Genomic DNA, 57,671 nt, shown 5'->3' on the forward strand with positions numbered 1-57,671 from the left:
CTGGATGCCGACCTTGACCTCCTCGGCCGGCGGCGCGGAGAGCGAGACCCGGATGGTGTCGCCGATGCCCTCGCTCAGCAGCGCGCCGAACGCGACGGCGGACTTGATGGTGCCCTGGAAGGCGGGGCCGGCCTCGGTGACGCCGAGGTGCAGCGGGTAGTCGCAGCGGGCCGCCAGCTGGCGGTAGGCGTTCACCATCACGACGGGGTCGTTGTGCTTCACCGAGATCTTGATGTCCCGGAAGCCGTGCTCCTCGAACAGCGAGCACTCCCACAGCGCGGACTCCACCAGCGCCTCGGGGGTGGCCTTGCCGTACTTCTCCAGCAGACGCTTGTCGAGCGACCCGGCGTTGACGCCGATCCGGATCGGCACCCCGGCGTCGGAGGCCGCCTTGGCGATCTCCTTGACCTTGTCGTCGAACTGCCGGATGTTGCCCGGGTTCACCCGGACCGCCGCGCAGCCGGCGTCGATCGCGGCGAACACGTACTTCGGCTGGAAGTGGATGTCGGCGATCACCGGGATCTGCGACTTCCTGGCGATGACCGGCAGCGCGTCCGCGTCGTCCTGGGACGGGCAGGCCACCCGCACGATCTGGCAGCCGGACGCGGTCAGCTCGGCGATCTGCTGCAGGGTCGCGCCGATGTCCGCGGTCACCGTGGTGGTCATCGACTGGACCGAGACCGGTGCGTCACCTCCGACGGCGACCGATCCGACCTGGATCTTGCGGCTGACCCGGCGGTCCGCGAGCTTGGTCGGTACGGACGGCATTCCGAGCGAGATGGCAGTCATCTGGCGAGCAACCCCAAGGCTATGGATCATGGTCCCGATATCGGCGGGCTCCGGGATTCGAGACTACGGCACCGGGCCGGTGCCCAGCACATCGCTCCCGGTAGGTCGGTGGCCGTCACCCGCATGGCGACGGCCGGGTACGGCGACGGCCGGGCGGGGAGCCCGCCCGGCCGTCGCACACCGCCGCCCCGCCGGTCAGGTGATCCGCACCGGATTCACCAGGTCGGCGATGAGGACCAGCAGGGTGAAGCAGATGAAGATGCCCGCGACCACGTAGGCGACCGGCATCAGCTTGGCCACGTCGAACGGGCCGGGATCGGGCCGCCGGAACAGACGTGCGAGATGGCGGCGGAGCGACTCCCACAGCGCGCCCGCGATGTGCCCGCCGTCCAGCGGCAGCAGCGGCAGCATGTTGAACAGGAAGAGCGACAGGTTGAAGCCCGCCACCAGGAAGAGCATGGTGGCCACCTGCTGGGACGGCGGGATGTCCAGGTGCGGGATCTCCCCGCCGACCCGGGCCGCGCCGACCACGCCCATCGGGGAGTCGGCCTTCCGTTCGCCGTCGCCGAAGGTCGCGTCCCACAGGTCGGGGACCTTGGAGGGCAGGGCGATCAGGGAGTCGAACCCGTCCTCGACCATGTTGCCCATCCGGTCCACCGACTCGCCGAAGGACTGCTTGACCACACCGCTGGCCGGGGTGAAGCCGAGGAAGCCGGCCTTGACGGTCTCGCCCTCCACGTAGCCGCCGCGCCCGTCGGTCTTGGCCACCTCGTTCTCGACGAGGACGGCGTGCAGGTCCTTGCGCTGCCCGTCGCGCTCGATGGTGATGGTGGCCTTGCCGATGCCGTTCCGGATGTCCGCCTGCAGGGTGCTCCAGTCGGGCGTGGGGTGACCGTTGAACGCGATGATCCGGTCCCCGGGCAGCAGCCCCGCGGCCTTGGCCGGGGAGTCCTCGGCGCCCTTGGGGCACTTGTCGGTGTCGACGTCGGCGGACGCCTTGATCACGCACTTGGAGACGGTGCCGACGGTGGTGGTCTGGGTGTTGATGCCGAAGGTCATCATCACCCCGAGGAAGATCACCACGGCGAGGACCAGGTTCATGAACGGCCCGGCGAACATCACGATGACGCGCTTCCACGGCTTGCGGGTGTAGAACAGCCGCTTCTCGTCACCGGGCTGCAGCTCTTCGAACGCCGCCGACCGGGCGTCCTCTATCATCCCGCGCCACGGCGAGGTGGAGCGTGCCGCGATCTTCCCGTCGTCGCCGGGCGGGAACATCCCGATCATGCGGATGTAGCCGCCGAGCGGGATCGCCTTGATGCCGTACTCGGTCTCGCCCTTCCGGCGGGAGAAGATCGTCGGCCCGAAGCCGACCATGTACTGCGGGACCCGGATGCCGAAGATCTTGGCCGTGGAGAGATGGCCGAGTTCGTGCCAGGCGATGGAGAACAGCAGTCCGAGGACGAAGACGACTATCCCCAGGACCGTCATCAGTGTCGTCATACACGAGCCTCCGGGATCGCTGTCGCTTGCGCCGCGCGGGCGGTCAGTTCACGGGCGCGAGCACGGGCCCATGTCTCCGCTTCCAGGACGTCCGCGACGGTCAGTCGGGTTCCCCGGGCGGGGGTGCCGTGTTCGCCCACCACTTCGGCGACCGTATCGACAATGCCGGTGAAGGGCAGCTTTCCGGCGAGGAAGGCGTCCACGCACTCCTCGTTCGCCGCGTTGAACACGGCGGGGGCGGTGCCGCCGAGGCCGCCGACCTGCCGGGCGAGTCCGACCGAGGGGAAGGCCTCGGTGTCCAGCGGGAAGAACTCCCAGGTGGCGGCCTTGGTCCAGTCGCAGCCGGGGGCGGCGTCGGGGACCCGGTCCGGCCACCCCAGCCCGAGCGAGATCGGCATCCGCATGTCCGGCGGACTCACCTGGGCGAGGGTCGATCCGTCGGTGAACTCCACCATGGAGTGGATGTAGGACTGCGGGTGGACGACGACCTCGATCCGCTCGAACGGGACGTCGAAGAGCAGATGCGCCTCGATCACCTCCAGACCCTTGTTGACCAGGGTCGCGGAGTTGATGGTGACCACCGGGCCCATGTCCCAGGTGGGGTGGGCGAGCGCCTGCTCGGGGGTGACATGGGCCAGCTCGTGCCGGGTGCGCCCGCGGAAGGGGCCGCCGGAGGCGGTGACGACGAGCTTGCGGACCTCCCCGCGGGCGCCGCCGAGCAGCGCCTGGAACAGGGCCGAGTGCTCGGAGTCCACCGGCACGATCTGGCCGGGCCGGGCCACCGCCTTGACCAGCGGTCCGCCGACGATCAGCGATTCCTTGTTGGCCAGCACCAGGATCCGGCCGGCCTCCAGGGCGGCGAGGGTGGGCGCCAGGCCGATGGAACCGGTGATGCCGTTGAGCACCGAGTGGCACTCGGAGGCGGCCAGCTCGGTCGCCGCGTCCGGCCCCGCGAGGATCTCCGGCAGCGGTTCCCCGGGCCCGTACCGCTCCGCCAGCGCCTCGCGCAGCGCGGGCACCTTGTCCTTCCGCGAGAGGGCGACCGTGCGCACCCGGAGGGTGTGGGCCTGCTCGGCCAGCAGGCCCAGCCGGCCGCCGGCCGCCGACAGGGCGGTCACCCGGAAGCGGTCCGGGTTGCGCAGCACCACGTCGATGGCCTGGGTGCCGATCGAACCGGTGGAGCCCAGGATCACGATGTCGCGCCGGCCTCCGTCTCCAGGGGCGGCGGTGGCCGCCGGATGGCGGAGGTGGGGGTCAGCCAGGGAGTCCGTCATCCCCCCATTGTGTCGGGTCGCCACCGGGACCCGTGCGTCCGGCTGTCCGCCGGGCGCCGCGGGGGCGGCGAGCGGCCCCGCCGCCCCGGTCAGCGGAAGGGGCGGCGGACGTTCTCCTTCCGCGGCGGGCCATGGGTGGCGTCGGCGATCCACGGGCCGTCGTCGCTGGGGTCGAGGATGCCCTCCTCCAGCCAGCGGTACGCGCCCCCCAGCACCCCGCCGACGATCTTGCGGTCCGGGGCGTCGGTGTTCGTCCACAACCGGCCGAACAGCTCCTCGGCGCGGATCCGGGCCTGGTGGCAGAAGACGTCGGCGAGCCGGTACGCCTCGGTGCCGTGCTCGCCGGCGGACCGCATCATCTCGGCGCGCACGCAGGCGGCGCTCATGGCGAACAGTTCCGCGCCGATGTCCACCACCCGGCCGAGGAAGCCCTGCCTGGTCTCCATCCGGCCCTGCCAGCGGGACATTCCGTAGAACGTGCAGCGGGCCAGCCGGCGGGCCGACCGCTCGACGTAGCGCAGATGGCCGGAGAGGTCCACCGGCCCGGCGAACTCGCGGTAGGCCCGCGGCAGCTGGCCGGGCCCGGTGACCAGGCCGGGCAGCCAGCGGGCGTAGAAGCCGCCCGCCCGGGCCGCGGCCCGGCCCTTGTCGGCGAGCGAGGTGTGCGGATCGACCAGGTCCCCGGCCACCGAGAGGTGGGCGTCGACGGCCTCGCGGGCGATCAGCAGGTGCATGATCTCGGTCGAGCCCTCGAAGATCCGGTTGATCCGCAGGTCCCGCAGCAGCTGCTCGACGGGGACCGCCCGCTCCCCCCGGGCGGCGAGGGACTCCGCGGTCTCGTATCCGCGCCCGCCGCGGATCTGCACCAGCTCGTCCGCCATCCGCCAGGACATCTCGCTGCCGTAGAGCTTGGCCAGCGCCGCCTCGATGCGGATGTCGTTGCGGTCCTCGTCGGCCATCTGGGAGGCGAGGTCGAGGACCGCCTCCAGGGCGAAGGTGGTGGCGGCGATGAAGGAGATCTTCGCCCCGACCGCCTCGTGCCGGGCGATCGGCTTGCCCCACTGCTCGCGCGCCGCCGACCATTCGCGGGCGATCTTCAGACACCACTTGCCGGACGCGGTGCACATCGCGGGCAGCGACAGGCGGCCGGTGTTGAGCGTGGTCAGCGCGATCTTCAGCCCCGCGCCCTCGTCCCCGATGCGGTTCGCCGCGGGGACCCGGACCCGGTGGAAGCGGGTGACGCCGTTCTCGATGCCGCGCAGCCCCATGAAGGCGTTGCGGTTCTCGACGGTGATCCCGTCCGAGGAGGCTTCGACGACGAAGGCGGTGATGCCGCCGGGGTGCCCCTCGGAGACGGGCACCCGGGCCATCACCACCAGCAGGTCGGCGACGACGCCGTTGGTGGTCCACAGCTTGACGCCGTCCAGGACGTACGCGTCCCCGTCCGGGCGCGCGGTGGTGGCCAGCCGGGCCGGGTCCGAGCCGACGTCCGGCTCGGTGAGCAGGAAGGCGGAGATGTCGGTACGGGCGCAGCGCGGCAGGTAGGCGTCCTTCTGCGCCTGGGTGCCGAACCGTTTGACCGGCTGCGGCACGCCGATGGACTGGTGGGCGGAGAGCAGCGCGCCGAGCGCCGGGCTCACCGATCCGACCAGGGCGAGGGCCCGGTTGTAGTAGACCTGGGTGAGGCCGAGCCCCCCGTAGGTGGTGTCGATCTTCATGCCGAGGGCGCCGAGTTCCTTGAGCCCGCGGACGGTCTCGTCGGGGATCCGGGCGTCCCGCTCGATCCGGGCCCCGTCCACCTCGGTCTCCAGGAACCGGCGGAGCCGGGCGAGGAACGCCTCGCCGCGCCGCACGTCGTCCGGGGCGGGCGCCGGATGAGGGTGGATCAGGTCCAGCCGGAAGCGGCCGAGGAACAGCTCCTTGGCGAAACTGGGCTTGCGCCACTGCTGTTCCCGGGCCGCCTCGGCGACCTGCCGGGCCTCGCGCTCGGACGCGGGGCGGGCGGGATCACGCTCGGGAACGGTACGAGCGGTCATGAGGGCTCACCTCACCGCGTAGTCGGGGGGTCGTCCCGGTCGGTCGCCCGACCGGCCGGACCGGTGGTGCCGCCGGTTATGTACCCGATACCTCCGGTACGTACCGGTGCGCCGGTCGATGTCATCCCACCGGGCCACCGGGCCTGGGCGACCGGCCACCCGGCCTGGGGCCACCGGGCTCCCACCCGTCACCCGGCCTCGGGCCACCTGGCTCCGGACGGGCGGACGGCCTCGGGCCGCCGGGCCCGGGCCACCGGGCTCCGACCCGTCACCCGGCCTCAGGCCACCTGGCTCCGGGCGGGCGGGCGGACGGCCTCGGGCCGACGGGCTCCGACCGGCCCCCCGGGCTCGGGCCGCCGGGCTCGGGCCGCCGGCCTCTGGCCGCCGGCCTCTGGCCACCGGGCTCCGGACGGGCGGACGGCGCCGCACGCCCCCACCCGCCGGGGGCCGGCCCCCGGCGGGTGGGGGCGGGGGCGGGCGGTTCCGATGTCGGGGGCTGGTGGCGGTATCGGGGCCGGTGGCGGTCGGCGGGGGTGATCCCGATGCGAGGGTCGGCGACGGCCCCGGGGCCCGTGGGCGGGGACCGTGGCGGCCTGGGGGCGGACGGTCCCGCTGCCGGGGGCCGGTGGCGGTCGGCGGGGACTGTCCCGCCGCCTGGGCCGGTGTCCGTGGTACGGTCCCGTCCCTCCCGGGCCCGGCCCCGGGCCCGCCCGGCACCCCGGACGGGCGCCGCGGCACGGATGCCGTCCGGTGCCGCCGGACGGCTGTCCGGAACGCCACGCACCGTGGCCGAGAACATCGATTCGCGGTCCGCCGGGGTCGTCTGCTGCCACACTCGGCCACGGGATCAGGAGCCGCGGTGGGGGTGTTTCAGATGACCGGACGCTGGCCTTTCGGTCCGTCACGCCGTAAGCGGGTCACGGCCGCGAGCGGGACGGCCGGCCGCCCTGCCGCGGCGGCTGGCCCGGCCGAAGCCTGCCCGGGAACACCCGTGTCCACCGCTCAGCCGGCCGGCCCCGAGGTGATGACCGCGGCCGCCCCGGACGGCGGCCCCGACGGCGACCATCGGGCGGCGGCCACGGACCGGGACGGGGCCGCGGACCAGCACGAGGACGAGGCCCGCGCCGGCGCCGGGCGAGCCGGCGGGCCGGGAACCGTCTCTTGGCCCGAGGCGGGCCCGGCGGCCGGGACGGGCGCCGGTACCGGGGGCCGGGACGCGGCCGCCGGGGCACCGCCGGGGCACCGAACGCCCCGCCGGGGGCGTACCGACGGCGATCCGCAGGAGCTGATCGCGCTCGCCCTCCACCAGGCGCTCGTCGACGACCCGGCCGGGGCTCGGATGCTGCTGGAGCGGGCGGTGCGCCACGGCGACCCCCTCATCCTGTGCTCCGCCGCCGACATCCACCTGCGGGTGCTGGACGACCCCGGCACCGCCCGTGACCTGTACGAACAGGCGGCCCGGCACGGCTCGACCGACGCGATGGGCAACCTGGGGCTGCTCCTGACCCACCAGGGGCGGACCGCCGAGGCCGAACACTGGCTGCGGCAGGCCGCGCTGCACGGCGACGGGGAAGCGGCGAACCACCTCGGCAGAGCACTGCGCGACCGCGGCGAGGCGCGGGAGGCGATCAACTGGTTCCGGCTGGGGGCGGACGCCGGCAGCGCCGACGCGATGGGCAACCTGGCGCTGCTGCTGATCGCCGAGGGGCGGGAGGCCGACGCCCGCCCGCTGCTGCGCCGCGCCGGCGCGGCCGGGGACGAACTCGCCGCCGAGCTGGCCGAGGCGCTCGGCGGAGGCCCGCCGCCGCGTCCGGCCGCTGCCTCTGCCCCTGCCCCTGCCCCTGCCCCTGCCGGTGCGTACGGCCAGGGCGCCGCGGGACCGCCGCACCGGTTCGCCGACCGGAATCCCGGACCGGCGGCCGGCGGGTCCCCAGGTCACCTCGTGAGCGAGTCTTCCGGAACTCTCGTGGGCGAGCCCCCCGGACCCGTCGGGGGCCGATTCCACGGGCCGGACCGGGGTGAGGCCCGCCGACCCGTCGGCGGGGCGTTCCACCGGCCGGACCCCGGCGGTTCCGGTCCACTCGCCGGAGGAGGGCCCCACGGCCCGGTGCCCGGGGAACCGCCCCATGGATCCGCGGGAGGGGGGTTCCGCAGGCCGGGCCCGGGTGAGCCCCGCCCATTCGCCGGAGGGGAATTCCACGGGCCGGACCCGGGCGACCCCCGCGGATCAGAGCCCGGGTCCGGGCCCGGGCTCGGGTCCGGGGGCGGGTCCGGGGGCGGGGTCGGGTCCGGGGTCGGATTCCACGCCCCGGCCTCCGGGAAGCCCCACCGACCCGCCGGAGAAGGTGTCCACCGGCTGGACCCCGCGGGGCCCCGCCCACTTGCCGGAGGGCCCCACGGTCCGGTGCCCGGTGAGGCCCGTAGGCCGGCCGTGGGCCGGCCCGCGCTCGGTGGGGACGTTCCGGGCCCGTACGCCGTGGCCTGGGCCGCCCGGCCCGCCCATGGTGCCGCCCCGCCGGGCGGGGACCCCCGCCCGGCGGCGCCCCTCGGGGACCCGTGGGCCGCCCCGCCCACGGCGGCACACCGGTTCGCCGAGCCGGTCTGGTCCACCCCCGGCGCCGCTGCCGCCGGTGGCACCGGCGCCCCCGGTGCCGGCGCGGGGCCCGGTGCCGGGGCCGATCCGCTCGCCGCGGCGGAGCGGGCCAGACGGGCGTACGCCCGGACCCGGGACCCGGAGCTCCTCGCGACGGCGCTGGAGCTGTGCCGGACCGCCGTGGACGGGTGCGGGCGGCGCCCGGTGGGCGACCCGTACCGCACCTCCTGCTTCGCGACCCTCGGGGTACTGCTGCGGCTCGGCTACGAGCGGGACCGGTCCGGCGAGACCCTCGCCGAAGCGGTGGCGGCGGGGCGCGCCGCGGTCGCCGAGGCCCGCCCCGAGGATCCGGAGTTCAGCCGTCACCTGTGCGCCCTGGCGGTTTCCCTGCTGGAGATGTTCACCCGCACCTGCGATCTGGCGGTGCTCGACGAGTCCATCGCGCTGTACCGGCGTGGGCTGTCGGTCTGCCCGTCCTTCCACCCCCGGTACGCCGGCATCCAGGCCGGGCTGAGCGGAGCCCTGCTGCGCCGGGCCCAGTACGAGCCGGACCCGGAGGTGCTCGACGAGGCGGTCCGGTTCGGCCGGGCGGCGGTGCGTTCCACCCCCACCGGGCATCCGCAGGGGCCGACCCGGCTGGCCGAACTGGGGGCGGCGCTGCTCCAGTACGCGATCGGCACGTCCAGCCTGACCGCCCTGGACGAGGCCATCGAGATCTACCGGCGCGCGCTGTCCGCCCTGCCCGCCGGGCATCCCTCGCAACGTGCGGTACGGACCGCGCTCGACAGCTGCCTGCGGTCCCGCAAGGTGCTCCACGCGGCGCGGGAACGCGGCCGGGCGCCCGGGGCGCCGCGGCCCGCGGGCGGCTCGTGGGACGAGGAGCTGCGGCGCGCCTCGGCGTTCCTCGCCCAGTACGAGCTGACCGGGGAGCTGCCCGACCTGGAGCGGGCCATCACCGGCTTCGAGGCGACCCTGCGCGGCGCGGCCGGGGTCGGGATACGCGAGGCGGCGGTGGCGCGGCTGGGCACCGCGCTGTGGTCCCGCTACGAACGCGGCGGCGACCGGCGCGACCTCGACCAGGCCGTCGACCTGCTCCGGGAGTCGCTGCTCGGCATCTCCGCGGAGGACCGGCCCGCCGAGGAGCCCGGCACGGCCGGCCACCGGGCCCGGCGGTACGGCGACGCGTCCGGGTACGGAGCGGGGGCGGCCGGGCGGGGCGACGGGCGGCACGGCCCCCCGGCCGGGGGCGGGGGCGCACCGGGCCCCGGCGCCCCGGCCGGTCCCCCCGGGGATGCCTGGGCGGCGGGCGGCTCCCCGCACGGCGATGCCTTCGCGTACGACCACGACGGCGCCTCCTGGCCCGGCGCGGCCGGCTGGCCCGGCGACGCGGCCGGCCACGGTCCGGCAGCGGGCCCGGCCGGTGACCCGGCGGACGCGGTCCGGGCCCGGCTCTCCGCGGTGCTGCGGCTGCGCTGGCTGCGGGCCGGGGACACCGCGGACCTGGCCGCCGCGGTCGAGCTGGCACGCGCCGCCCTGGCCGCCACCCCGCCCGCGGACCCGCGTCGCTGCGGACGCCTCCTCGCCCTGGGCACCTGCCTGACCGCGGGCTTCGCGCACAGCGGCGACCGGGCCGTACTGGCCGAGACCGTCGAGGTGCTGCGGGAGGCGGTGGCCCTCGCGCCGGCCGGCGGTGTGGCGCAGGCCTGGGCGCGTTCCAACCTGGCGGAGGCCCTGCTCACCCTCTCGGAGCAGGGCGGGCCGGGCTCCCCCGACACCCTCGACGAAGCGGTGGCGCTGACCCGCGCGGCCTCCGCGGCGGTGCCCGCGGACCTGCCGCTGCACCAGCGCTTCCTGTCCAACCTCAGCCGCGGGCTGCTGCGGCGCTACACCGCGCACCGCGACGCGGGCGACCTCGCGGCCGCGTCGACCGCGGCCCGGGCGGCGGTCGCCGGAACCCCCCCGGACCACCCCGGCCGGCCGGAACGGCTGAGCACACTGATCACCGTCGCGCGGCTGGAGTACGACCTGCTGCGCACCGCCGGCGCGCTGGACGAACTGATCCGGATCGCCGGGCTGACCGCCCAGGAGGTGCCGTCCGGCCACCCGGTGCGGGCCAGGGCGCTGACCGCGTACGCTTGGGCGGCAGGGCTGCGCGGCGCGGGCAGCCGGGACCCGGCCGATCTACTGGCCTCCGAGGCCGGCTACCGGCAGGTCGCCGAGGATCCCACCGCGGCCGTCGGGGAACGCGTCCGCGCCGCCCAGCTGTGGGCGTACCGGGCGCACGGCCTCGGCGGCGCGGCCCGCGCCATGGCGCCCGCCACGCTCGCGGTGGAACTGCTGCCGCGCCTGGCGCCGCCGGCGCGGCGGCCGGACGGATCCGGGGAGCCGTGTCCGGGCCCCGGGGGGCCGGGGTGGGGCGGGACCGCCGGGGAGCCCGGGGAGCCGGGGTGGCCCGCCGCCCGGCGGTCGGCGCCGCCCGCCGGTCCCGCCTCGTACGCGGCGGCGTGCGCCATCGAGCTGGGCGACCCGGAGCGCGCGCTGCGGCTACTGGAACACGGGCGCGCCGTGCTGCTGGCGCACGCGCTGGGCGGCTCCGCCGAGTCGGCGGCCCTCCACACGTTGCACCCCGGGCTGGTCGACCGGTTCCGGCGGCTGCGGGAGGTGCTGGACGAGTCGCCGGCCGACCCGTACGCCGCCGAGCCGGCCGGCTCCCCGGGGCCGTTCGGCGGACTCGTGGGCGGCCCGGCCGGGCACCGGCCCGGCGAGGACCGGCACGCACTGGCCGAGGAGTGGGAGCAGGTGACGGACCGCATCCGGCGCCAGCCCGGCTTCGAGGGGTTCCTGCGCCCGCCCGAGCTGCCGGAACTGCTGGACGCCGCCCGGGGGCACGGCCCGGTGGTGGTCCTCAACGTCAGCCGGCTGCGGTGTGACGCGCTGCTGCTGACCGGGGAAGGAGTGCGCGCGGTGCCGCTGCCCGCCCTGGGCTACCAGGAGTTGTCGCGGCGCACCGAGCGGTTCCTCTCCGCGGTGCGGGTCGCGCACGACCCGGCGGTCGCCGCCGCGGGCCGGCAGTCGGCCCAGACGGAGGTCCACGAACTCCTCGAATGGCTGTGGGAGACGGTGGCAGATCCGGTCCTGCGGGCGCTGCGCCTGACCGGGCGTCAGCGGCGTGACCGGCGGCTGCCCCACCTGTGGTGGGTGCCCACCGGCCCGCTGACCGCACTCCCGCTGCACGCGGCGCAGCGCCGGACGCCGGCGGGGGCGGTCACCGACGCGGTGCTGGACCGGGTGGTCTCCTCCTACGCCCCGAGCGTGCGGGAACTGGTCCGCGCCCGCGCCCGGCAGCGTTCCTCGGCGGGCTCCCGGGCGTCGTCCGGCGCCGCGCCCGGGGCCGGCGCTCCCGGGGGCCGCGGCCCCGGTGGGCCGGCCGGCCGTGCCCCGGAGCCCCTGGTGGTGGCGCCGGCGGCGGACCCCGGCGCCGCGGAGCCGGCCGAGCCGCCGGGCCGGACGGCGGTGCTGCCCGCCCGGCTCCCGCACAGCCGGGTGCTGACCGGTGACCGGGCCCGCCGGGACGTGGTGGTCGACACCCTCGCCCGGCACCGCTGGGCGCACTTCGCCTGCCACGCCGTCAGCGCGCTGGACGACGCGGCCGCGAGCCGGGTGGTGCTGGCGGAGCGGGCGGCCGGGCAGCTCACCGTGGCCGACATCGCCGGACTCGCCCTGGCCGACGCTGAGCTGGCGTATCTGAGCGCCTGTACGACCACGTCGGACGGCGGCACCCCGGCCGACGGCGCGGTGCACATCAGTGGGGCGTTCCAGCTGGCCGGCTACACCCATGTGGTCGGCACCCTGTGGCCGGTCGCGGACGAGGCGGCGGTACGGATCACGGAGGCGTTCTACGCCTCGCTCACCGCGGGTTCACCGCCCACGGCGGACGAAGCCGCGTACGCGCTGCACCAGGCGGTGCGCGGCGTGCGCGAGGCGCACCCGGCGGTGCCCACGCTCTGGGCCGGCCACCTCCACATGGGCCCCTGAGCCCCGGGCTCCCCTAACCCCACGGAGTCGGTGAAGTGCCGGGCGGCCCGGCGTTGGCGGTGGGGCACCGGCAGCGGGGAGGCAGACCGGCGTGGCTGGTGGTCGGGCCGCCGCCAGGTCAGTCGGCCGTGCCGGTGGGTGCGGGGCGCACCATGGCGAACTCCAGCAGGTCCTCCCCCTCCCGCACCGGCTGCACCTGCCCGGACCGCTGGAAGCCATGGCGGGCGTACAGCCGCTCCGCATGCCCGTTGCCCACCGTCACCCACAGCCGCACCTCGGGAAAGCCCTGCTCGTCGGCGAACCGCAGGGCCCGCCGCACCAGCAGGTCGCCGACCCCGCGGCCCCGGGCGGCGGGGTGCACCCACATGGACACCAGCTCGGCGAGACCGGCAGCGGCAGCGGCAGCAGCAGCGGCGGGGACGACGCCGATCAGACCGCACACCTGGGCACCGTCCTCGGCCACGAACTGGTTCCACCGGGTCAGGCGCCGCCGCCACTCGTCGTCCGTGAAGGCCTGCTCTCGGCCGAGCGTCGAACCGAACACCTCGGGGGTGTCCGTCAGGGCCGCCAGCCGGACGGTCCGGTAGAGCGCCCAGTCCTCGGCCGCCAGGGGGCGTACGGAAATCGTCGTCATGGGCGAGACCCTGACCGGCACCGGCGCACCCCCGCAAGGGGTTTCCGTACGCCCAGGCGCCCGGGGCACCGGCGGGCGTGGACGGAACCGGCGGGGTGGGCGGGCGGCCGATTTCCGGTCAGGAGCGGCGGAGCGGGAGAGGGGCGGGGCGGGAGAGGGCCGGAAAAGCGGCGGACCGCCCGCCCCGGGTGGGGTGGGCGGTCCGCCGCTTAACCAGCTTCGGCCGTCTGGCCGATTTCGTCAGAGCGCGATGCCGGTGAGCACCAGGACCCGCTCGTAGGTGTAGTCGTCCATGGCGTACGCCACGCCCTCACGGCCCACACCGGACTGCTTGGCGCCGCCGTACGGCATCTGGTCGGCGCGGTAGGACGGCACGTCGCCGATGATCACGCCGCCGACCTCCAGCTCCCGGTGCGCCCGGAAGGCGGTCTGCACGTCGCGGGTGAAGACGCCCGCCTGCAGCCCGTACTTGGAGTCGTTGACGGCGGCGAAGGCCGCGTCCACACCGTCCACCTTGGTCACGGTCAGCACCGGGCCGAAGACCTCCTCGCAGGCGAGGGTCGCCTCGGCGGGCACGTCGGCGAGCACGGTCGGCGCGTACGAGGCACCGTCGCGCTCGCCGCCGGCGAGCAGCTTCGCCCCCGCCCGGACCGCCTCGTCCACCCAGGACTCGACGCGCTTGGCGGCGTCCTCGTTGACCAGCGGGCCGACGTCGGTGGCGGCGTCGGACGGGTCGCCGGTGACCTGGGCCTCCACCGCCGCGACGATCTTCGGCAGCAGCCGGTCATAGACCGAGGCGTCCGCGATGACCCGCTGCACCGAGATGCAGGACTGGCCGCCCTGGTAGTTGGAGAAGGTGGCGATCCGGGTCGCCGCCCAGTCCAGGTCCTCCTCGGAGGAGAAGTCCGGCAGCACGACGGCGGCGCCGTTGCCCCCGAGCTCCAGGGTGCAGTGCTTCCGCGGCACCGAGTCCATGATCGCGTAACCGACCTTGTCCGAACCGGTGAACGAGATCACCGGCAGCCGCTCGTCCTGCACCAGGGCGGGCATCCGGTCGTTCGGCACCGGCAGCACCGACCAGGAACCGGCCGGCAGCTCGGTCTCCGCGAGCAGCTCACCGAGGATCAGGCCGGACAGCGGGGTGGCCGGGGCCGGCTTGAGGATGATCGGCGCGCCGACCGCGATCGCCGGGGCGATCTTGTGGGCGCACAGGTTCAGCGGGAAGTTGAACGGCGCGATGCCCAGCACGGTGCCGCGCGGGAAGCGGCGGGTCAGCGCCAGCCGGCCGGCGCCACCCGCGTCGGTGTCCAGCCGCTGCGCCTCGCCACCGTTGAACCGGCGGGCCTCCTCCGCCGCGAACCGGAACACCGACACCGCGCGGCCGACCTCGCCGCGGGCCCACTTGATGGGCTTGCCGTTCTCGGCCGAGATCAGCTGCGCGATCTCCTCGGTGCGCTCCGCGAGCCGCTTCGAGACGTGGTCCAGCGCGGCGGCCCGGACGTGCGCGGGGGTGGCGGCGAACTCGTCCCGCACCGCGTGGGCGGCGGCCACCGCCTCCTCGACCTGCGCCTCGGTCGGGACGCTCACCGTGCCGACGAGACGGTCGTCCCAGGGGGACGTGACGTCGAAGGTGTCCTCGCCGGTCGCCTTGCGGCCGGCGAGCCAGAACGCGTGAGGAGCTACGCGGGAGGAAGTCACAGCGGATCCCGGCCCTTCCGAAGTGGTGTGGGTTGGTGCGATGGGTGCTACCCCCCCACCGTAGGGGCGGGGTCGGCGGAGCGCGTTTGTCCTACAAGGAGCAGTCGCCGCTCGGCCCGCACCGGAATGGCGTGCCCGCGGCTCCGGGCCTCCCCGACTCCCTCTGCACACGTCCCTGGCGTCCCGGGCGCCTCCGGCGTCACCGGTCGCCGGCGGGTGACGCCGGCATGGCCAGCACCTCCGGTGTCATCGGTCGCCGCCCGGTGCCTCCGGCGATGTCCGGTGCCTCCGGTGTCACCGGTGCCTTGCTGCCCGCGCAGCCGCTGCCACAGATCGGCGAAGAACGCCTCGTCGCGGCGGTGCCTCCGGTGTCACCGATCGCCGCCCGTGTCCCGCCGGGGCGGCGCCCACCCGGGGCCCGTGTCCTACGTCCCGCGCTCGCTCGTGTCCGGTCCGGCCCCGTGGCGCCCGGGGCTCAGCCCTGGGCGATCGGGCCGTCCGCCGGAGTCCCGGAGGTCGCCTTGAGCGCCAGCCACAGCTCCATCCGGACGTCCGCGTCGTCCAGTGACCGGCCGAGGATCTCCTCCACCCGCCGCATCCGGTACCGCAGGGTGTGGCGGTGGACGCCCAGGTCGGCGGCGGCCGCGTCCCACTGGCCGTGCCGGGACAGCCAGGCCCGCAGCGACGCCACCAGATCCCCGCGCCCGGTGGCGTCGTGCTCGTACAGGGCCCGGAGCATGCCGTCCGCGAAGGCCCGTACCGCGTCGTCCGCCAGCAGCGGCAGCACCGAGCCCGCCGCGACCTCCTCGTGCTCCACCAGTGCCCGGCCCCGCCGCCGGGCCACCGACAGCGCCTGCTCGGCCTGGCGGTACGCGCCCGCGGCCGCGATCGGTCCGGCCGGGGCCGAGAGTCCTATCACCGGTTCGTCGGTGGGAGCGCCCGCTCCGGAGGCCCGGTCCCGGGGCCGGGCGGCGCTACCGCGCCGGGCGTCCACCGCCGCCGCGTGCTCGGCACCGGCGGCCACCGCAGCACCGCCGTCCGGGGCCAGCACGATCAACCGCTCACCGTCCGGAACCACCAGCAGCGACTCGCCGGTGCGGGCCGCGGCCGTCTCCATCACGTCGGCCAGCGCACCCAGCGGATCGGCGGCGCCCTCCGCGGCCAGGGCGGCACCGGGCGGCCGGCCCGGCCCCGCCGGGGCCCCGGCGGCGTCCGGCGACGGCACTCCGTCGTCCGCGCCCTGTCCGGGCTGACCGGCCGCGACGGCCTGGCCACCGCCGGGAGCCGCCTCGGCCACCAGCACCCGGAACGGCGCGTCGAGCAGCCCGCCGTAGAGCCGGCCCGCCACCGCCCGGGCATGATCGGGCTCACCGGCCAGCAGCATGCGCAGCACCGCGGCGCCGAGCCGCTGCTCCGCCGCCTGCAGGGCCCGGGACCGCTCGGTGGTCAGCGTCAGCAGCGCCACCGCCGAGTTCACCGCGTACCGCTCGGCGGTACCGAGCGGAGCTCCGGTGCCGACCGCCAGCACGCCCCGGGCACGGCGGCCGGTGCCCAGCGACTGCAGTTCGACCCGGTCGGCCGTCTCCTCGCCCGCCTCCCCGTCGACCCCGCCGACCACGGCGCTCGCCGGGGCGGAGCGCGCCCGCAGCCGCTCGACGTCGGCGGTGAGGCGGGCGGCACGGCGGGCCGCCCAGTCGGGGGCGGCCGCCACCACCGTCCCGGAGGAGTCGTAGAGCGCCGCCCAGCCGTCCAGGTGCGCGGCCAGCCGGGCCAGCAGCGCCGCCGGACCCTCCGCGCCGATCGCGGCCCGGGTCAGCTCCCGCTGCGCCTCGAAACCGGCGGTGACCGCGCGGTACTGGTCGGCGGCGATGGCCGCCGAGACCGCCTTGGTGATGGCGATGAAGGGGGTACGGCGGGGGACCTCCAGCAACGGCAGACCGGCCTCGCGGGCCGCCGCGACGAGCGCCTCGGGCACCGTGTCGTAGTTCACCCCGACCGCGAAGCCGAGGCCCACCACGCCGGCCCCCACCAGCCGGTCGACGTAGCGGCGCATCGCGTCCGCGTCCTCGGCGTCCAACTTCATCGCGGTGATCAGCAGCAGCTCGCCGCCGTCCATGTACGGCACCGGATCGGCCAGCTCGCTCACATGGGCCCAGCGCACCGGGGTGTCCAACCGGTCCTCACCGGCCAGCACGGCCAGCTTCAGCGCGGAGTGGTGGACGAGTGAGGCGAGCGTGGGAGGCATGGCACCTTCGAGGACTTCGGCGACGGGAACGGACGGAGAGCGGTCGGACCGGCCGGCCGACCTGCCGGCCGGGCGGTCGCCCTGCCGGGCCCGGGAACGGTCCCGCGGGCGCGCGGACCACGGGTGGCCGCACTCCGGCCGCGCACGAGACGGGACACCGGGCGCGCGAAGACCACCGGGACCTCCCCGTGGACATCCGCACGCCCCTCCACTCTCCGGCAACGACTGCCGTTCTGTATGAACGGCTCTCGTCAATTCTGCCTCAGTGGCGGATTGCGCGTCATCCGCGCAGGTCGACCAGGACCGGCGGCGCGCTCTCCCCCCGTACCGAGGTGACCGAGAGCACCGCGTGCCCCGGCGGCACCGAGTGCGCCAGTTCCGACGCCGACCACCGCTCGCGCTCGACCTTCCGCACCGTCACCGACTGGATGGTGGCGTCCTTGCCGGTCACCACCTTCCGGATGAAGTGCAGCACCTTCGTCATCGGCTCGTCCGAGATGACCTGCCGGTCGGTGACGTCCCGGGCCTCCACCCAGGCCGTGCCCCACACCTCGGCGAACCGGGCCCCGTCCCAGGTCGTGATCCCGGCGTACGCCATCCGGCAGCCCACCGCGCCCAGCAGCGCACTGCGCAGGGCCTCCGGCACGTCGTCCAGGGTGCGCAGGGTCAGCACCGCGCCCGCGTTCGCGGCCCGCAACCGCTGAACGCCCCGCAACGCCTCCGGGGTCACGGTGTGCGAGGCGTCGTCCAGTACCAGGCAGGCGAACAGCGAACGGTCCGTCCGGCCCACCGCGCACTCCGTGAACTGCGCCAGGACCAGCCGCGCCAGCATCCGCGACGCCTCCGCGTGACCCCGCTCCGGAAGATCGATACGCACCCGCAGCGGGTGCTCCAGGGCCCGCAGCGAGAACGGTTTCCGGTCGCCCGCGGTGGCGAAGAAGTCGGCGAAGGCCGGGCGGTCCAGCAGCGCGACCCGATCCGCGAGCAGCGCCCCCACGTCCCCGGCGGCAGCCGACTGCCGCACCCGGGCATCCAGCTCCCGGGCCTGCGCGGACTCCCCCACCGCGGCCAGCGCGGCCCGCAGCGCGTCGATCGCGGCCCGCGAACCCTCCAGCAACTCCCGCAGCTCCGGCACCGAGGGGAAGCGGCCGTGCGCGGCCCGGAACGGGCCGAGGAGCTGGGCCAGCGCGGTCGCGGCGCGCCGGCTGTCACCGCCGGGCAGCGCATGGGCCATGTCGCCGACGAGCGCCTCGGCGAGCACACCGGCCGCCTCGTCGGGGTCCGTGGTGCCGCCGTAGAGGTCCAGGTCGTACGCGGACTCGGGACGGCCGATCTTCACCACCACGTCGAAGGCGTCGTCCGGGCCGATGCCCGCCCCGGCCGCCCCGACGGCCACCAGCGCCACCCGCCCCGCCAGCGCCTGCAGGCACAACGACTCCACCACCGGACGCACCAGCCGCCCGGTCTTGCCCGCCCCCGGGGGGCCCACCGCCAGCAGCGACGTGCCCAGCACGGCCGGATCCAGTGCCAGGCCCACCCCACGGAACTCGTACGGATTGCGGAGATCCTCGGTCGCGGCGCCGATCCGCACCTGCTGCGCCAGCAGGTCGTGCCGAGCGGTGCGCACCGGGAGATCACGCACCCCCGACGGGTGCCCGCAGGCCGCGGCCCCGTACCGCAGCACGGTGTCCGTGAACGCCGCCAACCGGCTCGGCTGGGCCCGCACCGACTCCCAGGCCCGGTCGATCCGCGAATGATCCACATCGTTCATCCGGCCACCGCGTGCCTCGGCAGCCAACCGATCAGCCGCCCCATGCGCCCCCGCGGCCCGCAACTCCGGCCACTCGACGGGGTCGGCGTGGGGGGCGGGGCTGGGCAGAGCCCCAGTCGGCGCCCGGAAGAGCGGACCTACATATCGGCGACACACTTCCGGCCACTGTCCGACGCGACCGAAGAAAGCAAAGATCGCAAAGCCGAGAATGTATTCGTAGACGCGAGTTGCCTCCGCAAAGCTTTCTTGGTCAAGGGCCCCGTCGCTCGTCTCATACCAGGACTCGGAGGTGAACACGTAGAAGAACCACATGTACCAACCCCCCAGGTAGCCGTTGATCACCACACGCCAGAGCAACCACGCACAGAGCCCGGCGATGAGCGCCCCACTCAGCAGCCTGCGCGCAGGGACCCGGTCCGGGTCCTCTGGAGGCTTTGGGATGTGGCCGTACTTCCATACGCCAGGCGAAGCAGCCGGCCTCGGAACCCTCATCCACGTCACCAACGATGTCCGAGCGTTATCGCTCGAAGGCGCCGCACCGGAAGGACTCGGCAGTGGAGCGCCCCCCGCACGCGCGCTCCCCTCCCAGCGTGGCGGTGCGGGCGGCATGGCCGGTACCCCCGGCGGCCCCACCGGAGGCGGCGGGGCCGCCGGGCGCGGGACCGCGTCTCGCCGTGTGCCCCGTGAGTCGTGCGTGCCCTCGGTGTCCATGCGCCGCCCCTTGCCCCCTGACCACCAAGCCGTTGACTGCCTCATGTGCGCGTTCATGGCGGTTCGTGCGCATTCCGGGGGTACGCCGAGGCGTATCCGCGCGCCTGCGCCGACACTCATGTACATGCACCGACGCTCAATCTAGTGGCCTGGCGCGGGGAGTTCAGCGACCGTGCCGAATGCCGCGCCCGGAGAAGACGTCATGATCACCCGCCGGGCCGGTCGGGCGCGGGCCGGTCGGGTGTCCGCCGGGCGGCCGGAGCACGCCCTCCGCGGCCGGGTCGCCCTCGGCCACCGCTCCGGCCGGGGGCGGGCCGCCGGCCCCCGCCGGGTGCGTCCGGTCCGGGCCGCGACGGCTTCGGGGGCCGCGTCCCGCCGGGGCGACGCTATGTCCGCCGCGGACAACGCCACGCGCCCACTGCTACCGAACGGAACATGCCCGATCCCCCGCTGCGCCCCTAGCCTGCGTCTAAAACCCCTGTTCTTCCCCTGGAGACCCTCATGACCGAACTGTCCGGAGGCCCGTCCCTCCCGCAGGAGCGCCGCGTCGTCACCGCGATCCCCGGCCCGAAGTCCCAGGAGCTGCAGGCGCGCCGCAGCGCTGTGGTGGCGGGTGGCGTCGGGTCCGTGCTGCCGGTGTTCACGGTGCGCGCGGGCGGCGGTGTGATCGAGGACGTGGACGGCAACTCGCTGATCGACTTCGGTTCGGGTATCGCCGTGACCTCGGTCGGTTCCAGCGCCGAGGCCGTGGTCCGCCGCGCTTCCGCGCAGCTCGCGGACTTCACCCACACCTGTTTCATGGTGACCCCGTACGAGGGCTACGTGGAGGTGTGCGAGGAGCTGGCGAAGCTGACGCCGGGCGACCACGCGAAGAAGTCGGCGCTGTTCAACTCGGGTGCCGAGGCCGTCGAGAACGCCGTCAAGATCGCCCGTGCGCACACCAAGCGCCAGGCGGTCGTCGTCTTCGACCACGGCTACCACGGCCGCACCAACCTCACCATGGCGCTGACCGCCAAGAACATGCCGTACAAGCACGGCTTCGGTCCGTTCGCGCCCGAGGTGTACCGGGTACCGGTGGCCTACGGTTACCGCTGGCCGACCGGCCCGGAGAACTGCGGTCCGGAGGCCGCGGCCCAGGCCATCGACCAGATCACCAAGCAGATCGGCGCGGAGAACGTCGCCGCGATCATCATCGAGCCGCTGCTGGGCGAGGGCGGCTTCATCGAGCCGGCGAAGGGCTTCCTGCCGGCCATCGTGAAGTTCGCGAACGACAACGGCATCGTCTTCGTCGCCGACGAGATCCAGTCCGGCTTCTGCCGTACCGGCCAGTGGTTCGCCTGTGAGGACGAGGGCATCGTCCCGGACCTGATCACCACCGCCAAGGGCATCGCGGGCGGTCTGCCGCTGGCCGCCGTGACCGGCCGCGCCGAGATCATGGACGCCGCGCACGCCGGTGGCCTGGGTGGCACCTACGGCGGCAACCCGGTGGCCTGCGCCGCGGCGCTCGGCTCCATCGAGACCATGCGCGAGCTGGACCTGAACGCGAAGGCCAAGCGGATCGAGGAGGTCATGAAGGGCCGCCTCACCTCGATGCAGGAGAAGTACGGCATCATCGGCGACATCCGCGGCCGTGGCGCGATGATCGCGATCGAGCTGGTCAAGGACCCGGCGACCAAGGAGCCGAACCCCGAGGCGGCGGGTGCGCTGGCCAAGGCCTGCCACGCCGAGGGCCTGATCGTGCTCACCTGCGGCACCTACGGGAACGTGCTCCGCTTCCTGCCGCCGCTGGTGATCGGCGAGGACCTGCTGAACGAGGGTCTGGACATCATCGAAGGCGCGTTCGCCGCGCTGTGAGCGAAGGCCGGACGGCCGGGCCGGGACCGGGCGAACGCCCCGGGCCCGGCCCGGCCGCGCTCCACCACCCGGCAGCCCCTCACCCGTCCGCGCCCCGGCCCCGGGCCTCCGCCCCCCCCGCCCACCTCGGCCAGTCTGGCCGCCTCGGCCGGTCTGTTCGGCCCCGCCCGCCTCGGCCGGCCCCGCCGATCCGCCGATGTGACGGAGCGTCACCCTCGGCGCGATGCTCGGCGGGGGCGGCGTGAAGAAGATGTGGGGGGCCGATGTCGGACGGGTGATCCGCCTGTCGGCCCGGGCTCCGCTGCCGTACGGTTTCTGCAGATGAGAGAAACACCTCGCTCGCAGGGGACTGCGGGCGATGCCGGAACGGCGCTTCCCCAGCTCCGGCCCGGCCGTGCCCTCGCGCACACCACTGGGGCCCCAGGCTCCGGATCTCCTCACCGATCGGACGGCCGCCCGCCCCAAACCCCCCGGGGCGCGCGGCCCCCCGGTCGCCTCGGCGGCCCTGGAACCACCCCCCCTGTTCCGGGGCCGCCGACTTTCCTCCTCACTCTCTGTGTTCTTCTCTTCGGCGTCCTGACCTGGCAGGTGGCAGCCGACGGCCCGCTGCGCGCCCTGGACGAGAGGGTCGGCCGCGCCGCACGGGGCCGGCTGGTCCCGGGCCGGTTCGCGGAGTTCTTCGCCGACCTCGGCAACATGACGGTCGCCCTCCCGGTGCTCGCGGTCGCCCTGGGGTACGCGGCATGGCGGCTGCGCCGGGCGACCGGTCGCTGGTGGCCGGCGCCGCTGGCGGCCGCGGTGACCATGGCGGCGGTGCCCGCGCTGGTCGCCCCGGTGAAGGCGCTGCTCGACCGGCCGGCCCCGCCGGGTCCGCTCGCCGGCACCGACGGGTTCTACCCGTCCGGCCACACCGCGACGGCCACCATCGCCTACGGGGCCGCGGCCATGCTGGTCCTGCTGAGCCACCGGGCGACCGGGGCCCGCCGCGCCTCCCCGCGGGGCTCCGGTGGGGCGGGCGGCGCCTCCGCCGCCGGCCGGGGCGGACCGGGCCGGCGGGGGGTGGCCGTGGTGGTCGCGGCGGTGGTGCTGCTGAACCTCGGTGTGGGGGCCGGTCTGGTGCTCCGCGGCTACCACTGGCCGCTGGACGTCATCGGCAGCTGGTGCCTTTCCGGGGCGCTGCTGACGGCGCTCCTCGCGGTGTGCCGCCGGTGGCTCGTCCCCCGGGGGTGAGCCACCGGCGGTCGGCGGGGCCGCGTCAGGAGTCGAAGCCGAGGCCGGCCTTGTCCATGGCCTTGAGCCACAGATTGCGGCGGCCGCCGCGCCGGTCGGCGCGGGTCATCGACCACTGGGTGATGCCGATGCCCGCCCAGCGCAGCGGTTCCGGCGGGAAGGGCAGCGGCTTGGTGCGCACCATGCGCAGCCGGGTGCGCTCGGTCTCCTCGCCGGCGAGCAGGTCGAGCATCACGTCCGCGCCGAACCGGGTGGCCCCGACCCCGAGGCCGGTGTAGCCGAGGGCGTAGGCGACCCGGCCGCCGTGCGCGGTGCCGAAGAAGGCGGAGAACCGGGAGCAGGTGTCGATGGCACCGCCCCAGGCGTGGCTGAAGCGCACCCCCTCCAGCTGCGGGAAGCAGCGGAAGAAGTGCCGGGCCAGGGTGCGGTAGGTGGCCGGGTGGTGGTCGTACTCGGCGCGTACCCGGCCGCCGAACCGGTAGACGATGTCGTAGCCGCCCCACAGGATGCGCTGGTCGTGGGTGATGCGGAAGTAGTGGAAGTGGTTGGCGCTGTCGCTCAGCCCCTGCCGGCCCCGCCAGCCGATGGCGGCGAGCTGGTCGGCGGTGAGCGGTTCGGTCATCAGCGCGTGGTCGTAGACCGGGACGACGTAGGGGCGGACGCGGCGGACAGGTGACGGGAAGGCGTTGGTGCCCAGTGCGACGTGCCGGGCGCGGATCCGTCCGTACGGGGTGGTGACGGTGCTGCCGCCGCCGGTGGCGGTGGGCCGCCCGGCGGGGGTGTGTTCGTAGATCCGCACACCGAGGCGGAGGCAGGCGTCCTTCAGGCCCCAGGCGAGCCGGGCGGGGTGGAGCATGGCCACTCCGTCGCGGTCCCACAGCCCGGCCAGGAAGGTGGGCGAGTCGACCTCGGCGCGGACCGCGTCGCGGTCCAGGAACTCTCCCGCGTCCAGGCCCAGCCGGCGGGCCTCCTCGGCGGTCTGCCGGAGCTCCTCGACCTGGTGCGGCTCGGTGGCCACGTCGATCTCGCCGGTGCGTTCGAAGTGGCAGTCGATGTCGTAGCGGGCCAGGGTGGCCTCGATCCCGTCGAGGTTGCGGCGGCCGAGGCGTTCCAGTTCGGGCAGTTCCTCGGGCCACCGGGCGAGTCCGTTGCCCAGGCCGTGGGTGAGGGAGGCGGCGCAGAAGCCGCCGTTGCGGCCGGAGGCCGCCCAGCCGATCTCCCGGCCTTCGACGAGGACGACGTCGCGGTCCGGGTCGCGCTCCTTGGCGCGCAGCGCGGTCCACAGTCCGGTGTAGCCGCCGCCGACGACGAGGAGGTCGCACTCCTCCTCGCCGACGAGCGCCGGGCGGGGCCTGGGCCGGTCGGGGTCGTCCAGCCAGTACGGCGTGGGTACGGCGTCGGCCAGGGCGGTGAGGGCGCCGGTCGCGGACTCGCGGGGCGCACCGGTTCCGGACGCACCGGGCCCGACCGGCGGCCTGGACCCGGCCGCCCCGGACCGCCCGGCGGAACGGGCGGAACCGGCGGAACCAGCCGATCCGGTGGAACCAGTCGGCCCGGCGGAACCGGCGGAACCAGCCGGCCCGGCGGAACCAGCGGAACCGGCCGGCCCGGCCGATGACGGCGCGGGGTCGCCGGCCTTCGGAGGCCCCGGGCACTCCGGAGGCACCGGGCGCTCCGGAGACTCGGGCGGCGGGGCGGCGGACGGGGTCGGGGGGACGGCGGACGACCCGGGCTCACTGTCCCCGGGATGAGACGGCATGGCGGCTGCGGCCATGGTTCTCAGCTCCTTTTGCGGCGGTTGCCGGCCAGCTGACCGACGAGTACGCAGAGCACCGCGAGGGCGAACATGGCGGTCCCGATCACGTTGATCTGGACGGGGGTGCCGCGTTGCGCCGATCCCCAGACGAACATGGGGAAGGTCACGGTCGATCCGGCGTTGAAGTTGGTGATGATGAAGTCGTCGAAGGACAGGGCGAAGGAGAGCAGCGCGCCGGCCGCGATGCCCGGGGCGGCGATCGGCAGGGTGACCCGCAGGAAGGTCTGCACCGGCGTGGCGTAGAGATCCTGCGCGGCCTGTTCCAGCCGGGGGTCCATGCTCAGCACCCGGGCCTTCACCGCGGTCACCACGAAGCTCACGCAGAACGTGATGTGCGCGATGAGGATGGTCCAGAAGCCGAAGTCGATGCCCATGTTGAGGAACAGGGTGGCCAGCGACGCGGCCATCACCACCTCGGGCATCGCCATCGGCAGGAAGATCATGCTGTTGACGGCGGGGCGGGCCCGGAACCGGTAGCGGGCGAGCGCGAAGGCGATCATGGTGCCCAGCGCGGTGGCGCCGACGGTGGCCCAGAAGGCGATCTTCAGGCTGAGGGTGAGCGAGCCGCACAGGTCGGCGACGCCGCACGGGTCGGTCCACGCCTCGGTGGAGAACCGCTGCCAGGAGTAGTTGAAGCGGCCGTTGGGCTTGTTGAACGAGTAGATCAGGACGATGACGTTGGGCAGCAGCAGATAGCCGAGTGTGGCCAGTCCGGCGAGCGTCACGAGGTGTGCGCGCAGCCAGCGCAGGGGCCGTTGGAAGGGGGCGGCGGTCGAGCGCATCAGACCAGTTCCTCCGTCCCTGACTTGCGGATGTAGACGGTGACCATGGCCAGGATCGCGGCCATGAGGATGAAGGACAGCGCGGCCGCGGTGGGGTAGTCCAGGACCCGCAGGAACTGCGACTGGATGACGTTGCCGACCATCTTCCGGTCCGCCGAGCCCAGCAGTTCGGCGTTGATGTAGTCGCCGGTGGCCGGGATGAAGGTGAGCAGGGTGCCGGCCACCACGCCGGGCATGGAGAGTGGGAAGGTCACCTTGCGGAAGGTGGTGAAGGGCCGGGCGTACAGGTCCCCGGCGGCCTCGTGCAGCCGGCCGTCGATCCGCTCCAGCGAGGAGTACAGCGGCAGCACCATGAACGGCAGGAAGTTGTAGGTGAGGCCGCAGACGACGGCGAGCGGGGTGGCGAGCACCCGGTCGCCCTCGGTGGCGCCGAGCCAGCTGGTCACGTCCAGCACGTGCAGCGAGTTGAGGATCGAGACGACGGTGCCGCTGTCGGCCAGGATCGTCTTCCAGGCGAGGGTGCGGATGAGGAAGCTGGTGAAGAACGGCGCGATGACCAGGATCATCAGCAGGGTGCGCCAGCGTCCGGCCTTGAACGCGATGAGGTACGCCAGCGGGTAGCCGAGCAGCAGGCATCCGGCGGTGGCGGCGCCCGCGTAGAGGACCGAGCGGAGGAACTGCGGGTAGTACTCGGTCAGCGCGTCGGCGTAGGTGCCGAAGTGCCAGGTGACCTCGAAGCCCTTCTCCAGCGAGCCGGTCTGCAGCGAGGTGGACGCCTGGTAGACGAGCGGGGCGGCGAAGAAGACCAGCAGCCAGACGAGGCCCGGCAGCAGCAGCCAGTACGGCACCAGCCGCTTGCGGACCGGGGTCTTCCGAGGGGTCTGCGCCGGGGGCGGGGGCGGCGGCGCGGGCGGTGGGGAGTGCGGCGCGTCGACGGCGGTCATGACGCCTCCTCGTCGGGTCCGGTCCCGGCGAGCGGTGACTGGTCGGCGTCGAGTCCGAAGCTGTGGGCCGGGTTCCAGTGCAGGACCACCTCGGCTCCGGGGACCAGCCGCGGGTCGCGCTCGATGTTCTGCTCGTAGACGGAGAGGGCGGCGGCGGAGGGGGCGTCGATGACGTACTGGGTGGACACGCCGATGAAGCTGGAGTCGGCGATCCGGCCGGTGAGCCGGTTGCGGCCGTCCGGGACGGTGTCCGCCTCGTCGGCGTGGGTGAGGGATATCTTCTCCGGCCGGACGCCGAGCAGTATCCGCTCGCCCGGGCGCGGGGCCCGGTCGCCGGTACATCGCCGCGCGGGCAGGGCCAGCCGGCTGCCGCCCGCGTCGACCAGCAGGTCGCCGCCGGACTCCCCGGTGACCTGGGCGGTGATCAGGTTGGAGGTGCCGAGGAAGTTGGCGACGAAGGTGGTCCGGGGGTTCTCGTACAGCTCGGCGGGGGCGCCCAGTTGCTCGACCCGGCCGCCGTTCATCACCGCGACCGTGTCGGCCATCGTCATGGCCTCCTCCTGGTCGTGGGTGACGTGGACGAAGGTGATGCCGACCTCGGTCTGGATGCGCTTGAGCTCCAGCTGCATCTGCCGGCGGAGCTTCAGGTCCAGGGCGCCGAGCGGCTCGTCCAGCAGCAGCACCCGCGGGTGGTTGATCAGTGCCCGGGCGACGGCGACCCGCTGCTGCTGGCCGCCGGAGAGCGCCTGGGGCTTGCGGCGCGCGTGGTCGCCGAGCTGCACCAGGTCGAGCATCTCGCCGACCTGCTTCTTCACCGACTTGATGCCGCGTCGGCGGAGGCCGAACGCGACGTTCTCGTAGATGTCCAGGTGCGGGAAGAGCGCGTAGCTCTGGAACACGGTGTTGACGGGGCGCTTGTACGGCGGCAGGTCGGTGACGTCCTGGGAGCCCAGGGAGATGGTGCCGGTGGTGGGCTCCTCCAGGCCCGCGATCATGCGCAGGGTGGTGGTCTTGCCGCAGCCGGAGGCGCCCAGCAGGGCGAAGAAGGTGCCGGCGGGGACGGTCAGGTCGAGGGGGTGGACGGCGGTGAAGGAGCCGTAGGTCTTGCTGATCCCGGCGAGGCGGACGTCGCCGCCGGAGTGGGTCTGCGTCATGGTGGGTGGCTTCTTCCGGTTCAGGCGCCGATGAGCTTGGCGAACTTGTCCTCGAACTCCGTCTCTTCCTCGCTGCTCAGCGAACGGAAGGCGTGCGACTTCGCGGCCATCTCGCGGTCCGGGAGGATGAACGGGTTGCGGGCCAGCTCCTCGTCGATCCTGGCGAGTTCGGCGCGTACGCCCTCGACCGGGCAGACGTAGTTGATCCACGCGGCGAGCCGGGCGGCGACCTTGGGCTCGTAGTAGTAGTCGATGAGCCGCTCGGCGTTCTTCTTGTGCCGAGCCGCGTTGGGCACCAGCAGGTTGTCGGTGGAGATCATGTAGCCGCTGTCGGGGATGGCGAAGTCGATGGCGGGGTTGTCGGCCTGGAGCTGCATCAGGTCGCCGGCCCAGGCGACGCAGGCGGCCAGGTCGCCCTTGTCCAGGTCGCCGGTGTAGTCGTTGCCGGTGAAGCGGCGGATCTGCCCGTTGTCGACGGCCTTCTGCAGGCGGGCGATGGCGGCGTCGTAGTCGTCCGCGGTGACGTCCTCGGTCCGCTTGCCCATGTCGAGGAGGGTGAGGCCGACGGTGTCGCGCATCTCGGTGAGCATCCCGACCCGGCCCTTCAGCTCGGGGTCCTCCAGCAGCTGGCTGATGGAGGACACCTTGCGGCCGCCGGTCGCCTTCCGGTTGTAGGCGATGACGGCGGGGATGCCGGTCCAGGTGTAGGAGTGCGCGCGGCCTGGGTCCCAGTCGGGGCTGCGGAACTGGGGCGAGAGGTTGGCGAAGGCGTGCGGCAGGTTCGACTGGTCGAGCTTCTGCATCCAGCCGAGCCGGATCATCCGGGCGGCCATCCAGTCGGTGACGCAGATCAGGTCGCGGCCGGTGTCCTTGCCCGCCGCCAGCTGGGGTTTGACCTTGCCGAAGAACTCGACGTTGTCGTTGATGTCCTCGGTGTACTTGACCTTGATGCCGGTGCGCCGCTGGAACTCCTCCAGGGTGGGCCGGCTCTTCCCGTCCTCGCCGACGTCCAGGTACTCGGTCCAGTTGGAGAAGTCGAGGCGCTTCTCCTCGTCGGAGTGGTCGTCGGAGGGGCCGGACTCGCTGCGGGTGGCGGCCGGGATCCCGCAGGCGGCGAGGGTGCCGATGCCGCCGAGGGCCAGGGCGCCGGCGCCGCTCGCCCGCAGCAGGGACCGGCGGGTCATCGCCATCCGGCCCTGGGCCACACTGCGTCGTACCGCGGCCAGCTGCGGCGGGGACAGGGTTTCGGGCTCGTGGTGCTCCATCTGTGCCCTTTCGGGGGTGGCGGCCGGGGTGGCCGGTGGTACGGACTCGCGGTGGGGTCGCGGAGGCGGTGGCCGGGGCGGCGGTGCCGCGGGAGCCGGGGGGGAGGGACGGGCGGGCCCGGGCCGCCGGGTGCGGGGAGGAGGGGGCCGCGGCGCCGGGTACCCGCCGGCCGGGGGCGCGGCACGGTGCCGCGCCGGGCGGTTCCGGGACGGGGCCGTCCGGCGGCGGGCGGCGGGGCGGGCGGGGGCGGTGGCGCCGGGCCCGGGCCGGCCGGGCCACCGCGGCGGGGCCTGGGCCGGGCCGGCCGGGCCACCGCGGCGAGGTCAGCCGCGGGACCCGAAGACGGTGCGGTGCCAGTCCTTCCGGGCCACCGCCGTGTTGTCGTACATGACGTGCTTGATCTGCGTGTACTCGTCGAAGGAGTACATCGACATGTCCTTGCCGTAGCCGGACGCGCCGGCTCCGCCGTGCGGCATCTCGCTGATGATGGGGATGTGGTCGTTGACCCAGACGCAGCCGGCCCGCAGTTCGCGGGTGGCACGGCCGGCCCGGTACACGTCGCGGGTCCAGGCGGACGCGGCGAGACCGTAGGGGGTGTCGTTGGCCAGCGCGAGCCCCTCGTCGTCGGTGTCGAAGGGGAGGACGACGAGGACCGGGCCGAACACCTCGGACCGGACGATCTCGCTGTCCTGGGCCGCTCCGGTGATCAGGGTCGGTCGGTAGTAGGCGCCCCGGGCGAGGTCGCCCGTTCCGGCGGCGCCGCCGGTGACGACGGTGGCGTGGTCCCGGGCCCGGTCCACGAAGGCGGCGACCCGGTCGCGGTGGGTGTGCGAGACCAGCGGGCCGAGGTCGGTGCAGGGGGCGAAGGGGTCGCCCAGCCGCACCGTCGCCATGAGGTCGGCGACCCCTGCCACGAAGGCGTCGTGGAGGGGGCGCTGCACATAGGCGCGGGTGGCGGCGGTGCAGTCCTGGCCGGTGTTGATCAGCGCGGCCGCGACCGCGCCGTGCACGGCGGCCTCCAGGTCGGCGTCGTCGAAGACCACGAACGGCGCCTTGCCGCCGAGTTCGAGGTGGAGGCGTTTGACGGTGCCGGTGGCGATCTCGGCGACCCGGCGACCGACCGCGGTGGACCCGGTGAAGGAGGTCATGGCCACGCCGGGGTGGCCGACGAGGTGTTCCCCGGCGACCGGGCCGGTCCCGCTCACCACGTTGACGACCCCGTCGGGGATGCCCGCCTCGGTCGCGGCCCGGGCGAACAGCAGGGAGGTCAGCGGGGTGAGTTCGGCCGGCTTGAGGACGATGGTGTTGCCCGCGGCGATGGCCGGCAGGACCTTCCACGCGGCCATCTGGAGCGGGTAGTTCCAGGGGGCGATGGAGCCGATGACGCCGATCGGTTCGCGGCGGACCATCGAGGTGTGGTCGGCGCTGTACTCACCGGCCGCCCGGCCTTCGAGGTTGCGGGCGGCCCCGGCGAAGAACGCGGTGTTGTCGATGGTGCCGGGGACGTCGAACTCGGTACTCAGTCTCAGGGGCTTGCCGCACTGCAGCGATTCGGCGGCGGCCAGCTCGGCGGCCTGGTCGGCGAGCACGGCGGCGAACCGGTGCAGCGCGTCCGACCGCTCCCCCGGGGTGGCCCCCGCCCAGCCGGGGTAGGCCGCCGTCGCGGCGGCCACCGCCGCGTCCACGTCGGCGCGGCTCGCCGTCCGGTAGTCGAGCACCTTCTCGCCGGTGGCCGGATCGACCACCGTGTGGACGTGGCCGGAGCTGCCCTCGGTCAGCCGGCCGTCGATGTACTGCGCGCCGTCGGCGAACCGCTCCGACGCATCGAACCGCTGATCCATCCCGCTGCTCTCCTCCGCCTCGACCAGTGACTTGAGCACAGTCGGCCGGACCGCTGAGCGCTGCTTCGCGTGAAGCGGGCAGCGTGGCCCTGACCGGAATTGATGGCTGATCCTGACAGAGGAGACGGGCACCAACAAGGGATTCCGTTGTTGCTTTTTGGTTTCGCAACGGATTCTGTCTCAGCGGTCGAGGTGGACACCCGGGGCCGCGGACGCCGCGGGCAGCGCCCCGGCAGGACGCGCCGCGGGCCCCGCCGGCAGGCCGGAAGCACCGCCGGACCCGCCCCCCGTGCGGCGGGGTGCCGCACGGGACCGGGGCGCCGCCGGAGAGCCGGTCGGGGGGGGGACGGGAAACGGGAAACCGGACCGGAAACGGGGACGCCGGGCCGGGGCCGCGGCCGCGCCGGGGGCCGAGGGTCCCGAGGGCGTGCGGCCGGGGCCGAGGCCGCCGTGCCCCGGACAGGGCCCGGACAAGGGCCCGGACAGGGCCGCGGTCGCCCGACGGCCGGGACAGGTGCCCCTCCGTGGCGTACCCGGCCCCGGCGCTCCGGTGGCGCGGCGGGCGGCCGCCACCACCGGCCCACCGGCGCCGCGGCTCAGAACACCGAGTCCAGGGCGGCGTCCAGGGCGGCGAGGTAGATCACCGGGACGAACATGCCGATGATCCCGCAGACGAGGCCCGCGGTCGCCGAGCCGCCGTTGTTCGCCTCGCCACGGCCCGCCTTCCCCTTGCCGATCGCCCCGAAGATGATGGCGAGGATGCCGAGGATCACCGCGAAGACCCACAGGAAGTAGGTGATGCCGCAGACGAGGCCGAGGATGCCGCAGACCAGCGCGGCGGTCCCCATGCCGTTGCTCTGCGCCACGGGCATCGCGGCCCCGCCCGGGTAGCCCGGGTACCCGGGGTACCCGGCAGGTGGCGCGGACGGGTATCCGGCTCCGGGCGCACCGGGCTGCCCGGCCCCCGGGTGGTAGGGCTGGCCGGGCGGTATCGGGGGCTGCTGCGGCGGGTTCCCGTAGGCGTTGGGGTCCTGACCGGCGGGCGGGCCTGGGTGGTTGTGGGACATGATCGGGTTTCTCCCCTCCTGGAATGCGTCGCGCAATGGTACGGGCACGGTCGGTGGTGGGGCAGACATACGGGATTGTCGGCACCGGGTGCCAGAATCAGGCCATGGGTGAGATGGCGAAGTACGGGCCGCCGGCGGGGGATCCGGTGGGTCCGCCGGGGGAACTCCGCGACGGCCCGCGGTCGGTGACGGAGCTGGTCACACGGGTGGCGGGCGGCGAGCGGTTCCGTTACGTGTGGTTCTGGGGACACCGGCCCCGGCCGGACGGCGCGGTGGGACACGGCTGTTTCAGCCAGTGGTGGCCCGCTCCGTTCACGGCGGACGGTGTCCGGTACGCGACCGCCGAGCACTGGATGATGGCGGGCAAGGCCCGGCTCTTCGGCGACGCGGACGCCGAGCGGCGCGCGGTGTCCGCCGGCCACCCCAAGCAGGCCAAGGACGCGGGCCGGTCGGTCCGGGGCTTCGACGAGGAGGTGTGGGCCGCGCACCGCTTCGAACTCGTGGTGTGCGGCAGTGTGCTGAAGTTCGGTCAGCATCCGCGGCTGCGGGAGTATCTGCTGGGGACCGGATCACGGGTGCTGGTGGAGGCGAGTCCGCTGGACCGGATATGGGGCATCGGGCTGGCCGCGGACGACGAGCGGGCGCCCGATCCGGCTCGCTGGCGCGGGCTCAACCTGCTGGGCTTCGCGCTGATGGAGGCGCGTCAGCGGCTGGCGGCGGGCGGTCCGTCCGGGGCCGGCGCCGCGGCGGTGGTGCCGGGGTAGCCCCGGCCGCCGCTCGCCTCGTCGTCCTGCTCGTCCGCGATGACCGCGACCAGCACGATCAGGCTCGCGACGACGGCCACCACGCCGAGGATCAGCCCGGCGAGCGCCTGGCCTCCGTTGTCCGCCTCGCCCCGGTTCGCCCGGCCGCGGCCCAGCGCCCCGAAGATGATCGCCAGGGTGCCCAGGATGATGCCGAAGAAGATGCTGAAGAAGAGCACCAGCCCGACGATGCCGAGGACCAGTGCGGCGACGCCCTGGCCGTTGTTGGGCAGCTGGCCGGCGTGCTGCCAGCCGTATGGCGAACCGGGCGGGCCGTACGGCACGCCCGGCGCGGCGGGGTAGCCGCCCGGCGGATGGCCGGGCCCCGGCGTGCCGTAGCCCGGCTGTCCGTAGGAGGTGGGGCCGTAGGGGGCCGGGCCCGGCGCGGCGGGCGTGCCGTAGGGGGAGCCGCCGGCCGGCCAGGACGGGTAGGCGCTGGGGGTGCCGGGCCCGGTCGGCGCGGGCGGCGGTGGCGGCACCGCGCCGGGCGGCAGCGCCCCGTACGGCGGGGCCGGCGCGGCACCGGGCAGGGTCGGCAGGTGCGGGGCGGGCGGGCGGCCCGGGTCCGGCGCCCGGTCCTCCGGTGGTGCCCAGGGGTCGCGTTCACCGGGCCCGGGCGGCTGGGCCGGCCCCCCGGCAGGTTCGGGACGCCGTCCGGTCTGATCGTCCATGTCTCTCCCCCACCCGCGCTGCGTCGCCCGGCCATGCTACGGCCTGGGCCCGGCGCCCGTCCGGGCCGGTTCTACGATGGCCGGAGCCCGCCGCCCAGGGCTTTCCACGAGGAGGATCAGTTGACCGATCTCAGTGCCTTCATCGCCGGGCTGCCGAAAGCCGAACTCCACGTGCACCACGTCGGTTCGGCGTCGCCGCGCATCGTCGCCGAGCTGGCCGCCCGCCACCCGGACTCCCGGGTGCCCACCGACCCCGAGGCGCTGGTGGACTACTTCGCGTTCCGCGATTTCGCGCACTTCGTCGAGATCTACCTGTCGGTGGTCGACCTGATCCGGGACGCCGAGGACGTCCGGCTGCTCACCTACGAGGTCGCCCGGGACATGGCGCGGCAGAACATCCGGTACGCCGAACTGACCGTCACCCCCTACAGCTCCACCCGGCGCGGCATCCCCGACGGCGCTTTCGTGGAGGCGATCGAGGACGCCCGGAAGGCGGCCGAGGCGGAGCTGGGCGTGGTGCTGCGCTGGTGCTTCGACATCCCCGGCGAGGCGGGGCTGGAGGCCGCCGAGGAGACCGCCCGGATCGCCACCGAGCTGCGGCCCGAGGGCCTGGTCAGCTTCGGCCTGGGCGGGCCGGAGATCGGTGTGCCGCGGCCTCAGTTCAAGCCGTACTTCGACCGGGCGATCGCGGCCGGGCTGCACAGTGTCCCGCACGCGGGCGAGACCACCGGGCCGCAGACGATCTGGGACGCGCTCACCGAACTGCGCGCGGAGCGGATCGGCCACGGCACCAGCTGCGTCCAGGACCCGAAGCTGCTCGCGCACCTGGCCGAGCACCGGATCCCGCTGGAGGTCTGCCCGACCTCCAACATCGCCACCCGCGCCGTCGCCTCGCTCGACGAGCACCCGATCGCCAGGATGGTGGAGGCCGGGGTGCTGGTGACCGTCAACAGCGACGACCCGCCGATGTTCGGCACCGACCTGAACACCGAGTACGCGGTCGCGGCGCGGCTGCTGGGGCTGGACGAGGTGGGCGTGGCGGCGCTGGCGAAGAACGCCGTCGAGGTGTCCTTCCTCGACCCGGCGGGCAAGGCGGCGCTGATCACCGAGATCGACACCTACACGGCGGCGCACGCGGCCGGCTGACGGACGCCCTCCCCGGGGCGTCGGACCGTGGGCCCGGGCCGGCCGGCGTTCGGGCGGCCCGAGGCATCCCGCCGCGCCCGGGCCACCCGCCGCCGCGCCGCCCGGGCGCGGCGGTGCCGGGCGGACGGTGACCGGCGCCGGGCACGGCGCACCGCCCGACGGCCTCCGCCGGGCCCGCTGACCGCAGCGGGCGACAGGCCGGCGGCCGGTGCCGGGCCGCCGGGCCACAATGTCCCCATGCTGACCAGGGATACGGCGCCGGGGGCCGCGTTCGCCGCGGTCGCCCACCGCGGCGATCCGTACGCGCACCGCGAGAACACCCTCCCCTCGATCCGCTCCGCGGTGAGCGCCGGCGCGACGGCGGTGGAGATCGACGTACGGCTCACCCGCGACGGTGTCCCGGTCGTGGTGCACGACGCCACGCTCAAGCGGCTGTGGGAGTACGACCGGCCGGTGCGGGAGCTGTCCGCCGCCCGGGTGCGGGAGGTCACCGGGGACGGGGTGCCGTTCCTGCACGAGGCGCTCGCCGCGACCGAGCGGGTACGCGTACTGATCGACCTGCCGGACGTCTCCGCGGTCCGCGCCACCGTCGCCGAGGTGCGCGGGAGCGGTGCCGCCGGCCGTGCCTACTACTGCGGCGACGTGGCCGCGCTGCGCGCGGTGCGCCACGCGGACCCCGACGCCGAGATCGCCCTCACCTGGACGACCCTCGCCCCGCCCCGCCCGTCGCTGCTCCGGGATCTCGGGCCGCGCTGGATCAACTACCGTTTCGGGCTGGTGAGCCCCGGCCTGGTGGAGCGGGCGCATGCCGACGGACTGCTGGTCTCGGCGTGGACCGCCGACACCCGGTGGTCGATGGCGCGGCTGCTGCGCGCGGGCGTCGACTCGATCACCACCAACCGGATCGGCACGCTGTGCGCGCTGCTGGACCGCCGCCGGGACCGGCGTCCGGGGCCCGCACCGGGCTCCGGACGCTGAGCGGACGTTCCGGCCCCGGCCGCCACCGGACGCGGGCGGCCCCGCACCGGGTGTCCCCGTGCGGCGCCTCCTCGCACGGGACGCGCCGGCCGGGCCGGAAGAGCGGCTGCCGCTGCCCGCCACCGCGTCGGGAAAGGTACTGCCGGCCGCCGCGCACCGCCCCCGGGAGCCGCTCGGGCCGCTGCCCGGGGCGGATCCGGGCGGACGGCCTGGCGGTGCCGAGCGAGGAGCACCGTCCGGCCCGCGTCCACAGGGCCCGGGCCCGCCGCCGGGGATACGCGCCGGCCCCCGGCGCGCCGGGTGGCGCGCCGGGGGCCGGCGGGGCGAGGGGCCGGCTGGTCAGCCGCCGAGGGAGGTCATCACGTGCTTGATGCGGGTGTAGTCCTCGAAGCCGTAGGCCGACAGGTCCTTGCCGTAGCCGGACTTCTTGAAGCCGCCGTGCGGCATCTCGGCGACCAGCGGGATGTGGGTGTTGATCCACACGCAGCCGAAGTCCAGGACCTTGGACATGCGCATCGCGCGGGCGTGGTCCTTGGTCCACACCGAGGAGGCCAGCGCGTACTCGACACCGTTGGCGTACTCCACGGCCTGGGACTCGTCGGAGAAGGACTGGACGGTGATCACCGGGCCGAAGACCTCGTTCTGGACGATCTCGTCGTCCTGCTTGAGGCCGGAGACGACGGTGGGGGCGTAGAAGTAGCCCTTGTCGCCGACCCGGTGGCCGCCGGCCTCGACCTTGGCGTGCGCCGGGAGGCGGTCGATGAAGCCGCTGACCTGGGCGAGCTGGTTGGCGTTGTTGAGCGGGCCGTACAGCGCGTCCTCGTCGTCCGGGTGGCCGGTCTTCGTGTCCGCGGCGGCCTTGGCCAGGGCGGCGACGAACTCGTCGTGGATGGACTGGTGGACCAGCACGCGGGTGGCGGCGGTGCAGTCCTGGCCGGCGTTGAAGAAGCCCGCGACGGAGATGTCCTCGACGGCCTTGGCGATGTCGGTGTCCTCGAAGACCACCACCGGGGCCTTGCCGCCGAGCTCCAGGTGGACCCGCTTGACGTCCTTGGAGGCGCTCTCGGCGACCTGCATGCCGGCCCGCACCGAGCCGGTGATGGAGGCCATCGCCGGCACCTTGTGCTCCACCATCAGGCGGCCGGTCTCGCGGTCGCCGCAGATGACGTTGAAGACGCCCTTGGGGTGGCCGAGCTCGGCCAGCACGCCGCCGATGATCTCGGCGATCAGGACGGTGGACGCCGGGGTGGTGTCGGACGGCTTGATGACGACGGTGTTGCCCGCGGCGAGCGCCGGGGCGAACTTCCACACGGCCATCATCATCGGGTAGTTCCAGGGGGCCACCTGGGCGCAGACGCCGACCGGCTCGCGGCGGATGATGGAGGTCATGCCGTCCATGTACTCGCCGGCCGAGCGGCCCTCCAGCAGGCGGGCGGCGCCGGCGAAGAAGCGGATCTGGTCGATCATCGGCGGGATCTCCTCGTCCCGCGTCAGGGCGATCGGCTTGCCGGTGTTCTCCGACTCGGCGGCGATGAGGTCCTCGGCCCGCGCCTCGAAGGCGTCGGCGATCTTCAGCAGCACCTTCTGGCGCTCGGCGGGCACCAGGTCCCGCCAGGCCGGGAACGCCGCGGCCGCGGCGTCCATGGCGGCGTCGACGTCGGCCGCCCCGGAGAGCGGCGCGGTCGCGTACGCCTCGCCCGTGGCCGGGTTGACCACCTCGGTGGTCCGCCCGTCGGCGGCGTCCCGGAACTCCCCGTCGATGTAGTTGCGCAGACGACGCAGTTCGGTGGTCACGTGCCACCCCTTCTGTTGCGGTCGGATGTCCGATGGGTGAGACACCCACCCTAGCCGCCGAAGCGACGCATTCAACATACCCAACCGTCCACAACTACGGAATCCGTGACTTTCGATCCCCAGAACAACGAATTTCATCGGTTTGGGGTTGCCAGACTGCCGAGTCCTCATGCACAGTGGCATACGTGGCCACTGACAAGAACGGCACGCCGTCGATCGACTCCGTCTCCCTGGCGATCATCGAGCAGCTCCAGGAGGACGGGCGCCGTCCGTACGCCGCCATCGGGAAGGCCGTGGGCCTGTCCGAAGCGGCCGTCCGGCAGCGCGTACAGAAGCTGCTCGACCAGGGCGTCATGCAGATCGTCGCCGTCACCGACCCCCTCACCGTGGGGCTGCGGCGGCAGGCGATGGTCGGCATCAACGTCGAGGGCGACCTCGACCCGGTGGCCGACGCGCTGACCGCCATGGAGGAGGTCGAGTACGTGGTGATGACCGCGGGCTCGTTCGACCTCATCATCGAGATCGTCTGCGAGGACGACGACCATCTCCTCCAAATGATCAACAAGCGGATCCGCACGCTGCCCGGCGTGCGCTCCACCGAGAGCTTCGTCTACCTCAAGCTCCGGAAGCAGACCTACACCTGGGGAACGAGATAGCTATGAGCGCCGACCTCTCCAAGACGGCGTACGACCACCTGTGGATGCACTTCACCCGCATGTCGTCGTACGAGAACGCTCCCGTACCGACCATCGTGCGCGGTGAGGGTACGTACATCTACGACGACAAGGGCAAGCGGTACATCGACGGGCTCGCCGGCCTGTTCGTGGTCAACGCCGGTCACGGTCGCCGCGAGCTCGCCGAGACCGCCTACAAGCAGGCCCAGGAGCTGGCCTTCTTCCCGGTGTGGAGCTACGCCCACCCCAAGGCGGTCGAGCTGGCCGAGCGGCTCGCGAACCACGCCCCCGGCGACCTGAACAAGGTCTTCTTCACCACCGGCGGCGGCGAGGCCGTCGAGACCGCGTGGAAGCTGGCCAAGCAGTACTTCAAGCTGGTCGGCAAGCCGACCAAGTACAAGGTGATCTCCCGCGCGGTGGCCTACCACGGCACCCCGCAGGGCGCCCTGTCCATCACCGGCCTGCCCGGGCTGAAGGCCCCGTTCGAGCCGCTGGTGCCCGGTGCCCACAAGGTCCCCAACACCAACATCTACCGCGCCCCGATCTTCGGTGACGACCCCGAGGCGTTCGGCCGCTGGGCCGCCGACCAGATCGAGCAGCAGATCCTCTTCGAGGGCCCGGACACCGTCGCCGCGGTCTTCCTGGAGCCGGTGCAGAACGCCGGTGGCTGCTTCCCGCCGCCGCCCGGCTACTTCCAGCGGGTCCGCGAGATCTGCGACCAGTACGACGTGCTGCTCGTCTCCGACGAGGTCATCTGCGCCTTCGGCCGGCTCGGCACGATGTTCGCGTGCGACAAGTTCGACTACGTGCCGGACATGATCACCTGCGCCAAGGGCATGACCTCGGGCTACTCCCCGATCGGCGCCTGCATCGTCTCCGACCGCATCGCCGAGCCGTTCTACAAGGGCGACAACACCTTCCTGCACGGCTACACCTTCGGTGGCCACCCGGTCTCCGCCGCGGTGGGCCTGGCCAACCTGGACATCTTCGAGCGCGAGGGCCTCAACCAGCACGTGCTGGACAACGAGGGCGCCTTCCGGAAGACCCTGCAGAAGCTGCACGACCTGCCGATCGTCGGCGACGTGCGCGGGAACGGCTACTTCTACGGCATCGAGCTGGTGAAGGACAAGACCACCAAGGAGTCCTTCAACGACGAGGAGACCGAGCGCGTGCTCTACGGCTTCCTCTCCAAGGCGCTGTACGACAACGGGCTGTACTGCCGCGCCGACGACCGCGGCGACCCGGTCGTCCAGCTGGCGCCGCCGCTGGTGGCGGACCAGTCGACGTTCGACGAGATCGAGCAGGTGCTCCGGGCCACCCTCAGCGAGGCGTGGACGAAGCTCTGACCCTGTTCTGATCTTCCGTCCCTCCGGACTCCGCCCGGGACTCACACCCCTCCCCCCGGGCGGCCCCCGCCGCCGCGGCCCCCTCGTCGTCCCATGACGAGGGGGCCGCGGCGGTACGCCCGGCCGCCGAGGCGTGACCAGGGCTGATCGGAGGAAACGGAGCGCCCCCGCGCCGAGCCTGGGCCCGATCCGCCACCGCGACTCCTTAACGTGCCAGTGACCGATTCGCTCTGTCCTCGTTCACCCATCCAGGGGAGCGGACATTCGTAGGTAAGCCGAGGTGCTTGGCATGGTGGCTCCGCCGGACGACGACATGTTGTGGGCACACAGCGTCGCGTACGCGTACAGCGGTTCGCCCGCGCTCGAAGGCGTGTCCCTGGGCGTACGCGAGGGCGAGATGCTGGTGGTCGCCGGGCCACGCGGGTCCGGCAAGACCACCCTGCTCAACTGTCTCTCCGGCCAGCTGCTGCCGGACCGCGGCGAGGTCTGGTTCAACAGCGTGCCGGTGCACTCCCTCACCCGGCTCGGCCGGGAGCGGCTGCGCCGGGAGCAGTTCGGCTGGATCGACAGCGAGCCGCGGCTGGTGCCCGAGCTCACCGTCTGGGAGAACGTGGCCCTGCCGCTGATACTGCGGGGCACCCCCCGGCGCGCCGCGCGGACCACCGCCCGCGAGTGGCTGGAGCGGCTCGACGTCGGCGGCGAGGAGCGGCAGCGCCCCGCCGCGCTGCTCCAGGCCCAGCGGCAGCGGGTGACCATCGCCCGCGCCCTGGCCGCCACCCCCAAGGTGCTCTTCGCCGACGAGCCCACCGCCCCGCTGCACCGCGCCGACCGCGGGCAGGTGCTGCGCACCCTCACCGCGGCGGCCCGCTCGCACGGCATCACGGTGGTGCTCGCCACCCACGACAGCGAGGCCGCCCCGATGGCCGACCGCAGCGTCTCGCTGCTCGACGGGCGCCGGGTCGGCACGATCCGCGTTCCCGACGCGGAGGGCCGGGACACGTGCTCAGTCTCCGCCTAGCCCGCGGCGCCCACCCCCTCGTCCTGCTGCGGCGGCTACTGGTCACCGCGGCCTCGGCGGGCGCCTCGTTCATGCTGCTGTGCATGCTCGGCTACGCCGCCGGGCATCCGGAGGAGGCCGACGGCGCGCCCGAGCGGCTGGTGTGGTGCCTGGTGCCGCTGGCCGCCACGGTGCAGTTCGCGGTGGCGGTGGCCCGCAACGACCCCGGTACCCGCGGCGGCGGCCTGACCGCCGCCGGGTTCGGCCCCACCCGGGGCGCCCGGCTGGCCGCCGCGTCGACCGCGCTGTTCTGCGGGCTGGGCAGCGCACTGGCACTCGCGCTGTTCGCCGGGGTGCGCCGGTTCGGCGACGGGCTGCCGACCGGCAGGCTCACCGGCCACCTCGGGCGCGGCGTCCATCTGCCGCTGGGCGCGGTACTGCTGCTGCTGGCCGTGGTTCCCGCGCTGGCCGCGGTGACGAGCATGGTCGCCCTGTGGCCGCGGCGGGAGGGCGGGCGGCGACCGTGGTGGCGCCGGGACGCCGGCGCGGCTCCCCCGCCGGCCGCGGTGGCACCGCCGCCGCCCGGGGCCGCCCTGGTCCACATCGGCCTGCCGTGGGGCATCGCGCTGATCGCCGCCGGTATCGCCCTGGAGACGTACACCAGCCGGGGCCTCGGCGCGTCCGCGGCCGAACTGCTGCCGCTGCCCGGACGCTCCGTGCAGAGTCCCCCCGGGGTGATCCTGGGGTGGCTGCTGGCGGCCCTCGGGCTGCTGCTCGCCGGGCCGGGGCTGACCCAGGTGTGCGGCCGGCTGCTGGCCGCGGGGCGTCCCGGGCCGCTGCGGCTGCTGGCCGGGCGGGCGCTGGAGGACGAGGCGGTGCGGCTGGGCCGGCCGCTGGGCGCGCTGTGCGCGGTGGCCACCGGCGCCTGCGCGGTGGTCGACCTGTACGGGGGTGCGCTGCGCTCCACCGGACCGGTCGCCGGGCTCGGCGCGGCCCTGGTCATGGTGTGCGTCACGGCCACCGCGCTCACCTCCGCGCTGGAGGTCCGGGGCGCCCGCCGGGACACCGGCGGCACCCTGCTGCGGATCGGGGCGAGCAACCGGCTGCTGCGGGGAGCGGCCGCCCTGCGCGGCGGGGTGCTGCTCGCCGTCCTGGCGGCCGTCACCTGGACGGTCGCGGAGCTGCTCACCCTGCCGCTGACCGGCTGAGACGCCCGCGGGCCCGGGCGCGGCCCGGCGCCGCCCTCGCCCACCGCCGCCGCGGCGACTGCCCGCACGGCGGGAACACCGGGCGGCGGCCTGGCACGACCACTCGCCGCGGATCGTCGTCGTGGCCTGCGCCGGGTTCTCGGCGTACGGGCCGTGCCCGGGCCGGGCGACCCGCGCGTACCGGCTGCGTACCCGCCGCACCCGCGCGCGCCGCTGACCGGCCGGACGGCACGGACGCCGGCCGCCCCGCCCGGACGCTACGGGCCTCGGGCAGGTCCCGGTCAGCCCGCCGGCGCGGAGCCCGCGGGGAGCAGCACCACCTCGGCCCCGTCGAACGCGACGCCCACCCGGGTACCGGTCTCCGGCGCGTCCCGCAGCTCGCAGACGGCCTCCAGCCGGGGCGCGTTCCGCGGCCGGAGTATCAACGCCACGTGGTCGCCGCGGAAGGTGCGGCCCTCGACCTCGCAGGACAGCCCGTCCGCCTCCGGCACCAGGCGGATCCCGGCCGGGCGGACCAGCAGCCGGCACGGCCCGGCCGGCGACCCGGCGGGCACCGGCACCCTGCCCCAGGGGGTGTCGGCCGCGTCGGCCCGCACGGACGCCTCCACCACGTTGTCGAAGCCGAGGAAGCGGGCCACGAACTCCGAGGCCGGGCGCTGCCACACCTCCAGCGGGGTACCGGTCTGCGCGATCCGCCCGCCGTCCATCACCACCACCCGGTCGGCCAGCGCGAACGCCTCGCCCTGGTCGTGGGTGACGGCCAGCACCGTGGTGCCCAGCCGGTCGAAGAGCTGCCGCAGCTCCACCACCAGCCGCTCCCGCAGGCTCCGGTCGAGCTGGCCCAGCGGCTCGTCCAGCATCAGCACCTTGGGGCGGGGGGCGAGCGCCCGGGCCAGCGCCACCCGCTGCTGCTCACCGCCGGAGAGTTCGGCGACCGCCCGCCGCTGCGCGCCCGGCAGTCCCACCAGCTCCAGCAGTTCGGCGACCCGCCGGTCCCGTTCGCCGCGGCCCACCCCGCGCATCCGCAGCCCGAAGGCCACGTTGCCGGCCACGTCGCGCTGCGGGAACAGCTGGTGGTCCTGGAACATCAGCCCCACCCCGCGGCGGTGGGTGGGCACCCCGGTCTGGTCCCGGTCGCCCAGCCACACCCGTCCGGCGTCCACGCCCTGCAGCCCGGCGACCACCCGCAGCAGGGTGGACTTGCCGCTGCCGCTGGGCCCCAGCACGCACACCGTCCGGTGCTCGGCGACCGACAGGTCCACGGCGTCCAGCGCCACCCGGGTGCCGAACCGGACGGTGACCTCCTCCAGACGCAGCATCGCCATCTACAACTCCCCCGTACGGTCGGCCCGGATCCGTTCCAGCAGCAGCAGCGAGCAGGCGCACACCAGCATCAGGACCGTGCTGAGCGCCATGGCCTGCCCGTAGTTGATGTCGCCGGCCCGGCCGAGGAAGCGGGACACCGCCACCGGCAGGGTCGGGTTGTCCGGCCGGGCGATGAACACCGTGGCACCGAACTCGCCCAGCGAGACGGCGAACGCGAACCCGGCCGCGATCCCCAGCGCCCGCCCCACCAGCGGCAGGTCCACCTCGCGCCAGGCCCGCAGCGGAGAGGCGCCCAGCACCGCCGCGGCCTCCCGCAGCCGGGGGTCGACCGCACGCAGCACCGGCAGCATGGTCCGCACCACGAACGGCACGCCGACCAGGGCCTGCGCCAGCGGCACCAGGATCCAGGACGCCCGCAGGTCGAGCGGGGGTTCGTCGAGGGCGATGAGGAAGCCGAAGCCGACGGTCACCGCGGAGGTGCCCAGCGGCAGCATCAGCAGCGCGTCGAAGCCGCGGACCAGCCGTCCCGCCCGCCGGGTGAGGGCGGCGGCCGCCAGGCCGCCGACGACCAGCGCGATGACGGTGGCCACGGCGGCGTACCGGAGCGAGTTCCCGACCGCCTCGATCGGCGGCACCAGGAAGACCCCGCCGCTGTCCGCGACCGAGCCCAGGGCGCGGTAGTAGCCCAGCCAGTGGCCGTCGGGGCCGCGGAAGGAACGCTCCACCAGCACCGCGAGCGGCAGCAGGATCAGCAGCGCGATCTGCGCGAGCACCGCGCCGAGCAGCGTCCACTGCGCGGCGCCGCGCGGCCGGCGGGCGGTCCGCGCGGGGTCGACCAGCCGCAGCGCGGACTCCCGGCGCCGCACCGTCCGGGCGTGCACCGCCAGCAGCCCGGCGACGGCCGTGAACTGCACCAGGGTGAGCACCGCGGCGGTCGGCAGGTCCAGCAGCTGGGCGGTCTGCCGGTAGATCTCCACCTCCAGGGTGGCGTAGTGCGGGCCACCGAGGATCTGCACGACGCCGAAGGAGGTGAAGGTGAACAGGAAGACCATCAGCGCGGCGGCGGCCACCGCGGGCGCGAGCGCGGGCAGGGTGACCCGCCGCCAGGCGCCGAGGCGGCTCGCCCCCAGGACCCGGGCGGCCTCCTCCTGGCGGGGGTCGAGCTGGGACCACAGCCCGCCCACGGTGCGCACCACCACCGCGTAGTTGAAGAAGACGTGGGCGAGCAGGATGGCCCACACGGTGGTGTCCAGCCGCACCCCCCACAGGTCCTCCAGGAGGCCGCCGCGGCCGAGGACGGCGAGGAAGGCGGTGCCGGCGACGACGGTCGGCAGCACGAACGGCACCGTCACCACGGCGCGCAGCAGCTGCTTGCCGGGGAAGGCGAAGCGGGCGAAGACGTACGCGCCCGGCAGCGCCACCGCCAGGGTCAGCGCGGTGGAGGCGGCGGCCTGCCAGGTGGTGAACCACAGCACCTCGCGCACCGCCGGGTCGCCGAGCACCTCGCCGATCCGCGCGAAGCGCCACTCGCCGCCGGCCTTCAGGCCGCGGGCGGTGATCGCCGCGACGGGATAGGCAAAGAAGACGGCGAGGAACGCCAGCGGTACGGCCATCAGGCCGAACCGCACCGCCGCACCGCGCCGGTCGCGGCGGCGGGGCGCGGCGGCGGGTGCGGCGTCGGTCTCTACAGGACGAGGGAGGACCACGACTTGACCCACGGCTCACGGACCTTGGCGATCTTCTCCGGCGCCATGGTCCCGGGGTCGTCCGCCTCGGCGCCGAACTCGGTGAAGACCTCCGGCAGCTTCGCTCCCTCGATCACCGGGTTCACGAACATGCTGAGCGGCATGTCCTCCTGGAACCGCTTGCTGATCAGGAAGTCCAGCAGCGCCTTGCCGCCCTTCTCGTTCCGGGCGCCGTCCAGGAGCCCGGCGAACTCGGTCTGCCGGAAGCAGGTGCCGGTGGCGACGCCGGTCGGGGCCTTCGTGGGCCGCGGGTCGGCGTAGAAGACCTCGGCGGGCGGGCTGGAGGCGTAGGAGACGACCAGCGGCCGGTCGCCGCCGGCCTTCCGGCCGCTCGCCGAGCCGGAGAAGCGGACGTTGTACGCCTGGTCCCAGCCGTCGACCACCTCGACGCCGTTGGCCTTGAGCTTCTTCCAGTACTCCGGCCAGCCGTCGTCGCCGTACTCCGCGGCGGTGCCCAGCAGGAAGGCGAGGCCGGGCGAGGAGGTGGCCGGGTTCTCGGTGACCAGCAGGTTGCGGTAGGCCGGCTCGGTGAGGTCGTCGAAGGTCCGCGGCGGGGCGAGCTTGTGGTCGGCGAAGTACTTCTTGTCGTAGTTGACGCAGATCTCGCCGGTGTCGATGGGGGTGACCCGGTGCTTGCCGCGGTCCAGCTGCAGCCGCTCCGGGATGCGGTCCAGCCCCTTGGCCCGGTAGGGGGTGAACACGTCGTTGTCCAGGGCGCGGGAGAGCAGGGTGTTGTCGACGCCGAAGAAGACGTCGCCCTCCGGGTTGCCCTTGGAGAGCACCGCCTTGTTGACGGCGACGCCGGCGTCCCCGTTCTCCAGGATCCGCAGCCGGTAGCCGCTGCTCTTCTCGAATTCCTTCTGCACCTCCTCGGAGAGGGCGAAGGACTCGTGGGTGACCAGGGTGACGGTGTCCGAGGCGCCGCCGCTGTCGCCGGATTCGCCGCAGGCCGCGAGGGTACCGGCGGCGAGCGTGCCGAGGACGGCCATGCCGAGGGCACGCCGGAGGCTGGTGTTCATGGTGAGTCTGACTCCCTACGCCGGTATGACCCGGATCAGGTCCGAGGGTCTGCGGCCGTGCCGCACTCTCAGCGCTTCGCGCGCTCCCCTGTCGGAGTGTTCATTTGTGCCTGTTCATTTGTGCGAAAGCACAGTATCAGCCGGTCCGGCGGGCCCCGGCGGGCCCGCCCGCGGCTCAGCGCTCGGCGGCGGCCAGCTGGCCGCAGGCGCCGTCGATCTCCTGCCCCCGGGTGTCCCGGACGGTCACCGGCACCCCGTGCGCCTCCAGGGCCGCGACGAACGCCCGCTCGTCCTCGGGACGGGAGGCGGTCCACTTGGAGCCCGGCGTCGGGTTGAGCGGGATCAGGTTGACGTGCACCCGGCGGTTCTTCAGCAGCCGGCCCAGCAGGTCGGCCCGCCACGCCTGGTCGTTGATGTCCCTGATCAGCGCGTACTCGATGGAGACCCGCCGGCCGGACTTGGCGGCGTACTCCCAGGCCGCGTCCAGCACCTCGCGGACCTTCCAGCGGGTGTTGACCGGTACCAGGGTGTCCCGCAGCTCGTCGTCCGGCGCGTGCAGCGACACCGCGAGGCGGCACTTGAAGCCCTCGTCGGCGAACCGCAGCATCGCCGGGACCAGCCCCACCGTGGAGACGGTGATGCCGCGCTGGGACAGCCCCAGGCCGTCCGGCTCGGGGTCGGTCAGCCGGCGGATGGCGCCGATCACACGGCTGTAGTTGGCGAGCGGCTCGCCCATGCCCATGAAGACGATGTTGCTGAGCCGGGCCGGGCCGCCGGGGATCTCCCCGTCCCGCAGCGCCCGCATGCCGTCCACGATCTGGTGCACGATCTCCGCGGTCGACAGGTTGCGGTCCAGCCCGGCCTGGCCGGTGGCGCAGAACGGGCAGTTCATGCCGCAGCCCGCCTGGGAGCTGATGCACATGGTGACCCGGTCCGGGTAGCGCATCAGCACCGACTCCACCAGGGTGCCGTCGAACAGCCGCCACAGCGTCTTGCGGGTGGTGTCGTCGTCACAGGAGATGTGCCGCACCACACTCATCAGGTCGGGCAGCAGCTCACCCGCCAGCTTCTCGCGGGACGCGGCGGGGATGTCGGTCCACTGCGCCGGGTCGTGCGCGTACCGGGCGAAGTAGTGCTGCGACAGCTGCTTGGCGCGGAACGGCTTCTCGCCGATGGCGGCGACCGCCTCCCGGCGCTGGGCGGGGTCGAGGTCGGCCAGGTGGCGCGGGGGCTTCTTGGCTCCGCGCGGCGCGGCGAAAGTGAGTTCTCCCGGGGCGGGCGGGGCCATGGCGGGTACTCCTCAGTGCGACGAGGGCGTGCGATCCCCGCTGTCGCGGAGCCCGGCGTCGGTGCCGGTCCCGGAGAGCTGACGGGGCCGCCCCGCAGGTGGCGGGGCGTGGAAAGGGCCCGCCACCTGACGGAGGCGGGCCCTTCCAGGGTACCGGCGCGATTCACCCCTGCCCGACGAAGATCACCAGCAGCAGCCAGACCACCGGTGCGGTCGGCAGCAGGGAGTCCAGCCGGTCCATGATCCCGCCGTGGCCGGGCAGCAGCTTGCCCATGTCCTTGATGCCGAGGTCGCGCTTGATCATGGACTCGCCCAGGTCGCCGAGGGTGGCGCTGACCGCGACCGCGAGCCCGAGCACCAGGCCCTGCCACCAGACCCCGCCGTCGATGGCGTACTGCATGCACAGCGCGCCCGCGACCATGGCGAAGGCCACCGCGCCCAGCAGTCCCTCCCGGGTCTTGCCGGGACTGATGCGCGGCGCGAGCTTGTGCTTGCCGAAGCGCCAGCCGACGGCGTACGCCCCGGTGTCGCTGACCACGGTCAGCAGCAGGAAGGTGAGCACCCGCTGCGGCCCGTCGTCGGCGGCGAGCATCAGGGCCACGAAGGTGGCGAGGAACGGCACGTAGAAGGCGGTGAAGACGGCCGCGGTCACATCGCGGAGGTAGTTCTCCGGCGGTTCGGTCATCCGCCAGACGAGTACCGCCAGCGCGGTGAGCGCCACGGCCACCCAGGCGCCCTCCGCGCCCCGCACATAGCCGGCCACCACCATGGCGACGCCGCCGACGGCGAGCGGGACGAGCGGGACGCTGATCTCCTTGCGCTCCGCGAGCCGCGAGGTCAGCTCCCACAGGCCGACCACCACGGCCACCGCTATGACGCCGAGGAACACCGTCTTGTAGACGAAGAGCGACGCGACGATGACGGCGCCGAGTCCGACGCCGACCCCTATCGCGGCGCGCAGGTCGCGGCCCGCGCTCTTCTTCGCCGGAGCGGGCGCGGCGGCCGCGGGCGGTGGGCCGGCGGGGTCCGGACCCGGCCGGTGCCCGGCGGCGGGCCCGTCGGGGTGCTGCCGGTGGGCCGGCTCCCGGCCGCCGCGGTCCGCGGGGCCGCTCGGCCGAGCGGCCCCCCGGTCACGGTCGTCCTGGTGTCCGCCTGCGTCGGGAACGGTGGGCATGGGCCGAGTCTGCGCCGCTTCGCCCACCGTGTGCACGGGACCCGCCGAGACGGGCGGCACCTCCTGGGAGTACCTGCCGGACGGTGTCCGGTGCAGGTGCCCGAGGGGAGGCGCCTGGTCGGTCGGGCCCCGGTGTCCGGCGCGTGGCGGGGCCCCCCAGGATGGCTCGTTCATCAGACTTCGAGCAGCTCGGCTTCCTTGTGCTTGAGCAGCTCGTCCACCTGCGCCACGTACTTCGCGGTGGTGTCGTCGAGCTCCTTCTCGGCGCGGCGGCCCTCGTCCTCGCCGACCTCGCCGTCCTTCACGAGCTTGTCGATCGACTCCTTGGCCTTGCGGCGGACGCTGCGGATCGAGATCTTCGCGTCCTCGCCCTTGCCCTTGGCGACCTTGATGAACTCCTTGCGGCGCTGCTCGGTCAGCTCCGGGAAGACCACGCGGATGATGCTGCCGTCGTTGGTCGGGTTGACGCCCAGGTCCGAGTCACGGATCGCCTGCTCGATGTTGCGCAGCGCGCTCTTGTCGAACGGGGTCACCACGGCCATCCGCGGTTCCGGCACCGAGAAGGACGCCAGCTGATTGATCGGCGTCATCGCACCGTAGTAGTCCGCCACGATCTTGTTGAACATCGCCGGGTGCGCACGCCCGGTGCGGATCGCGGCGAAGTCCTCCTTGGCGACCACAACGGCCTTCTCCATCTTCTCCTCGGCCTCGAGGAGGATCTCTTCGATCACCACTTGCTCCTGGTGTTATCCGTAAGCAGAGCCTCGCCCCTGCGTGCGTCTTCTCCTGCACGGTGTCCGACCGGCAGGCCGTTGTCCATCCCCGTAACGAGCTCTCCGGCGGGCGGTGTAGCGGGGGCTCAGCCCCGGGTGCCCTGATCGCTCACGAGCGTGCCGATCTTCTCACCCTTCACCGCACGCGCGATATTGCCCTCGGCGAGCAGTTCGAAGACCAGGATCGGCAGCTTGTTGTCCCGGCAGAGGGTGATGGCGGTGGCGTCGGCGACCTTCAGGTCCCGGGCGATCACCTCGCCGTACCCCAGGGCGTCGAACTTCACCGCGTCCGGGTTGGCCTTGGGGTCGGAGTCGTAGACACCGTCCACGCCGTTCTTGCCCATCAGCAGCGCCTCGGCGTCGATCTCCAGGGCGCGCTGGGCGGCGGTGGTGTCGGTGGAGAAGTAGGGCATGCCCATACCGGCGCCGAAGATGACGACGCGGCCCTTCTCCAGGTGGCGTACGGCCCGCAGCGGGATGTAGGGCTCCGCGACCTGGCCCATGGTGATGGCGGTCTGCACGCGGGAGTCGATGCCTTCCTTCTCCAGGAAGTCCTGGAGGGCGAGGCAGTTCATGACGGTGCCCAGCATGCCCATGTAGTCCGAGCGGGCCCGGTCCATGCCGCGCTGCTGCAGCTCGGCGCCGCGGAAGAAGTTGCCGCCGCCGATGACGATGGCGATCTCGGCGCCGTCCCGGACGACTGCCGCGACCTCGCGGGCGATGGCGTGCACGACGTCGGGGTCGACGCCGAGTCCGCCGCCACCGGCGAACGCCTCTCCGGACAGCTTCAACAGGAACCTGCGGGACTTGGCTCCGTCGGCGGTCTTGTCGTCGGCGGCTCGTTTGGCGTCCGCACCCTGATTCATTGGAGATCTCCTCGTGCACATACGAAGAAGGCCACTGCCGGATGGGTCTTTGACCTCTGCGGCAATGGCCTCCTCGTCACATCTGCGGCCGACCGGTCGACGGCTATGCGTTTACGACCCTAGCGGGGCCGCACGCCACTCGCTGCCCTGGCGGGCTGAAGGCGGCTGGCCTCAGGCGCCGACGCGGATGCGCGCGAAACGCTTCAGCGAGACGCCGGCCTCGGCCAGCACCTTCTCGACGGTCTTCTTGTTGTCCTTGGCGAACGGCTGCGCCAGCAGCGTGTTCTCCTTGAAGAACCCGTTGACGCGACCCTCGACGATCTTCGGCAGGGCGGCCTCCGGCTTGCCCTCCTCCTTCGCGGTGGCCTCGGCGACGCGGCGCTCGTTCTCGATGACCTCGGCCGGGATGTCCTCACGGGAGAGGAACTTCGGCGCGAAGGCGGCGATGTGCTGCGCGACGTCCTTGGCGACCTCGGCGTTCTCCTTGTCCAGCTCGACCAGGACACCGACCTGCGGCGGCAGGTCCGGGCTGGTGCGGTGCATGTACGCGGCGACGTAGCCGCCGGAGAACTGCGCGAACCGGTCCAGGACGATCTTCTCGCCCAGGGTGGCGTTGGCCTCGTCCACGTACGCCTGGACGGTCTTGCCGGCCTCGATCTCGGAGGCGAGCAGCGCCTCCAGGTCGGCCGGGGCGGTCTTGGCGGCGTGCGCGGCCAGGGCCTCGGCGACGGCGACGAACTTGTCACCCTTGGCGACGAAGTCGGTCTCGCACTTCAGCTCCAGCAGCACGCCGGAGGTGTTGTCGTCGGCGATCAGGGAGACGACGGCACCGTTCTCGGCGGTGCGGCTCTCGCGCTTGGCCACACCCTTCTGGCCCTTGATGCGCAGCAGCTCGACGGCCTTGTCGACGTTGCCCTCGGCCTCGTCCAGCGCCTTCTTGCAGTCCATCATGCCGGCGCCGGTGAGCTCGCGGAGCTTCTTGACGTCAGCGGCGGTGAAGTTCGCCATGGTCTGTGAAATCTCTTCTCGGAGTATCGAACGTCTCGAAAGTCGATGCTCTACGGGTCGACGGCGGGGGCACCGGCCCCCGCCGTCGGCACCGCGAGGTTGGGGGGCGTCAGCCCTGCTCGGCCTCGGCGGCGGGCGCCTCAGCAGCGGCCTCGGCGGCGGGCGCGTCAGCGGCGGCCTCGGCGGCGGGCGCCTCAGCGGCGGCCTCGGCCGGCTTCTCGGCCTCGGCGGCGGGCTCGTCGGCCTTCTTCTCACCCTCGAGGAGGTCGCGCTCCCACTCGGCCAGCGGCTCGCCGGCGGCCTTCTCGCCCTTGCCCTCGGCGGCGACGCCGGAGCGGGCGATGAGGCCCTCGGCGACGGCGTCGGCGATCACACGGGTGAGCAGGGTGACGGAGCGGATGGCGTCGTCGTTGCCCGGGATCTTGTAGTCGACCTCGTCCGGGTCGCAGTTGGTGTCGAGGATCGCGACGACCGGGATGCGGAGCTTACGGGCCTCGCCGACCGCGATGTGCTCCTTCTTGGTGTCCACGATCCAGACGGCGCTGGGCACCTTCTGCATCTCGCGGATACCGCCGAGGGTCTTCTCCAGCTTGGCCTTCTCGCGCGAGAGGACCAGGAGCTCCTTCTTGGTGAGGCCGGAGGCGGCCACGTCCTCGAAGTCGATCTGCTCGAGCTCCTTCAGGCGCTGCAGGCGCTTGTAGACGGTCGAGAAGTTGGTGAGCATGCCGCCCAGCCAGCGCTGGTTGACGTACGGCATCCCGACGCGGGTCGCCTGCTCGGCGATGGCCTCCTGGGCCTGCTTCTTGGTGCCGACGAACATGATGGAGCCGCCGTGCGCGACGGTCTCCTTGACGAACTCGTAGGCGCGGTCGATGTACGACAGCGACTGGAGCAGGTCGATGATGTAGATGCCGTTGCGCTCGGTGAAGATGAAGCGCTTCATCTTCGGGTTCCAGCGGCGGGTCTGGTGCCCGAAGTGGACGCCGCTCTCCAGCAGCTCCCGCATCGTGACGACGGCCATGGCCGTACTCCTTGAGGTACTCGGTTCCGCGGTGGCCGGGCGGCCGCCGCGCCTGACGCCCCTGCGCGTCTGCCACGGGAAGCCTGATGAGGGACCTTCCGAGGACCGAGGGACACGGCCACCGCGCTGCCTGAACGGGCTGACGCAACGGTGACGGGGCGTGCGAAGTCGACCCGGTGACCCGGATCGCCATAAGAAGTGTACGGGACCCGTGCGGCGCCGGGTGACGGCGATGTCCACAACCCGGGAGTAGTCCACAGATCCCGGACAAGATCTCCGCGTGTCGTCACCGTGCGTCACCATCAGCTCATGCGATGCCACCGTACGCAAGGACCCTACCGACCGGACCCGCCCCGGCCCCTCACCCCACCGGGCCGGGGACGCACCCCCCGGAGCCGGGGACGCGCCGCACCGGCGGCGGCACCCCGCCGCGCGCGCACACTGCCGCTCCTGCTTCTCACCGCACCCCTGCTCGCGCTGATCGCACTGCCGCTCGCGCTGATCGCACCGGCCGCCCTGGCCGGCCCGGGAGCGCCCCGCGGACCGGCCGGCACCGCTGACACCGCCGCGCCGGGGCCGGTCCGAATCGCCACGGCCGGGGCGGGCACCGGCCCCGGCGGCGTCCCGGCGGCGAGGAACCCGGCGGAGCGGGCGGGCCCGGCTCGGCCGGGCGCCGGCGCGGCACGTGAGCGGGCACGCTCCGGCGCGTACCCCCGAGAACGAGCACGCTCCGGCACGAACCTGGAAAAACGGGCACGCCCCGGCGCGGACCCGGAAGAACGGGCACGCCCCGGCGCGGACCCGTCCGGGCGGAGCCGGGAGATCGGTGACGGGCGGGCCGGGCCGGGCGGGGCCCCGGGCGGCGGCCCCGGGGGACGGGGGCAGCCGGACGGTGACCCCGGACAGCCGGACGCGGACCCGGGACGGGGCAGCCGGGCGGTGGTCGGTGGCGGGCGGGCCGGGCCGGGCGGGAGCCCCGGAGGACGCGCACGACCGGGCTCGGACCCTGGCGCCCGGGCCTGGCCGGTCACCGGCGCGGCGGGGGCGGCGCGGCCGGTGGTGGTCCGCGGCTGGGAACCACCGCCGCACCCCTGGGCGGCGGGGCATCGCGGCGTGGATCTGGCCGGCCGCCCGGGGCAGCCGGTCCACGCCGCGGCGGCCGGGCGGGTGGTGTTCGCCGGGCCGGTGGCCGGGCGCGGGGTGATCTCGATCGAACTCGCCGGGACCGGCTCCCCGCCGCTGCGGACCACCTACGAACCGGTGCGGGCCTCGGTCGGGGAAGGGGACGAGGTGTCCGCCGGGCAGGTGGTGGGCGTGCTGGCGGCGGGGCCCTCCCACTGTGCGGGCGGGTGTCTGCACTGGGGGCTGCGGCGCGCGGACCGCTACCTCGATCCACTGACCCTGCTGCCGCCGTGGATGCTCCGGTCGGGAGCCTCCCGGCTGCTGCCGGTCTTCGGCGTCCCGCTGCCGGCGGCCGGCGGGCGGTGAGCGCCCGGCCCCCGCCGGTGGCCGGTCAGCCGCGCACGCCGCGCAGCGCCATGGCGACCGCCGCCTCGGTGATGTGCTGCGGGTCCTCCGCGGCGCCCAGTTCGATACGGCGCACCGCGGCGTCCACCACGCCCTGGAGCAGCATGGCGGCCAGTCGCGGCTGCTGGTGACCCAGGTGGCCGAGCGCCTCGACGACCATGGCGATCAGGCCGCCGTGCGCCGCCCGGATCTTCTCCCGGGCCCCGGCGTCCAGCTCCCCCGCGGAGATCGCCACCACGGCGCGGTGGCGCCGGTCGCCGACGAGGGCGAGCTGCTGTCGCACATACGCCTCGATCTTCCCCTCCGGCGTGTCGGCCCGCTCCATGGCGGCCTCCACCTCGGCGGCCCAGACCGGGAAGTCGACGGCGCACAGCTCCTCGACCACCGCCGCCCGGGAGCGGAAGTACTCGTAGACGGAGGATCGTGCGAGACCGGTCCGCTCGGCGAGGGCGGGGAAGGTCAGCGCCTCCGTACCACCCTCGGACAGCAGGGATCGGGCGGCGTCCAGCAGGGCGCCGCGCTGCATCGTCCGGTGCTCGGCCACTGAGGCCGCTCGAATCCTGGGCACACGCCCACTGTACGAAAGGGGCCGCGGGGAAAGCGATGCCGGAGGGACGATTCAGCGTCCGGCGTCGGCGAGTTTCGCCCGGAGCTGGAGCACCGACTTGGTGTGGATCTGGCTCACCCGGCTCTCGGTGACCCCCAGGACGTGCCCGATCTCCGCGAGGGTGAGGCCCTCGTAGTAATAGAGGGTGACGACCGTCTTCTCCCGGTCAGGGAGGGTGTTGATCGCCCGGGCGAGCAGCCTGCGCAGCTCACGGTCCTCGGCCACCTCCACCGGGTTGTCGGCGGCGGTGTCCTCCAGGGTGTCCATGAGGCTCAGCCGCTCGCCGCTCTCACCACCGACGTGCAGCAGCTCCTCCAGGGCGACCACGTTCGCCAGCGACAACTGGCTGAAAACGCCGTGCAGTTCCTCCAGGGCGATGTTCATCTCGGCGGCCACCTCCGTCTCCGTGGGGGTGCGGCGCAGCGCCGCCTCCAAGGTGGCGTACGCACGCTCCACCTCGCGGGCCTTCTGCCGGACCGACCGGGGGATCCAGTCCAGGGCCCGCAGCTCGTCGATCATGGCCCCGCGGATCCGGGTGATGGCGTAGGTCTCGAACTTGACGGCTCGTTCCGGCTCGAACTTCTCGATGGCGTCGATGAGCCCGAACACCCCGGACGACACGAAGTCCGCCTGCTCCACGTTGGACGGCAGCCCGACGCTGACCCGGCCCGCGACGTACTTGACCAGGGGCGAGTAGTGCAGGATCAGCTGCTCCCGCAGCCGCTCGTCACCCGTGGTCTTGTACGACCGCCACAGCTCGTCGAGGGAGGAGGGGGCGGCGGGGCGCACGGTGCCGCCCTCGGCGCCGGCAGTCACTGCCGTGCGGTCAGACCCGGAGGTGTGCTGGGGCATTCGTCGCCTTGAGCCGTTCTGCTGTGAGGTATGAGGGACGGACGAGCGGGCACGCCCCGGTGGGCCGCCTGGCCGACACCGTGTGACGCAGGCGTCGCGGCGAGCGAGACATGAACGTTCGGTGATGCGAGGTTTCCGTCATCATCTCAACCCTTTCACCCGATTGCTCCAAATCTATGGATCGCCTCGCCGTATGACACCGTTCCTGCCGTCCCCGGACGCCAACCGCCAGGATTCGCCAGCCCGTTCGACGAAACCCAGGGCGAGCAGCTCATGGAGTCGCCGCAGTGCCTCGTCGCGGCTGGTACCGGCGTCCCGGGCCACCTCCCGCGCTTCGCTGCCGCCCTGTGCCGACAACGCGTCCAGCACGCGTGCCGTCACGGGAGGGAGCGCGTCACGTGCGACGAGCGGTCCCCGGCGCGCCGGTGCGAGCTCCCCGATCCCACCGATCATTTCGGCCACTTCCGCCGCATCGGTCACCAGGACGCCCTCGCCCCGCAGCAGTTCGTGCACCCCGGCGGAGAGCGCGCTGGTCGCCGGCCCCGGCACCCCCATGGTGGCCCGCCCCAGCGCCATCGCCCGACGGGCGGTGACCAGCGATCCGCTGCGGTACTGCGCCTCCACCACGACCGTGCCCCGGGTCAGCGCGGCGATGACCCTGTTCCGCAGCACGAAGCGGAAGCGGGTCGGATGGCTGCCGGGCGGCAGCTCCGTGACCACCAGTCCCTGCTCCGCCATGCGCTGGATCAGCGCGCTGTGCGCGCGCGGATAGGGGGTGTCGACACCGGAGGCGAGCACCGCGATGGTCGCGCCCCCGGCGGCCAGGGCGCCGCGGTGGGCCGCGGCGTCCACCCCGTGCGCGGCGCCGGAGACCACGACCCAGCCCCGCTCGGCGAGACCGGCCGCGAGTGTGGAGGCCATGTGGGTGCCGTAGTCCGTACAGGCCCGGGCTCCCACCAGGGCGACCGAGCGCAGCGCCCACAGCCGCAGCGACGCCGTCCCCCTGACCCACAGCCCGATCGGCCGGCCGTCCTCCAGGTCGTCCAGCTGCCGGGGCCAGTCCAGGTCGCCCGGGCAGACGAACCGCCCGCCGAGGCGTGCGACGGCGGCCAGGTCGGCGGCGGGGTCCAGCCGCTCGGCCCGGAGCGCGCAGCCGGCCAGCCGCTCGGTGGAGGCCCCGGGCGGGGGCGCGGCCGCCCCGGTCAGGGCCCGGTGCAGTCGCACCGGCCCCAGCCCGCGCAGCCAGCGGCCCACGACCGCGTCGCCCGGTTCCACGAGCCGGGTGAGCGCGGCCCGTGCCATCCGCTCCTCCGGGCTCACCCCGCCCCCTTCGGCTCCCCCGGCTCCCCCAGCTTCCCCGGCTCCCCGCAAGGCCGCGTCGCCGGCCGGTGCGGGTGCGGCGGCGAGGTCCGGCACCGGGCCCGCGGCGGGATCCGCGCCGGAGTCCGGAGCCGGCACCGGCCACGGCGCCGGGCCGACTGGTGGCTCCGGCGCCGGGGGCGGTCCGGCGGCGCCCGGGGCGGGCCGCGCGCCGGGTCCCGGGGCGGCCCGCGGGCCGGCCGGCGGCCGCGGGTCAGGCCGGTGCGGGCTCACCGCTCCCCCACCCCGGCCGGCCTGCCGCGGACGACCCCGGTGCGCAGTTGCAGGGCCCGGGCCACGTCGTCCGTGGTGGGCCGGTCGTGTCCGGCGAGGTCGGCGACGGTCCAGGCGACCCGCAGCACCCGGTCCAGGCCGCGGGCCGTGAGCAGTCCGCACTCCAGGTCCCGTTCCGCCTGGCAGAGCGCTCCCGGCTCCGCGTGCCAGCGGGTGCGCAGCTCGTGCCCGGGCACCTCGCCGTTGGTGGCCCAGGGGGTGCCCGCGAACCTGCTCCGGGCTCGGTCCCGTGCCTCCCGGACCCGGGCCGCGACCGCCGCGGTGCTCTCCGCGCCGGCGGTCGGCGCGGTCAGCTCCGTCCGGGTCACCGGAGAGACCTGGACCCGGAGGTCGATCCGGTCCAGCAGCGGCCCGGAGAGCCGTCCCTGGTAGCGGCGGACGGCCATGGGGGTGCAGTCGCAGCCCTCGCCCGGCCGGGCGTGCCGGCCGCAGGGACACGGGTTGGCGGCCAGCAGGAGGAGGAAACGCGCGGGCATCCGCATCATCCCGGCGGACCTGGCGACCAGGACGTGTCCCGATTCCAGCGGCTGGCGCAGCGCGTCCAGCGCCCGCCCGCCGAACTCGGGAGCCTCGTCCAGGAACAGCACGCCGCGGTGTGCCAGGGAGACCGCGCCGGGTCTCGGCAGCCCGTTGCCTCCCCCGACGAGCGCGGCCATGGTGGCCGAGTGGTGGGGGGCGCAGTACGGCGGGGTGTCGATCAGCGGCTTGCCCGGCGGGAGCACCCCGGCCACCGAGTGCACCGCGGTGACCTCCAGCGCCTCCTTCTGGGTGAGCGGGGGCAGCAGCCCCGGGAGGCGCTCGGCGAGCATGGTCTTCCCGGCCCCGGGCGGTCCCATGAACAGCAGGTGGTGGCCGCCGGCCGCGGCCACTTCCAGCGCCGTCCGGGCGGCGCGCTGCCCGGCGACCTCGGCCATGTCCGGCTGCCGTGCCGAGGGCCCGGAGAGGGCCGGTAGCCCGGTGCCCGCGCCGGTTCCGGGCACCATGAGACCGGCCAGCATGGCGTCCGGGCGGCCTTCCTCCGGAGGCTCCTCCTCCGGCACCGGACCGTCGGTCAGCACCGCGATGAGCTGCCGGAGGCTGCGTACGCCGAGCACCGACACCCCGGGGACCAGGGACGCCTCGGCGGCGGTCTGCTCCGGGACCACGACCTGGCGGTACCCCGCTTCGGCGGCGGCCAGCACCGCGGGCAGCACCCCACGCACCGGACGCACCCGGCCGTCCAGCCCCAGTTCGCCGATCATCATCAGATGGGCCAGTTCGCGCGGGTCGATGCGCTCCGCAGCGCCGAGTACCGCGCAGGCCACGGCCAGGTCGAAGCCGCTGCCGCCCTTGGGTACGGAGGCCGGGCTGAGCCCGACGGTGAGCTTCTTCTGCGGCCACTCGGCGCCGGAGTTGACGACCGCGGCGCGGACCCGGTCACGGCTCTCCACCAGGCTCTTGTCGGGCAGTCCGACCAGGGTGAAGGCGGCGACGCCCGGTTCCAGGTCGGCCTGGACCTCGACCACCACGCCTTCGACGCCGACCAGCGCCACCGAGCAGGTGCGGGCGAAGGCCATTCACGCCACCCCCCGCACGTGCTCCACGATCGGGGCGCCGCGGGCGGGCAGCACCACGGCGACCACGTCGATGCGGACCCCGCCCGGCGGGGGCGCGTCCTGCCGCTCCAGCCAGCGTTCGGCGAGTCTGCGCAGCCGCTCGGTCTTCCGCGGCGTCACCGCGGCCATCGGGTGCTCGAAGGGGCCGGCCCTGCGGGTCTTCACCTCGCAGACGACGAGCGCGTCGCCGTCCCTGGCGAGGATGTCGATCTCACCGGCGCGGCATCGCCAGTTCCGCGCCAGGACGACCATGCCGGCCTGGGTCAGCCTGCGGGCCGCCAGGCCCTCGCCGTACCGACCCAGCGCCAGGCGCGCGGTGCGCGCACGGGGTGCGGGCGCGGATTCGCAGAACCCGGC

41 protein-coding genes, 1 pseudogene and 1 riboswitch (1 of these 43 only partly in view) are annotated in these 57,671 nt (G+C 74.2%); of the genes and pseudogenes, 11 read left to right on the forward strand and 31 right to left on the reverse strand.

Going from position 1 to position 57,671, the window contains the following annotated elements:
* The 4 genes from ispG to ACH4B3_RS00220 all read right to left on the reverse strand — a co-directional run.
* A protein-coding gene (gene ispG, locus ACH4B3_RS00205; protein ID WP_398460450.1) for a flavodoxin-dependent (E)-4-hydroxy-3-methylbut-2-enyl-diphosphate synthase crosses the window boundary here: on the reverse strand, window positions 1–789 show its 5' portion. It extends 366 nt beyond the left edge of the window; 789 of the gene's 1,155 nt are visible here — the first part of the coding sequence; it begins with the start codon at window positions 787–789; the stop codon falls past the left edge of the window.
* A gap of 195 nt (window positions 790–984) precedes the next feature.
* Window positions 985–2,292 (reverse strand): M50 family metallopeptidase, encoded by a 1,308-nt coding sequence (locus ACH4B3_RS00210; protein ID WP_398460451.1) that lies wholly within the window; start codon window positions 2,290–2,292, stop codon window positions 985–987.
* The gene (gene dxr, locus ACH4B3_RS00215) at window positions 2,289–3,566 is read right to left on the reverse strand and encodes a 1-deoxy-D-xylulose-5-phosphate reductoisomerase (protein WP_398460452.1); all 1,278 of its coding nucleotides are present in this window, start codon (window positions 3,564–3,566) and stop codon (window positions 2,289–2,291) included. The genes ACH4B3_RS00210 and dxr overlap by 4 nt, the downstream gene beginning before the upstream one ends.
* 89 nt (window positions 3,567–3,655) lie before the next feature.
* Window positions 3,656–5,602, reverse strand: coding sequence for an acyl-CoA dehydrogenase family protein (locus ACH4B3_RS00220; RefSeq protein WP_398460453.1), 1,947 nt, complete (start codon window positions 5,600–5,602; stop codon window positions 3,656–3,658).
* A gap of 991 nt (window positions 5,603–6,593) precedes the next feature.
* On the opposite strand from ACH4B3_RS00220, the gene ACH4B3_RS00225 reads away from it, so the two are divergent.
* The gene (locus tag ACH4B3_RS00225; protein WP_398460454.1) at window positions 6,594–12,230 is read left to right on the forward strand and encodes a CHAT domain-containing protein; all 5,637 of its coding nucleotides are present in this window, start codon (window positions 6,594–6,596) and stop codon (window positions 12,228–12,230) included.
* A gap of 118 nt (window positions 12,231–12,348) precedes the next feature.
* Here ACH4B3_RS00225 and ACH4B3_RS00230 read toward each other — a convergent pair whose 3' ends face one another.
* The 4 genes from ACH4B3_RS00230 to ACH4B3_RS00245 all read right to left on the reverse strand — a co-directional run bounded on the left by ACH4B3_RS00230 (window position 12,349) and on the right by ACH4B3_RS00245 (window position 19,289).
* Window positions 12,349–12,864: a GNAT family N-acetyltransferase gene (locus ACH4B3_RS00230; RefSeq protein ID WP_398460455.1), complete on the reverse strand. Its 516-nt coding sequence runs from the start codon at window positions 12,862–12,864 to the stop codon at window positions 12,349–12,351.
* A gap of 240 nt (window positions 12,865–13,104) precedes the next feature.
* On the reverse strand, window positions 13,105–14,562 hold the full coding sequence (locus ACH4B3_RS00235) for an aldehyde dehydrogenase family protein (RefSeq protein ID WP_398460456.1): 1,458 nt from the start codon (window positions 14,560–14,562) through the stop codon (window positions 13,105–13,107).
* 475 nt (window positions 14,563–15,037) lie between these two features.
* The gene (locus tag ACH4B3_RS00240) at window positions 15,038–16,807 is read right to left on the reverse strand and encodes a PucR family transcriptional regulator (RefSeq protein ID WP_398460457.1); all 1,770 of its coding nucleotides are present in this window, start codon (window positions 16,805–16,807) and stop codon (window positions 15,038–15,040) included.
* 280 nt (window positions 16,808–17,087) lie between these two features.
* On the reverse strand, window positions 17,088–19,289 hold the full coding sequence (locus tag ACH4B3_RS00245) for an ATP-binding protein (protein WP_398460458.1): 2,202 nt from the start codon (window positions 19,287–19,289) through the stop codon (window positions 17,088–17,090).
* Between the two features lie 501 nt (window positions 19,290–19,790).
* Here ACH4B3_RS00245 and gabT point away from each other — a divergent pair.
* Both gabT and ACH4B3_RS00255 read left to right on the forward strand, forming a co-directional pair.
* Complete coding sequence (gabT, locus tag ACH4B3_RS00250) at window positions 19,791–21,143, forward strand: 4-aminobutyrate--2-oxoglutarate transaminase (RefSeq protein ID WP_398460459.1); 1,353 nt, start codon at window positions 19,791–19,793, stop codon at window positions 21,141–21,143.
* 588 nt (window positions 21,144–21,731) lie between these two features.
* On the forward strand, window positions 21,732–22,373 hold the full coding sequence (locus ACH4B3_RS00255; RefSeq protein WP_398460460.1) for a phosphatase PAP2 family protein: 642 nt from the start codon (window positions 21,732–21,734) through the stop codon (window positions 22,371–22,373).
* 25 nt (window positions 22,374–22,398) lie between these two features.
* On the opposite strand, the gene ACH4B3_RS00260 is transcribed toward ACH4B3_RS00255, so the two are convergent.
* From ACH4B3_RS00260 to ACH4B3_RS00290, 7 genes are all read right to left on the reverse strand, one after another.
* Window positions 22,399–23,778, reverse strand: a complete 1,380-nt coding sequence (locus ACH4B3_RS00260; RefSeq protein WP_398461531.1) for an NAD(P)/FAD-dependent oxidoreductase — start codon at window positions 23,776–23,778, stop codon at window positions 22,399–22,401.
* Window positions 23,779–24,152: 374 nt separating this feature from the next.
* Window positions 24,153–24,971 (reverse strand): ABC transporter permease, encoded by an 819-nt coding sequence (locus tag ACH4B3_RS00265; protein WP_398460461.1) that lies wholly within the window; start codon window positions 24,969–24,971, stop codon window positions 24,153–24,155.
* Window positions 24,971–25,915, reverse strand: coding sequence for an ABC transporter permease (locus ACH4B3_RS00270; RefSeq protein ID WP_398460462.1), 945 nt, complete (start codon window positions 25,913–25,915; stop codon window positions 24,971–24,973). The genes ACH4B3_RS00265 and ACH4B3_RS00270 overlap by 1 nt, the downstream gene beginning before the upstream one ends.
* Complete coding sequence (locus ACH4B3_RS00275) at window positions 25,912–27,069, reverse strand: ABC transporter ATP-binding protein (RefSeq protein ID WP_398460463.1); 1,158 nt, start codon at window positions 27,067–27,069, stop codon at window positions 25,912–25,914. Before ACH4B3_RS00275 ends, ACH4B3_RS00270 begins: the two co-directional genes overlap by 4 nt.
* A 20-nt stretch (window positions 27,070–27,089) precedes the next feature.
* The gene (locus ACH4B3_RS00280; protein ID WP_398460464.1) at window positions 27,090–28,334 is read right to left on the reverse strand and encodes a PotD/PotF family extracellular solute-binding protein; all 1,245 of its coding nucleotides are present in this window, start codon (window positions 28,332–28,334) and stop codon (window positions 27,090–27,092) included.
* Window positions 28,335–28,658: 324 nt separating this feature from the next.
* Window positions 28,659–30,176 carry a gamma-aminobutyraldehyde dehydrogenase gene (locus ACH4B3_RS00285; RefSeq protein WP_398460465.1) on the reverse strand — a complete coding sequence of 506 codons (1,518 nt, stop codon included), beginning with the start codon at window positions 30,174–30,176 and terminating at the stop codon, window positions 28,659–28,661.
* Window positions 30,177–30,772: 596 nt separating this feature from the next.
* Window positions 30,773–31,243 carry a DUF4190 domain-containing protein gene (locus tag ACH4B3_RS00290; RefSeq protein WP_398460466.1) on the reverse strand — a complete coding sequence of 157 codons (471 nt, stop codon included), beginning with the start codon at window positions 31,241–31,243 and terminating at the stop codon, window positions 30,773–30,775.
* Between the two features lie 113 nt (window positions 31,244–31,356).
* Between ACH4B3_RS00290 and ACH4B3_RS00295 the strand changes: the two genes are divergently transcribed.
* Complete coding sequence (locus ACH4B3_RS00295) at window positions 31,357–32,007, forward strand: NADAR family protein (RefSeq protein ID WP_398461532.1); 651 nt, start codon at window positions 31,357–31,359, stop codon at window positions 32,005–32,007.
* Here the strand turns inward: ACH4B3_RS00295 and ACH4B3_RS00300 are convergent.
* On the reverse strand, window positions 31,947–32,717 hold the full coding sequence (locus tag ACH4B3_RS00300; protein ID WP_398460467.1) for a DUF4190 domain-containing protein: 771 nt from the start codon (window positions 32,715–32,717) through the stop codon (window positions 31,947–31,949). The genes ACH4B3_RS00295 and ACH4B3_RS00300 overlap by 61 nt on opposite strands.
* 33 nt (window positions 32,718–32,750) lie before the next feature.
* On the opposite strand from ACH4B3_RS00300, the gene ACH4B3_RS00305 reads away from it, so the two are divergent.
* Window positions 32,751–33,863, forward strand: coding sequence for an adenosine deaminase (locus ACH4B3_RS00305; RefSeq protein WP_398460468.1), 1,113 nt, complete (start codon window positions 32,751–32,753; stop codon window positions 33,861–33,863).
* A 237-nt stretch (window positions 33,864–34,100) separates the two neighbouring features.
* On the forward strand, window positions 34,101–34,841 hold the full coding sequence (locus ACH4B3_RS00310; RefSeq protein WP_398460469.1) for a glycerophosphodiester phosphodiesterase: 741 nt from the start codon (window positions 34,101–34,103) through the stop codon (window positions 34,839–34,841).
* Window positions 34,842–35,180: 339 nt separating this feature from the next.
* Here ACH4B3_RS00310 and ACH4B3_RS00315 read toward each other — a convergent pair whose 3' ends face one another.
* On the reverse strand, window positions 35,181–36,635 hold the full coding sequence (locus ACH4B3_RS00315) for a gamma-aminobutyraldehyde dehydrogenase (RefSeq protein ID WP_398460470.1): 1,455 nt from the start codon (window positions 36,633–36,635) through the stop codon (window positions 35,181–35,183).
* A gap of 185 nt (window positions 36,636–36,820) precedes the next feature.
* Here ACH4B3_RS00315 and ACH4B3_RS00320 point away from each other — a divergent pair, with 185 nt between their 5' ends.
* From ACH4B3_RS00320 to ACH4B3_RS00335, 4 genes are all read left to right on the forward strand, one after another.
* Window positions 36,821–37,291: an Lrp/AsnC family transcriptional regulator gene (locus ACH4B3_RS00320; RefSeq protein WP_197990565.1), complete on the forward strand. Its 471-nt coding sequence runs from the start codon at window positions 36,821–36,823 to the stop codon at window positions 37,289–37,291.
* A 2-nt stretch (window positions 37,292–37,293) separates the two neighbouring features.
* Entirely contained in the window at window positions 37,294–38,655 is a 1,362-nt protein-coding gene (locus ACH4B3_RS00325) for an aspartate aminotransferase family protein (RefSeq protein ID WP_398460471.1), read from the forward strand.
* 289 nt (window positions 38,656–38,944) lie between these two features.
* The gene (locus ACH4B3_RS00330; protein WP_398460472.1) at window positions 38,945–39,673 is read left to right on the forward strand and encodes an ABC transporter ATP-binding protein; all 729 of its coding nucleotides are present in this window, start codon (window positions 38,945–38,947) and stop codon (window positions 39,671–39,673) included.
* Window positions 39,655–40,860: a hypothetical protein gene (locus ACH4B3_RS00335; protein ID WP_398460473.1), complete on the forward strand. Its 1,206-nt coding sequence runs from the start codon at window positions 39,655–39,657 to the stop codon at window positions 40,858–40,860. Before ACH4B3_RS00330 ends, ACH4B3_RS00335 begins: the two co-directional genes overlap by 19 nt.
* A gap of 281 nt (window positions 40,861–41,141) precedes the next feature.
* On the opposite strand, the gene ACH4B3_RS00340 is transcribed toward ACH4B3_RS00335, so the two are convergent.
* The 9 genes from ACH4B3_RS00340 to rpsB all read right to left on the reverse strand — a co-directional run bounded on the left by ACH4B3_RS00340 (window position 41,142) and on the right by rpsB (window position 51,080).
* Complete coding sequence (locus tag ACH4B3_RS00340; protein WP_398460474.1) at window positions 41,142–42,185, reverse strand: ABC transporter ATP-binding protein; 1,044 nt, start codon at window positions 42,183–42,185, stop codon at window positions 41,142–41,144.
* Complete coding sequence (locus ACH4B3_RS00345) at window positions 42,186–43,799, reverse strand: ABC transporter permease (RefSeq protein WP_398461533.1); 1,614 nt, start codon at window positions 43,797–43,799, stop codon at window positions 42,186–42,188.
* A 71-nt stretch (window positions 43,800–43,870) separates the two neighbouring features.
* Entirely contained in the window at window positions 43,871–44,950 is a 1,080-nt protein-coding gene (locus tag ACH4B3_RS00350; RefSeq protein WP_398460475.1) for a thiamine ABC transporter substrate binding subunit, read from the reverse strand.
* Window positions 44,946–45,050: riboswitch (TPP riboswitch) on the reverse strand. It overlaps the preceding gene by 5 nt.
* 75 nt (window positions 45,051–45,125) lie before the next feature.
* Window positions 45,126–46,238 carry a 23S rRNA (adenine(2503)-C(2))-methyltransferase RlmN gene (rlmN, locus tag ACH4B3_RS00355; RefSeq protein ID WP_398460476.1) on the reverse strand — a complete coding sequence of 371 codons (1,113 nt, stop codon included), beginning with the start codon at window positions 46,236–46,238 and terminating at the stop codon, window positions 45,126–45,128.
* Between the two features lie 163 nt (window positions 46,239–46,401).
* Entirely contained in the window at window positions 46,402–47,586 is a 1,185-nt protein-coding gene (locus ACH4B3_RS00360; RefSeq protein ID WP_398460477.1) for a phosphatidate cytidylyltransferase, read from the reverse strand.
* Window positions 47,586–48,143: a ribosome recycling factor gene (gene frr, locus ACH4B3_RS00365; protein ID WP_398460478.1), complete on the reverse strand. Its 558-nt coding sequence runs from the start codon at window positions 48,141–48,143 to the stop codon at window positions 47,586–47,588. The genes ACH4B3_RS00360 and frr overlap by 1 nt, the downstream gene beginning before the upstream one ends.
* Window positions 48,144–48,271: 128 nt before the next feature.
* Window positions 48,272–49,051, reverse strand: a complete 780-nt coding sequence (pyrH, locus tag ACH4B3_RS00370; protein ID WP_398460479.1) for a UMP kinase — start codon at window positions 49,049–49,051, stop codon at window positions 48,272–48,274.
* 171 nt (window positions 49,052–49,222) lie between these two features.
* Window positions 49,223–50,059 carry a translation elongation factor Ts gene (gene tsf, locus ACH4B3_RS00375; protein ID WP_398460480.1) on the reverse strand — a complete coding sequence of 279 codons (837 nt, stop codon included), beginning with the start codon at window positions 50,057–50,059 and terminating at the stop codon, window positions 49,223–49,225.
* A gap of 109 nt (window positions 50,060–50,168) precedes the next feature.
* On the reverse strand, window positions 50,169–51,080 hold the full coding sequence (gene rpsB, locus ACH4B3_RS00380; RefSeq protein ID WP_398460481.1) for a 30S ribosomal protein S2: 912 nt from the start codon (window positions 51,078–51,080) through the stop codon (window positions 50,169–50,171).
* A 1,113-nt stretch (window positions 51,081–52,193) separates the two neighbouring features.
* Here rpsB and ACH4B3_RS00385 point away from each other — a divergent pair.
* Complete coding sequence (locus tag ACH4B3_RS00385; RefSeq protein WP_398460482.1) at window positions 52,194–52,568, forward strand: murein hydrolase activator EnvC family protein; 375 nt, start codon at window positions 52,194–52,196, stop codon at window positions 52,566–52,568.
* 25 nt (window positions 52,569–52,593) lie between these two features.
* Here the strand turns inward: ACH4B3_RS00385 and ACH4B3_RS00390 are convergent, their stop codons facing one another.
* The 5 genes and pseudogenes from ACH4B3_RS00390 to ACH4B3_RS00410 all read right to left on the reverse strand — a co-directional run.
* On the reverse strand, window positions 52,594–53,151 hold the full coding sequence (locus tag ACH4B3_RS00390; protein WP_398461534.1) for a TetR/AcrR family transcriptional regulator: 558 nt from the start codon (window positions 53,149–53,151) through the stop codon (window positions 52,594–52,596).
* Window positions 53,152–53,226: 75 nt separating this feature from the next.
* Window positions 53,227–54,066: an RNA polymerase sigma factor WhiG gene (gene whiG, locus ACH4B3_RS00395; RefSeq protein ID WP_398460483.1), complete on the reverse strand. Its 840-nt coding sequence runs from the start codon at window positions 54,064–54,066 to the stop codon at window positions 53,227–53,229.
* A gap of 174 nt (window positions 54,067–54,240) precedes the next feature.
* On the reverse strand, window positions 54,241–55,368 hold the full coding sequence (gene dprA, locus ACH4B3_RS00400; RefSeq protein WP_398461535.1) for a DNA-processing protein DprA: 1,128 nt from the start codon (window positions 55,366–55,368) through the stop codon (window positions 54,241–54,243).
* A 287-nt stretch (window positions 55,369–55,655) separates the two neighbouring features.
* Window positions 55,656–57,275: a YifB family Mg chelatase-like AAA ATPase gene (locus ACH4B3_RS00405; protein WP_398460484.1), complete on the reverse strand. Its 1,620-nt coding sequence runs from the start codon at window positions 57,273–57,275 to the stop codon at window positions 55,656–55,658.
* A pseudogene (locus tag ACH4B3_RS00410) lies at window positions 57,276–57,629 on the reverse strand (YraN family protein); the annotation flags it as partial.
* Window positions 57,630–57,671: the final 42 nt, after the last annotated feature.

The organism is Streptomyces sp. NPDC018031, from assembly GCF_044327625.1.
Taxonomy (GTDB): Bacteria; Actinomycetota; Actinomycetes; order Streptomycetales; family Streptomycetaceae; genus Streptomyces.

What these genes read in the sequence shown, in the direction of transcription:
- ACH4B3_RS00210 (WP_398460451.1), bottom strand. Translation starts at nt 2,292, where the DNA reads ATGACGACACTGATGACGGTCCTGGGGATAGTCGTCTTCGTCCTCGGA.
- dxr (WP_398460452.1), bottom strand. Translation starts at nt 3,566, where the DNA reads ATGACGGACTCCCTGGCTGACCCCCACCTCCGCCATCCGGCGGCCACC.
- ACH4B3_RS00220 (WP_398460453.1), bottom strand. Translation starts at nt 5,602, where the DNA reads ATGACCGCTCGTACCGTTCCCGAGCGTGATCCCGCCCGCCCCGCGTCC.
- ACH4B3_RS00230 (WP_398460455.1), bottom strand. Translation starts at nt 12,864, where the DNA reads ATGACGACGATTTCCGTACGCCCCCTGGCGGCCGAGGACTGGGCGCTC.
- ACH4B3_RS00240 (WP_398460457.1), bottom strand. Translation starts at nt 16,807, where the DNA reads ATGCCTCCCACGCTCGCCTCACTCGTCCACCACTCCGCGCTGAAGCTG.
- ACH4B3_RS00245 (WP_398460458.1), bottom strand. Translation starts at nt 19,289, where the DNA reads ATGGACACCGAGGGCACGCACGACTCACGGGGCACACGGCGAGACGCG.
- gabT (WP_398460459.1), top strand. Translation starts at nt 19,791, where the DNA reads ATGACCGAACTGTCCGGAGGCCCGTCCCTCCCGCAGGAGCGCCGCGTC.
- ACH4B3_RS00265 (WP_398460461.1), bottom strand. Translation starts at nt 24,971, where the DNA reads ATGCGCTCGACCGCCGCCCCCTTCCAACGGCCCCTGCGCTGGCTGCGC.
- ACH4B3_RS00270 (WP_398460462.1), bottom strand. Translation starts at nt 25,915, where the DNA reads ATGACCGCCGTCGACGCGCCGCACTCCCCACCGCCCGCGCCGCCGCCC.
- ACH4B3_RS00275 (WP_398460463.1), bottom strand. Translation starts at nt 27,069, where the DNA reads ATGACGCAGACCCACTCCGGCGGCGACGTCCGCCTCGCCGGGATCAGC.
- ACH4B3_RS00280 (WP_398460464.1), bottom strand. Translation starts at nt 28,334, where the DNA reads ATGGAGCACCACGAGCCCGAAACCCTGTCCCCGCCGCAGCTGGCCGCG.
- ACH4B3_RS00285 (WP_398460465.1), bottom strand. Translation starts at nt 30,176, where the DNA reads ATGGATCAGCGGTTCGATGCGTCGGAGCGGTTCGCCGACGGCGCGCAG.
- ACH4B3_RS00290 (WP_398460466.1), bottom strand. Translation starts at nt 31,243, where the DNA reads ATGTCCCACAACCACCCAGGCCCGCCCGCCGGTCAGGACCCCAACGCC.
- ACH4B3_RS00295 (WP_398461532.1), top strand. Translation starts at nt 31,357, where the DNA reads ATGGCGAAGTACGGGCCGCCGGCGGGGGATCCGGTGGGTCCGCCGGGG.
- ACH4B3_RS00300 (WP_398460467.1), bottom strand. Translation starts at nt 32,717, where the DNA reads ATGGACGATCAGACCGGACGGCGTCCCGAACCTGCCGGGGGGCCGGCC.
- ACH4B3_RS00305 (WP_398460468.1), top strand. Translation starts at nt 32,751, where the DNA reads ATGCTACGGCCTGGGCCCGGCGCCCGTCCGGGCCGGTTCTACGATGGC.
- ACH4B3_RS00310 (WP_398460469.1), top strand. Translation starts at nt 34,101, where the DNA reads ATGCTGACCAGGGATACGGCGCCGGGGGCCGCGTTCGCCGCGGTCGCC.
- ACH4B3_RS00325 (WP_398460471.1), top strand. Translation starts at nt 37,294, where the DNA reads ATGAGCGCCGACCTCTCCAAGACGGCGTACGACCACCTGTGGATGCAC.
- ACH4B3_RS00330 (WP_398460472.1), top strand. Translation starts at nt 38,945, where the DNA reads ATGGTGGCTCCGCCGGACGACGACATGTTGTGGGCACACAGCGTCGCG.
- ACH4B3_RS00340 (WP_398460474.1), bottom strand. Translation starts at nt 42,185, where the DNA reads ATGGCGATGCTGCGTCTGGAGGAGGTCACCGTCCGGTTCGGCACCCGG.
- ACH4B3_RS00345 (WP_398461533.1), bottom strand. Translation starts at nt 43,799, where the DNA reads ATGGCCGTACCGCTGGCGTTCCTCGCCGTCTTCTTTGCCTATCCCGTC.
- ACH4B3_RS00350 (WP_398460475.1), bottom strand. Translation starts at nt 44,950, where the DNA reads ATGAACACCAGCCTCCGGCGTGCCCTCGGCATGGCCGTCCTCGGCACG.
- rlmN (WP_398460476.1), bottom strand. Translation starts at nt 46,238, where the DNA reads ATGGCCCCGCCCGCCCCGGGAGAACTCACTTTCGCCGCGCCGCGCGGA.
- ACH4B3_RS00360 (WP_398460477.1), bottom strand. Translation starts at nt 47,586, where the DNA reads ATGAACGAGCCATCCTGGGGGGCCCCGCCACGCGCCGGACACCGGGGC.
- pyrH (WP_398460479.1), bottom strand. Translation starts at nt 49,051, where the DNA reads ATGAATCAGGGTGCGGACGCCAAACGAGCCGCCGACGACAAGACCGCC.
- tsf (WP_398460480.1), bottom strand. Translation starts at nt 50,059, where the DNA reads ATGGCGAACTTCACCGCCGCTGACGTCAAGAAGCTCCGCGAGCTCACC.
- rpsB (WP_398460481.1), bottom strand. Translation starts at nt 51,080, where the DNA reads ATGGCCGTCGTCACGATGCGGGAGCTGCTGGAGAGCGGCGTCCACTTC.
- whiG (WP_398460483.1), bottom strand. Translation starts at nt 54,066, where the DNA reads ATGCCCCAGCACACCTCCGGGTCTGACCGCACGGCAGTGACTGCCGGC.
- dprA (WP_398461535.1), bottom strand. Translation starts at nt 55,368, where the DNA reads ATGGCACGGGCCGCGCTCACCCGGCTCGTGGAACCGGGCGACGCGGTC.
- ACH4B3_RS00405 (WP_398460484.1), bottom strand. Translation starts at nt 57,275, where the DNA reads ATGGCCTTCGCCCGCACCTGCTCGGTGGCGCTGGTCGGCGTCGAAGGC.